The sequence below is a fragment of the Streptomyces sp. NPDC058674 genome (assembly GCF_042716505.1).
Lineage (GTDB): Bacteria > Actinomycetota > Actinomycetes > Streptomycetales > Streptomycetaceae > Streptomyces.
This window is the reverse complement of sequence record NZ_JBHXSC010000056.1, coordinates 1-47,113: the sequence shown is the minus strand read 5'-3', so window position 1 is coordinate 47,113 and position 47,113 is coordinate 1. Positions and strand designations below refer to the sequence as shown.

The 47,113-nt window shown below is 72.9% G+C and carries 39 protein-coding genes and 1 tRNA gene; 18 read left to right on the top strand and 22 right to left on the bottom strand.

Features of this window, described 5'->3' with window-relative positions:
* The 4 genes from ACFWU6_RS25100 to ACFWU6_RS25085 form a co-directional block, all read left to right on the top strand.
* The coding region (locus ACFWU6_RS25100) for a hypothetical protein (RefSeq protein WP_383983162.1) at positions 1-656 on the top strand (656 nt) is incomplete at its 5' end.
* Positions 647-1,857 (top strand): IS3 family transposase gene (locus ACFWU6_RS25095; RefSeq protein ID WP_383983160.1). Its coding sequence is split into 2 segments (ribosomal slippage): positions 647-938 and positions 938-1,857, totalling 1,212 coding nucleotides; the frame shifts between segments, so codons are not numbered across the junction. The genes ACFWU6_RS25100 and ACFWU6_RS25095, both read left to right, overlap by 10 nt.
* Positions 1,858-2,102: 245 nt before the next feature.
* Positions 2,103-2,176 (top strand) — tRNA-Ala (locus ACFWU6_RS25090).
* A gap of 341 nt (positions 2,177-2,517) precedes the next feature.
* Positions 2,518-2,985, top strand: coding sequence for a hypothetical protein (locus ACFWU6_RS25085; RefSeq protein ID WP_383810275.1), 468 nt, complete (start codon positions 2,518-2,520; stop codon positions 2,983-2,985).
* Between the two features lie 525 nt (positions 2,986-3,510).
* Here the strand turns inward: ACFWU6_RS25085 and ACFWU6_RS25080 are convergent.
* On the bottom strand, positions 3,511-4,437 hold the full coding sequence (locus ACFWU6_RS25080; protein WP_383983159.1) for an Imm49 family immunity protein: 927 nt from the start codon (positions 4,435-4,437) through the stop codon (positions 3,511-3,513).
* Positions 4,438-4,846: 409 nt separating this feature from the next.
* Between ACFWU6_RS25080 and ACFWU6_RS25075 the strand changes: the two genes are divergently transcribed.
* The 5 genes from ACFWU6_RS25075 to ACFWU6_RS25055 are packed head-to-tail and all read left to right on the top strand — an operon-like array spanning position 4,847 to position 12,399.
* A complete protein-coding gene (locus tag ACFWU6_RS25075; RefSeq protein WP_383983157.1) occupies positions 4,847-6,130 on the top strand; it encodes a phenylacetate--CoA ligase family protein in 1,284 nt (427 codons plus the stop codon).
* Entirely contained in the window at positions 6,127-7,581 is a 1,455-nt protein-coding gene (locus ACFWU6_RS25070) for an MFS transporter (protein ID WP_383810258.1), read from the top strand. The genes ACFWU6_RS25075 and ACFWU6_RS25070 overlap by 4 nt, the downstream gene beginning before the upstream one ends.
* Entirely contained in the window at positions 7,578-8,720 is a 1,143-nt protein-coding gene (locus ACFWU6_RS25065) for a GNAT family N-acetyltransferase (RefSeq protein WP_383810256.1), read from the top strand. The genes ACFWU6_RS25070 and ACFWU6_RS25065 overlap by 4 nt, the downstream gene beginning before the upstream one ends.
* Positions 8,721-8,728: 8 nt before the next feature.
* Positions 8,729-9,877, top strand: a complete 1,149-nt coding sequence (locus ACFWU6_RS25060) for an acyl-protein synthase (protein ID WP_383983167.1) — start codon at positions 8,729-8,731, stop codon at positions 9,875-9,877.
* Between the two features lie 2 nt (positions 9,878-9,879).
* Positions 9,880-12,399, top strand: a complete 2,520-nt coding sequence (locus ACFWU6_RS25055) for an acyl-CoA reductase (RefSeq protein ID WP_383983166.1) — start codon at positions 9,880-9,882, stop codon at positions 12,397-12,399.
* Between the two features lie 584 nt (positions 12,400-12,983).
* Here the strand turns inward: ACFWU6_RS25055 and ACFWU6_RS25050 are convergent.
* Complete coding sequence (locus ACFWU6_RS25050) at positions 12,984-13,826, bottom strand: hypothetical protein (RefSeq protein WP_383983155.1); 843 nt, start codon at positions 13,824-13,826, stop codon at positions 12,984-12,986.
* A gap of 346 nt (positions 13,827-14,172) precedes the next feature.
* On the opposite strand from ACFWU6_RS25050, the gene ACFWU6_RS25045 reads away from it, so the two are divergent.
* Together ACFWU6_RS25045 and ACFWU6_RS25040 are read left to right on the top strand one after the other, a co-directional pair.
* Complete coding sequence (locus ACFWU6_RS25045; protein ID WP_383805823.1) at positions 14,173-15,576, top strand: hypothetical protein; 1,404 nt, start codon at positions 14,173-14,175, stop codon at positions 15,574-15,576.
* 604 nt (positions 15,577-16,180) lie between these two features.
* Positions 16,181-16,573, top strand: a complete 393-nt coding sequence (locus ACFWU6_RS25040) for a YciI family protein (protein WP_383983153.1) — start codon at positions 16,181-16,183, stop codon at positions 16,571-16,573.
* Between the two features lie 362 nt (positions 16,574-16,935).
* On the opposite strand, the gene ACFWU6_RS25035 is transcribed toward ACFWU6_RS25040, so the two are convergent.
* The 5 genes from ACFWU6_RS25035 to ACFWU6_RS25015 form a co-directional block, all read right to left on the bottom strand.
* Positions 16,936-17,376 carry a hypothetical protein gene (locus ACFWU6_RS25035; protein ID WP_383805827.1) on the bottom strand — a complete coding sequence of 147 codons (441 nt, stop codon included), beginning with the start codon at positions 17,374-17,376 and terminating at the stop codon, positions 16,936-16,938.
* Between the two features lie 178 nt (positions 17,377-17,554).
* Entirely contained in the window at positions 17,555-18,013 is a 459-nt protein-coding gene (locus ACFWU6_RS25030; protein ID WP_383805829.1) for a hypothetical protein, read from the bottom strand.
* A gap of 294 nt (positions 18,014-18,307) precedes the next feature.
* A complete protein-coding gene (locus tag ACFWU6_RS25025; protein WP_383983151.1) occupies positions 18,308-19,111 on the bottom strand; it encodes a DUF4328 domain-containing protein in 804 nt (267 codons plus the stop codon).
* Between the two features lie 340 nt (positions 19,112-19,451).
* On the bottom strand, positions 19,452-20,120 hold the full coding sequence (locus ACFWU6_RS25020) for a LysE family translocator (protein WP_383983149.1): 669 nt from the start codon (positions 20,118-20,120) through the stop codon (positions 19,452-19,454).
* Positions 20,110-20,328 carry a hypothetical protein gene (locus ACFWU6_RS25015; RefSeq protein ID WP_383983147.1) on the bottom strand — a complete coding sequence of 73 codons (219 nt, stop codon included), beginning with the start codon at positions 20,326-20,328 and terminating at the stop codon, positions 20,110-20,112. Before ACFWU6_RS25015 ends, ACFWU6_RS25020 begins: the two co-directional genes overlap by 11 nt.
* Here ACFWU6_RS25015 and ACFWU6_RS25010 point away from each other — a divergent pair.
* Positions 20,327-20,524, top strand: a complete 198-nt coding sequence (locus ACFWU6_RS25010) for a hypothetical protein (protein ID WP_383983146.1) — start codon at positions 20,327-20,329, stop codon at positions 20,522-20,524. The genes ACFWU6_RS25015 and ACFWU6_RS25010 overlap by 2 nt on opposite strands.
* On the opposite strand, the gene ACFWU6_RS25005 is transcribed toward ACFWU6_RS25010, so the two are convergent.
* From ACFWU6_RS25005 to ACFWU6_RS24995, 3 genes are all read right to left on the bottom strand, one after another.
* Positions 20,504-21,409: a hypothetical protein gene (locus tag ACFWU6_RS25005; RefSeq protein WP_383983144.1), complete on the bottom strand. Its 906-nt coding sequence runs from the start codon at positions 21,407-21,409 to the stop codon at positions 20,504-20,506. The genes ACFWU6_RS25010 and ACFWU6_RS25005 overlap by 21 nt on opposite strands.
* Positions 21,406-22,419: an SPFH domain-containing protein gene (locus tag ACFWU6_RS25000; protein ID WP_383805838.1), complete on the bottom strand. Its 1,014-nt coding sequence runs from the start codon at positions 22,417-22,419 to the stop codon at positions 21,406-21,408. The genes ACFWU6_RS25005 and ACFWU6_RS25000 overlap by 4 nt, the downstream gene beginning before the upstream one ends.
* Positions 22,420-22,765: 346 nt before the next feature.
* Entirely contained in the window at positions 22,766-24,937 is a 2,172-nt protein-coding gene (locus ACFWU6_RS24995) for a hypothetical protein (protein WP_383983142.1), read from the bottom strand.
* 229 nt (positions 24,938-25,166) lie between these two features.
* Between ACFWU6_RS24995 and ACFWU6_RS24990 the strand changes: the two genes are divergently transcribed.
* The 5 genes from ACFWU6_RS24990 (at position 25,167) to ACFWU6_RS24970 (ending at position 29,779) form a co-directional block, all read left to right on the top strand.
* Entirely contained in the window at positions 25,167-26,609 is a 1,443-nt protein-coding gene (locus tag ACFWU6_RS24990; protein ID WP_383983164.1) for an alpha/beta hydrolase family protein, read from the top strand.
* Positions 26,610-26,805: 196 nt separating this feature from the next.
* Entirely contained in the window at positions 26,806-27,042 is a 237-nt protein-coding gene (locus tag ACFWU6_RS24985) for a hypothetical protein (protein ID WP_383983140.1), read from the top strand.
* A complete protein-coding gene (locus ACFWU6_RS24980) occupies positions 27,039-27,785 on the top strand; it encodes an RNA polymerase sigma factor (protein ID WP_383983138.1) in 747 nt (248 codons plus the stop codon). Before ACFWU6_RS24985 ends, ACFWU6_RS24980 begins: the two co-directional genes overlap by 4 nt.
* A 5-nt stretch (positions 27,786-27,790) precedes the next feature.
* A complete protein-coding gene (locus tag ACFWU6_RS24975) occupies positions 27,791-29,224 on the top strand; it encodes a M48 family metalloprotease (protein ID WP_383983136.1) in 1,434 nt (477 codons plus the stop codon).
* Positions 29,225-29,461: 237 nt separating this feature from the next.
* Complete coding sequence (locus tag ACFWU6_RS24970) at positions 29,462-29,779, top strand: hypothetical protein (RefSeq protein WP_383805847.1); 318 nt, start codon at positions 29,462-29,464, stop codon at positions 29,777-29,779.
* 146 nt (positions 29,780-29,925) lie between these two features.
* Here the strand turns inward: ACFWU6_RS24970 and ACFWU6_RS24965 are convergent, their stop codons facing one another.
* The 3 genes from ACFWU6_RS24965 to ACFWU6_RS24955 all read right to left on the bottom strand — a co-directional run bounded on the left by ACFWU6_RS24965 (position 29,926) and on the right by ACFWU6_RS24955 (position 36,347).
* Complete coding sequence (locus ACFWU6_RS24965) at positions 29,926-31,359, bottom strand: hypothetical protein (protein ID WP_383983134.1); 1,434 nt, start codon at positions 31,357-31,359, stop codon at positions 29,926-29,928.
* A gap of 395 nt (positions 31,360-31,754) precedes the next feature.
* Entirely contained in the window at positions 31,755-34,553 is a 2,799-nt protein-coding gene (locus tag ACFWU6_RS24960; protein ID WP_383983133.1) for a S8 family serine peptidase, read from the bottom strand.
* Positions 34,554-34,748: 195 nt separating this feature from the next.
* A complete protein-coding gene (locus tag ACFWU6_RS24955; RefSeq protein WP_383983131.1) occupies positions 34,749-36,347 on the bottom strand; it encodes a phospholipase A2 in 1,599 nt (532 codons plus the stop codon).
* A 1,003-nt stretch (positions 36,348-37,350) separates the two neighbouring features.
* On the opposite strand from ACFWU6_RS24955, the gene ACFWU6_RS24950 reads away from it, so the two are divergent.
* Positions 37,351-38,745 (top strand): erythromycin esterase family protein, encoded by a 1,395-nt coding sequence (locus ACFWU6_RS24950; RefSeq protein WP_383983129.1) that lies wholly within the window; start codon positions 37,351-37,353, stop codon positions 38,743-38,745.
* Between the two features lie 205 nt (positions 38,746-38,950).
* On the opposite strand, the gene ACFWU6_RS24945 is transcribed toward ACFWU6_RS24950, so the two are convergent.
* The 9 genes from ACFWU6_RS24945 to ACFWU6_RS24905 all read right to left on the bottom strand — a co-directional run bounded on the left by ACFWU6_RS24945 (position 38,951) and on the right by ACFWU6_RS24905 (position 46,700).
* Complete coding sequence (locus tag ACFWU6_RS24945) at positions 38,951-39,613, bottom strand: hypothetical protein (protein WP_383983127.1); 663 nt, start codon at positions 39,611-39,613, stop codon at positions 38,951-38,953.
* 197 nt (positions 39,614-39,810) lie between these two features.
* Positions 39,811-40,194: a hypothetical protein gene (locus ACFWU6_RS24940; RefSeq protein ID WP_383805858.1), complete on the bottom strand. Its 384-nt coding sequence runs from the start codon at positions 40,192-40,194 to the stop codon at positions 39,811-39,813.
* A gap of 72 nt (positions 40,195-40,266) precedes the next feature.
* On the bottom strand, positions 40,267-41,121 hold the full coding sequence (locus ACFWU6_RS24935) for a C40 family peptidase (RefSeq protein WP_383805860.1): 855 nt from the start codon (positions 41,119-41,121) through the stop codon (positions 40,267-40,269).
* A 466-nt stretch (positions 41,122-41,587) separates the two neighbouring features.
* Positions 41,588-42,241, bottom strand: a complete 654-nt coding sequence (locus ACFWU6_RS24930) for a hypothetical protein (protein ID WP_383983126.1) — start codon at positions 42,239-42,241, stop codon at positions 41,588-41,590.
* A gap of 133 nt (positions 42,242-42,374) precedes the next feature.
* Positions 42,375-43,097, bottom strand: a complete 723-nt coding sequence (locus ACFWU6_RS24925; protein WP_383983124.1) for a VOC family protein — start codon at positions 43,095-43,097, stop codon at positions 42,375-42,377.
* Positions 43,098-43,305: 208 nt separating this feature from the next.
* Positions 43,306-44,496, bottom strand: coding sequence for a cytochrome P450 (locus ACFWU6_RS24920; protein ID WP_383805866.1), 1,191 nt, complete (start codon positions 44,494-44,496; stop codon positions 43,306-43,308).
* A 215-nt stretch (positions 44,497-44,711) separates the two neighbouring features.
* Positions 44,712-45,764, bottom strand: coding sequence for a serine hydrolase domain-containing protein (locus ACFWU6_RS24915; RefSeq protein ID WP_383983122.1), 1,053 nt, complete (start codon positions 45,762-45,764; stop codon positions 44,712-44,714).
* A gap of 128 nt (positions 45,765-45,892) precedes the next feature.
* Entirely contained in the window at positions 45,893-46,348 is a 456-nt protein-coding gene (locus tag ACFWU6_RS24910; RefSeq protein WP_383983120.1) for an STAS domain-containing protein, read from the bottom strand.
* A gap of 13 nt (positions 46,349-46,361) precedes the next feature.
* Positions 46,362-46,700, bottom strand: coding sequence for a MerR family transcriptional regulator (locus ACFWU6_RS24905; protein WP_383805871.1), 339 nt, complete (start codon positions 46,698-46,700; stop codon positions 46,362-46,364).
* Between the last annotated feature and the right edge of the window lie 413 nt (positions 46,701-47,113).

Sequence of the window (47,113 nt, the reverse complement as noted above, 5' to 3'; positions counted from 1 at the left end):
GACGTCCACATACCCCGCACAACGGGCACGGCAGCGTCCAGAAAGGCGAAGCCGACGACCCCACGCCCCCGCCGCACAGGTTAAAGATCAAGCTAAGGCTTGTCCCGTATAACGCTGTGACCTGGGAGATCGGTCGGCGGTACTGTCGGCCGATGGAGTCTGATAAGTCGAACGAGTGCCCGCTTCATGGTGCTGGGGCGAGCGCGCAGAGCTTGGTGGGTCGTCGGCTCGCGGAGGTCGTCGGCTCGTGGCACTTGTACGGCAGTGACGCCCCTGCGGGCCCGCTGGATGTGTGGCTGATCGATGACCGGGGTGCCGCCATCCGTTTCACGACCGGATCGGATTGGTGTCTGATCGTTGAGGCATCAAAGCCGCACGCCGGCTTCGACATGGGTGACTCGGGGCGCGTCACAGTGGGGGCGATCGGTGAGGAGACGCCGTTCGCGGACCACGTCGGGGAGGATGTTCTGGAGGTGCGGGAGGAACACGCATCGAACACCGGGCGCGTTGCCTTGGAGCTCACATTCCCCACTGGTCGGGTCCGTTGTGAGAGCTGGGCTGGGGACCTCCGCTTGACGGACCTTGACCCCGGATTTGGACACCGGAGACACTTGGATCTTGATGGGTCCAGGAGAACGGAGTCCCCGTGGGGATGAAGCATTACCCCGCCGAGTTCAAGGCGGACGCGGTCGCGTTGTACCGCTCGAGGCGGGGAGCGACGATCAAGTCGGTCGCCGCCGATCTCGGGGTGAACACCGAGACGCTGCGGAACTGGATCCGGGCCGCCGACGGCCGACGGCCCGGTGCCCACTCCGCACCGCCGGCCACCTCACAGGCCGGCAGCGACGAGGTGCAGGAGGAGCTGGCCGCCGCCCGCAAGAGGATCCGCGAGCTCGAGGAAGAACGAGACATTTTCCGCAAGGCGGCCCGGTATTTCGCGACGGAGACGCGCTGGTGAACCGCTGCCAGTTCGTTGAAGATCACCAGCGCCGTCACGGCGTGAAGCGGCTCTGCGACATCCTCGGCCTGGCCCGCTCGAGCTTCTATTACTGGCGCCGCACCGCGGCAGCACGGGCGGCCCGGCAGGCCGTCGAAGCCCAGACCGCGGCCCGGATACGCAAGGTCCACCAGGACTCCGACGGCACCTACGGAGCCCCCAGGATCACCGCCGAACTTCGCGACCAAGGCGGCCCGGCGGTCAACCACAAGCGCGTCGCCAGGATCATGCGGACCATCGGGCTCGAGGGAGTCCGTCTGCGCCGCCGGCACCGCACCACCGTCGCGGACCAGGCCGCGGTGAAGGCACCGGACCTGATCGGCCGTGACTTCACCGCGGCCGCGGTGAACAGAAAGTACGTCGGCGACATCACATACCTGCCGGTCAGCGGCGCGAAGCCGCTCTACCTCGCGACCGTCATCGACCTCGCCTCACGCCGACTCGCCGGGTGGGCGATCGCCGACCACATGCGGACAGAACTCGTCATCGACGCCCTCACGGCCGCCGAGCGAACCCGCGGAAACCTGGCCGGAGCGATCATGCACACCGACCACGGATCCCAATACACGAGCAGGGCCTTCGCTGAAATCTGCAGGTCAACGGGGGTCCGGCAGAGCATGGGCGCGATCGGCTCCAGCGCCGACAACGCCGCCGCGGAAAGCTTCAACGCCGCCTTCAAGAGGGAGACCCTCAAAGGCCGGAAGGCCTGGTCGAGCGAGCGCGAGGCCAGACTCGACGCCTTCCGATGGCTCACCCGCTACAACACCCGCCGCCGGCACTCCCGACTCGGTCAGCGATCCCCGATCTCCTACGAGAACGACCTCCAGCCAGCAACAACTACCCTGACCCAGGCCGCATAGAAGTGTTCAGAATCCGGGGTCAAGGCCCGGAGTACCTGTTCCAGCTCGCCGAGCTGGTGTCGGACACCGGCGACGCCAATCTCCTCGGCTCCGCCGGCTGAGGGCATGGCGGCGCCTCGCAGCCGAGACGTCGTCCACCTGCGGACGTCAGACGACAAGGTGAGGTCGTCGCGCTGAGTGATCGGTCCTCTTGGATAAATTTCAGAGGGCTGGGTCCGGGTGGCTCGTATGATCGTGGGTGGGATGGGGCTCGTAGCGCAGTGGCTGTCGCGCCTTCACCGCATGTGGGAGGACGCCGGTTCGAATCCGGCCGGCCCCATCCCACCCTGACTCACGCCAACAGGACGCGTTTGCGCAGAGGTGGTCGGCGAAGGGCCGGCCGGTGGCGGACTCGACCAGGGCGGCCAGGATGAGGTAGTTGGCGCTGGCGTAGGCGTACGGGGACGTCGCGGCTCCGCCACGTCGCCGAGAAGCGCGCGCCCTCCCACGGGTACCCGTGGGCGGCCGGGGTGAGGTCCGTGGGTGTCCTGTCCTCGCTCATCGAGGGCCGGCTCAGGCCCCGGGCGGCGCCGCCCTCGAAGCGAGCCCTTCCGCCCCTTCGTCCCGGAGCCGAGGTGGGCGGGGGGAACCATTCCGAGGGCGTGGGGCATCTGATGGGACATGGGCGTCGTGATCTTGTTCTTCGGACTGTTCTTCGTGGTCGGCTGGGCCATGGCTCTCGCAGGGCTCGGGTACGCCTCCCTGGCGCTGTGGCGACGCCGGGGGCAGCCGTGGGTGCGGGATCAGGGGCAGCCGTTCGTCCGCCTGCTGCTCCCGACCCCCGCGTACCTGCGCTTCGACAGGGCACTCGCCGTGGCGGTACTGCTGGCCGACCTGTGGCTCGTGTCGGGGGTCATCGTGCTCGGCGCGGACGGCATCTTCACCGAAGAGTGGATGGGATATCCCGGCATGATGGATCCCGGCGGACAGGGATACCAGGCAGGAGCGGTGGGCCTGTTGCGTACGACAGCCTGGTGGAGCGCCTCAGCCGCGGTCCTGGGGCGGTGCTGGACAACGGCGGTCGTCCAGCTGTCCGTTCTGCCGCTGTCGGCGCTGTGGATAGCCTCGTTCGACACCTACTACACGTGACCCGGCGCAGGGGCCGCCCGGAGGTCACGAAGGGCTCGCACCGCCAGCCTTCGGCTGGGCAGGATCTGCATCACGAACGGGACGGCGAGCCGGGCTGGGTGCTGTGCCCGGTGGCCGGGTGCGCCCCTCCGGTCGTCATCGCCGCGCCCGTCTGGCAGGCGATCGTCGAAGCCGGCCGGTATGCACCGTGCCTGGCTTTGCTCGCGGCCATCGGTCTTCCCCGCCCGCCGAAGGACACGGACACGCCGTGGGTGATCGCGGCCGGCTCACGGAGCGTAGACGTCGACGGCGGAGCGTGGGGCGCGGGCCGCCTGACGTGATCGGAGCGCGGCGTGTGGCGGTGGCAGCCGCTCCCCCGCTTCAGCATCAACCAGGGCCGGTCGGCGGAGAACTGGACTGCCGGGCAGACGCCGGCGCTGCGCCTGCGCGCGGTGGTGAACCTGCCCCTGGGTCGAGGCGGGCACGTTGGAGATCTGCTGTAGCTCGGCAGCCGGGCGACGACGACGGTCTGATCGGCGTGCCGGGTCAGGAGCCGACAGGGGCAGGCGGCTTCAGGAGCGAGGCCGGAAGGTAGGCGGACCTGGTCTGCAGGTCCCAGCCGTGAACCTGCACGGCGAGCGCGGCCAAGGCGATCGCGCCCAGGGGAAGCAGCGTTCCGGGCGCGGGATTCTCACCGGCACCGGCACGGTGCTGCGCCAGCCGGTCGTCCAACGCCCGCTCGAAGGCGCTCTGATCGTCGGCGAGCAGAACGCGCAGCAGGCGCTGGTCGGGACTCACCGCGTGGGCGGCGTCCAGGGCAAGGGCAGCGTCCAGTCGCTCGTCCGTCGATGGCTTGGTAAGCGTCACCTGTGGCCAGTCTCGGGGCAGGTGACCGCGGGCCGGGGTCAGGTAGGCGCACAAGGCGTCCATGTGTGCCAGGTCGTCCGGTTCGGAGACGGAGTCCCGGCCGGCGTGGGGCAGGTTGTTGTGGAGGGCGGGTGCGTAGTCGCTGCGCAGTAGCAGACCGATCACCCGCTTCCAGTCCTGCACCAGACCGCTGGCGATGCAGATGTCGAAGGCGTCGATCCAGGTGCGGGCGGTGACCGTGTCGGTCGCGTCGTGCGTCTCGTCGTAGTCCATCTCTTCGCTGGTCAGACGCGTCCCGGTGAGAGGCAAGGGGACCTCCCAGTCGCCTCGGGGAGTGCATCCCAGGTCCAGCACGCCCAAGCGGCACTCAGCAGCGGTGAGCAGGGCGAGGCGAGTGCCCTCGTCGTCGAGGTCGGGGTCCTGGATGGTGCGCGCTGCGACGTGGTCGAGCAGCTCGTGGCCGAGTTCCTCGAGCATCACGCGCAACGGATAGCCGCGCTGATAGACATCCTCGAAACGCTCCTGGACACGGTCCGTCTTGTCACCGAGGGCCTGGTCCAGGCGCTGCTGGTTCACGGGGTGGCGTAGCGCGTGGTTGATCTCCATCCGTGCATCCTGTCAGGCGCCACCGACAGCGCCGCTCTCACGCTTTGCGTCCGGCGACCGCCGGCGACGCAAGCTCCGAAGGCATCGTGGGGGTGCCGAGTCACCCCGTGGCGCTCCAGGGCTGCTGCCGGCAGGGGCGGCCGGAACGCCGAACTGGGCGTGCGGCCAGGGGCCCCACCGCAAGTTTCCACGGATACAGCCGCATTGGCTGGAAATATCTGGCCAATTTGGTAATAAGTGCACTGATGTTCCATCATCGTGACTGCACGTCAGGTCTTGGCGTGCGTTGCGGGAGGCGGGGGCGCCGGGGGGTCCCCCGGTCATACCGGCTCGGTCCGCAGGCGGGCTCTTGCTCTCGCCGTGCCCCGTCGTGGCTCCCGCCCCGTTCCCGTCACCTAGGCAAAGGCCCATGTCCGCCCAGCAGCTATCGGACCTCATACGTTTCGTCCGTCACAACTCGCCCTTCTACCGGGACCTCTACACGTCCCTGCCGCCGCACGTCGACCGCCTCACCGACCTGCCGGTGGTCGACCAGCAGGAGTTCTGGGCGGCCAGCGCCCTCCACGACAGCCGCGTGCTGACCGGCCCGCTCAGCGAGGCCACGGTGTACAAGACCGGCGGCACCACCGGCTCCCCGAAGTTCTCCGTCTACACCCGCGACGAGTGGCGCACGTTCGTCACCTCGTTCGGACAGGGGCTCGTTGATGCGGGCCTGCGCCCGGGACACCGCGTCGCCGACCTCTTCTACGCCGGGGAGCTGTACGCCAGCTTCCTCTTCCTCCTGGACTCGCTCGCCCACGCGCCCGTGGACAACGTCCGCCTGCCCATAGGCGGAGGCGCGCCGCTGGAGTCGACCATCCCCACGTTGCGCGATCTCGCCGCCCAGGTGCTGACGGGCACGCCCACGACCCTGTGTCGGCTCGCCGAGCAGGTCGTCTCGTCCGGTGTCCGGCTCGACTCGGTGGGGTTGCTCCTCTTCGGCGGCGAGGCCCTCTTCGACGACCAACGGCGTCTGCTGGCGGCCGCGTTCCCGCGCGCCGAGGTCCGTTCCGTCGGGTACGCCAGCGTCGACGCCGGCCTGCTCGGCCGGCCCGTACCCGGCTCCGACGCCCGTGTGCACCGGGCGTTCACCCCGTACGCGGTCGTCGAGATCCTCGACGACTCCACGGAGGAGCCCATCACCGAACCGGGGCGACCCGGCCGGGTCGTCGTCACCAGCCTCTTCCGCCGCCTCATGCCGATCATCCGCTACCCCGCCGGCGACCGGGCCGAATGGACCGGCACCGGGCCCGGACACTTCCGGATCCTCGGCCGCGCCGAGGAAGGCGTACGGGTGGGCCCCGTCTCCCTCTACACGCAGGACGCCCAGGACGCCGTGGCCGCGGCGGACCTGGCAGGTCACGTAGTCGGCATGCAGCTCGTCGTCCGCCGCTGGGACGGCCGCGACGGGCTCGTCCTGCGACTGGCGACGGCCCCGGGCGACGATGCCTCCGGCGATGCCGCGGGGGGGCGGGAGGCGCTGGCCGAGGCCGTCATCACGGAGCTGGAGGCCGTACGGCCCCTGTATCCGGACAGTGTGCGCGCCGGGTTCGTGCACCCGCTGTCCGTGGAGTGGGCACGCCATCGCGACCTCGCCGTCAACCCCCGCTCGGGCAAGCTCGTCCGGGTCCTCGACGAGAGGCCGACCGCATGACCGCCCCACCCCCGCCCTCAGCCGCAGCCACGAGTGAGACCCAGGCCGAGACCGGAGCCGGGGCCGCCGCCAGGGCCGGACGCCGGCGTGCTCCGCTGATCCTGCGCAACCACGCCTTCGGCGCCGTATGGCTCGGCCAGGTCCTCACCCAGGCCGCCGTGCGCATGTTCCAGGTCGGCGTGTCCTGGTGGATCGTCGCCTACGCCGTACGCGAGGCCCCGGGTCTGGCCTCCGGGCTGTTCATGGCGGTCTGCACGCTGCCCGCCGTGGTGCTGGCGCCCGTCGTGGCCGGGACCATCGCCCGGTTCGCCCACCGTGGCGTTCTGCGGACGGCAGCCGGCCTGGCAGGGGCCGCCTCGGGCGCCCTCGCGCTGTGGGCCCACGGCGACGGCCTGCCGCTCACCGCCGTGTACGGTGCCGCCCTCGCACTGGCCACCTGCCAGGCGTTCTTCGACCCCTGTCTGACCACGTCGGTACCCGAACTCGTCGACGACGCCGACATCGAGACGGCCACCGGCTTCGAGCTGTCCACCCAGTCCCTGGCCGGCCTCGGCGGAGCGCTGCTCGGCGCCCTGACCGTAGACCGGGCGGGCGTGACCGGGCTGGCCGCCGGGTGCGCGGCTGCCTACCTCGGCGCCGCCCTCCTCGTCGCGAGCGCGCGCTTCCGTACCGCAGGGACCGCAGGCACGGGCGCAACCACCGGGACCGCTGCGCCCGGCCCGCCCGCCGGGCCGGGTCCGTCCGGGCCGTCCGGGCCGTCCGCGGCCGGGCCCCGCCGGCGGCCGCTCCGCCGTATCCTCGCCGACCTGCCCTACGTACGGCGGATCCTGATCTGCTTCACCGCGGCGAACCTCTTCACGACCGCCGTGTTCGTCGTCATCCCCCTCTACACCCGCTCGGTCCTCCACGGCGGCGGCGGAACCGTGGCACTCCTGGAGGCCTCCCTCGGTCTCGGCGCGCTCATCGGGGCCTTCACCGGCGCCCGCGTGCCCGGGCGCCCCACGGTCGCCGGCGCCTACTGCCTCGGCGTGATGGCCCTCGCCCTGGCGCTGCCCGGCCTGGTCGCACACCGTCCGGCCGTCGCGGGCTGCCTGGCGGTGGCCGGCTGGTGCGCCGGGGCCGTCAGCGTCCGGTTCGTGGCACTCTTCCAGCGGATGGTGCCCACAGCGGACAAGCCCGGCTTCTTCGCCGTGATGCAGGCCGTCCTCGGTGCCTCGCTGCCCGTGGCGTCCCTGCTGTTCGGCTTCGCCGGCGACTTCCTCTCGCCCCAGACGCTGTGCCTCGTGCAGGGCGTCGGCCTTGCCCCCGCCGCCTGCGCGCTGGCCCTGCTCGGGTCCCGCACTCCCACACCACCCGCCGCGGACCTGCATACACCCACAGGCACGGACACGGCCGCAATCCCGGGCGCAGACAGGAGCCGCGGCTCGAAATCCGTCGGAGGCGAGCGGTGAACGCCGTCATCACACCGGCCGCCTGCCCGGACATCGCCGAACTGCGCCAGCTCTACTACGCCGTCTACGGCCCGCACTACCCCGTGGCGCTCGGCACCGACCCGGCCGAGATGGCCCGGCTCATCGAGGACCCGCACTCGCTGTGGCTCGTCGCCCGCTGCGCCCGCACCGGGGCCCTCACCGCGTCCGCCGCCATCCACGGCGAGGCGGGCAGCCGCATCGGCCGCCTGGAGGGCATCGCCGTACACCCCGGGCACCGCTCGGCGGGCCTTGCCGCCGCTCTGACCGAGGCCCTGTGCGCCGGGATGCTGGACACGGGGCGGCTGGACTCGGTGTACGCGACCGTACGCACCGTCAGCGCCGGTCCGCAGCGCGTCGTCGCCCGCAACGGCTTCCGCCCGCTGGGCATCCTGCCCAACGCGGTGGATCTCAGCAGCCGCGAGAGCCTCGCGCTCTACGCGCGTCACTCCAGCGGTGTGCTCGAACGCCGGATCGCCGTCGCCGAAGTACCCGCCCCGCTCCTGCCGTTGCTGCGCACGGCCGAGTCCGCACTCGGCATCGGCTACCCCGGGGTCCGGGCGGCCGCCGCCCCGCACCCGGCGCCCCCGCCGCAAGGGGCCGTCGAACGGCTGGAGATGATCGAGGCGCCGGCCTTCGTGCGCCGCCGCTTCCGCGAGCGGTTCCCCGGGGCCGAGGGCTGGTTCTACCCGCTGCACACCCCGAACGTGCTGCTCACCCCCGAGGACGGCCGGTTCGAGGTATACGCCTACCTCAACCGCGCGGGCGGGTACGGCTCCCTGCTGACCGCCCACCCCGACCCGGCCGCCGCGGCCACCCACCTCGAACCCGTCACCCGGGCCCTGGCCCGCGCGGGCGCCGGCTACGTCGAGGCCCTGGTGCCGCTCGCGCACCAGGAGGCCCTGTCGGCCTTCCTCGCGCAGGGGTTCGTCGCCGGGGCCCTCTACCCGGCGATGCGCGCGGACGGTGACGGCTTCCACGACTACGCCGTCCTGTCCCGCTCCAGCGAGCGGATCGACTTCCGCGGCGTCGCCGTCGAACCACCCCTCCAGCCCTATCTGGACTGCTACGTGTCGGCCTGGGCGTCGACACACCTGCCCACATCTTCCGAGGTTGCCTGATGAGCCCGATGAACCCCCATCTCGCGCCGGTCGCCGTACCCGACCCGGCCCTGCTGCCGCACGTGCAACAGCTGTGCGACCTGGCGGACCCGTACGCCTTCGGGCCCGCGGAGGACGAACTGTTCGCCGCGGCCATGGCGGAGACCAACGCCTGGCACGCCGAGCGCTCCCCGTTCTTCCGCTCGCTGTACGAGGCCACGCCCGCCGCGGAGCCGTACCGCACGCCGCTCGTCCACGCGAACTTCTTCAAACGTCACGAGGTGCTGTCCATCCCGCGCGAGGACGTCGAGCTGCACCTGACCTCCTCCGGCACCACCGGCCAGAAGTCGCAGATGTTCTTCGACCACTGGACCATCCGCTCCGCCCAGCGCATGGTCGCCCGGATCTTCGAGCGCAACGGCTGGATCACCCCGGACCAGGAGGTCAACTACCTCCTCTACAGCTACGAGCCGTCCCCTTCCTTGAACCTGGGGACCGCCTTCACCGACAACTACCTGTGCGACTTCGCCCCGGCGCGCAGCGTCGCGTACGCGCTGCGCAACACCGGCGGCGAGCACGAGTTCGACCCCTTCGGCTGCATCGCCGCCCTGCGCCGCTTCGAGGGTGAGGACGCCCCGGTGCGCATCCTGGGCTTCCCCGCCTTCCTCTTCTTCACCCTGGAGCGGATGCGGGCCATGGGCCTGCCTCCGCTGCGCCTGCCCGAGGGATCCCTCGTCGTCCTCGGGGGCGGCTGGAAGGGGCACGCGGACCGGCGCATCGGCAAGGAGGAGCTGTACGCCCGCGTCACCGAGCAGCTCGGCATCCCGGGTGAGCGGATCCGGGACACCTTCGGGTCGGTCGAGCACTGCATCCCGTACATCGAGTGCGACCAGCACCGGCTGCACGCCCCCGTCTGGTCCCGGGTGACGATCCGCTCGACCCGCACGCTCGAACCCCTGCCGTACGGGGAGCGGGGCTACCTGCACCTCGTGTCTCCGTACATCACCTCGGTGCCGGCGCAGAGCGTGGTCATGGGCGACCTCGCCTCCCTCCAGCCGGGCGACGCCTGCGGGTGCGAGCTTCGGACCCCCTGGTTCACCGTCCACGGCCGTGCCGGGGTGAGCCGCAACCGCAGCTGCGCGGTGGCCGCAGCGGAACTGATGAAGGGAATGGCGTGACCATGACTGTGCACCACCACTATTGGCAGGGTGAGTTCGTGGGCGACGAGGAGGCCGGGCGCCGCCTCGCCGGCCTGCCGGCCGCCGTCGAGGACGCGCTGGCCTCGGGGCTGGAGACGGAGACCGTCCTGGCTGCTTGCGACGCCCTCGCCACGGCCCTGCGCGACCCCGGCCACCCGGTGCACGCCAGGCTCGCTCCGCACCTGCCCGAAGGGGAGGACCCGGCCGTCCTGGTCGAGCTCGGCGGCCTCCTCGGCCGGCGGGAGCTGACCCGAAAGCTGCGCCGGGAACTGGGCAGTGCGACGCCCGGCCGGCTGAACCGGGCCGATCCGCGCGAGACGGTCTACGAGGCGTGGGCGCCGGTCGGCCTGGTCGCCCACATCGCGCCGGGCAATGCCGCGACGGTCGCGCCGCTGAGCATCGTCGAGGGTTTGCTCGCCGGCAACGTCAACGTCCTCAAGACCAGCAGCACCGACACGCTCCTGACCCAGCACCTGATGGCCGAGCTCACGGCCCTGGACCCCAGCGGCGCGCTGGCCGCGCGGATCGTCGTCCTGCGCTTCCCGTCCTCCCGGCAGGAGTGGCTGGGCCTGATGTGCGCGCCCGCGGACGCCGTCGCCGTATGGGGCGGGGAAGGCGCCGTCGAGGGGGTGGCGGCCCATGTGCCGGCCGGCTGCCGGCTGGTGGAATGGGGGCACCGGATCTCCTTCGCGTACCTGACGGGCGACGCCTGGTCGGATGCCGATACGCTCGACGCCCTGGCGGGCGATGTGTGCCTGCACGAGCAGCAGGCGTGTTCCAGCCCTCAGGTGGTCTACCTCGACACCGAGGACGAGGACGAGGTGTTCGCCTTCGCGGAGCGGTTCGCCGCGGTCCTCGCGGCACGGCCGCCGGCCGCGGCCGCCGCTTCGGGGGGTGAGCCGGATCCCGTCGAGGACGCCGAAGCCGCCGAGCTCACCACGACCGAGCTGGTCGCCCGGCTGGAGGAACACCTGGGCCTGACGCGGGTGTTCGCCGCGCCCGACGGTTCCTGGCGGGTCATGGCCGACACCCGGTCGCCGCTGGCCGCCTCCCCGCTGCACCGCAGCGTGTGGGTCAAGCCGCTGCCCCGCAAGCGGCTGATCGCCACCCTGCGTCCGATGCGCCGCTATCTGCAGACTGCGGGTCTCGCGGGCGGCCGGACCGACATCGCCGAGCTGTCCCGCACCGTCCTGGCCGCGGGCGTCACCCGCGTCACGCCGGTCGGGGCCATGCTGGAGAGCTACGCGGGAGAGCCGCACGACGGTGTCTACGCCCTGCAGCGCTACAGCCGCCGCGTCGCGGTCCAGGCCGACCCGGCCCGCTTCGCCACCACCGCCTGCCTGGACGACCTGGCCAGGCCCGTGGTTCTGCCGCAGCCCGCGGGGCCGCTGCTGGGCAAGGAGGACGTGCAGGAGCCGGGCCGGCAGCTGGCACGGGCCGATGCCGAGCTGTACTTCCGCAGCGGCGGCAGCACCGGCGCACCTGCGCTGTCGGTCTTCAGTTACGACGACTACGACACGCAGATGCACGCCGCCGCTCGCGGCCTGCTGGCAGCCGGCTACGACCCGGTCGGGGACCGCACCGCCAACCTCTTCTACTGTGGCGCCATGTACGGCAGCTTCATCAGCTTCTTCTCCGTGCTGGAGCGGCTCGGCGGTGTGCAGTTGCCGCTGTCCGCGGGCCCGGACCACCGCGCCACGGCGCAGGCGCTGATCGACCACCGGGCAGACACCCTCTTCGGCATGCCCTCCTACCTGTGGCAGCTGCTGCACGCGGAGGCGGACGCGCTTCGGGCGTACGGAGGCCTGCGGAAGGTCTTCTACGGCGGCGAGCACTTCACCGAGGAGCAGCAGCGGACCCTGAAGGACGACTTCGGCATCGAGGTCGTCCGCTCGATCACCTACGGCAGCACCGACCTGGGCCCGCTGGGGTACCAGTGCACCGAGAGCTCCGGCGGCGTCCACCACCTGCACGCCGACCTCCACACGATGGAGATCCTGGACCTGGCCGAGGACCGGCCGGTGGTGCCAGGCGAGACGGGTCGGCTGGTGTTCACCACGCATGCCCGGCGCGGCCAGCACCTGGGCCGGTACGTGATAGGCGACCTCGGCCGGCAGGTTCCGGGACGCTGCCCGTGTGGCCGGCACTCGCCCCGCTTCGAGCTCAGGGGGCGCAGCGGTGACGTGATGCGGGTGGCGACGTACTTCCTCAACCACCGGCGCTTCTTGGACTTGGCAGGGGAACGCGGTGGCCACCGGGGCGAGTTGCAGGTGCGGCTCGACGGCACGGACGCGCGCGAGCGGCTGACCGTACGGGTGGAACGGGCTGGAGCGACGGATCCGGAGTGGTTGCGGGAGGTCTTCCTGGCCGGCTACCCGGAGCTCCGCTCGGCGGTGACGGAGGGGCTGCTGGACCTGGTGGTCGAGGCGGTCGACGGCGCAGCGCTGGATCGCAGCCCAACCAGCGGCAAGCTCCTCGCCGTGGTGGACGCACGCCGCTAGGTCCTGTCGTCAAAGTGGCGCCGCGGGCCAGGCGGGACTGTGACGACAGGGCCTAGTCCAGTGGTTCCTGCACAGAGGCCAGCGCGGGCCGCCACCGGTGGGTGGCGGCCCGCGCGGGCCTGTCCAACGCGCGGATCGCAGGGCCGTCACCCGCAGCGCCCTACTGGAGCAGCGCGCCCGCTGTACAGGGCTCACCCAGCAGCCACAGCGCCACTCCTCGATGTACCGGCAGTGCACCGGCGGAGCCGGCATCCACGTTGCGGCCTCCTGGTCACTCTTCTGACGGTTCCCGCCGGTGGCGACCCTGTTGGCGGGCAGACGGGTCAGGGCGTGGGTGGGGCTTGCGAGGAGGTCGAGGACGGGCATGCCCCAGTGGGCGGCGAGGCGGTCGCAGTCCGCGAGGGTCCGTGCCGCCTTGCCGTGCTGTCTGCGGCTGATCCGGCTGGAGAGGGGGACGGTCACCCCCTCGGCAGTGGACTCGGACTGCACCAGGGCCGTGCCGGAGGACTGCCGGATTCGGCTCTGCCCCGGCACCCGTGCACGGGCAGCCGGTACACGGTCATCCCCCGCGCCGCGGTACCCGCCTAGGGTCGTTCGAAAGCCTGGAGTGCACCGCCGAACGAGAAGAGCAGGGCGCCGAACAGTGTGCCCCAGTTGGCGATGTCGGAGTTGACCAGGCTTCCGGTGGCCGGCCGGGTGAATGCGGCCAGGGCCGACACCATGAAGAGCACCGATCCCAACTGGTTCACGGCGACGATCCACCAGCCCAGACTGCGTGAGCGGAAGCAGGGCCTGGAGCGGTGGCATACCTCGGCGAACGCGAGATGTCCGGAAACCAGGAAGAGTACGCATCCGACGACGTCAGGAGCCCAGACGAGCCGGTTGACCTGCTGTGCCGTGAGGCCCTGGAGGAATGAGTCCAACAGATTGACGGCGAAGACGAGCGTCCCGGCGAACAGCACGAACGTGCTCAGCCAGTCCAGGCGCATCGGCTCGTACCCCCACCATCGCCAGTCCGCCGTGACCAGTCGGCCGGCCCCTTGGGGGTGGCGGGGCGCGTTCAGTACCTGCAAAAGGGAGGTGTAGCCCCCGAGGTTGAAGAACAGGCCCCCGGCACAGTAGATCGAGGCGCTCACGACCGCGTCGCTGGACCCGAACTGGGCCACTGCGGCGCCGAGTGCGAAAAGTACCCCTCCGATGACGAACGCGCCCGAGGCGACGGCGTTCAGCCGCCGGAGGCGGCCGAGGGCTTCGGCGTCGGCACTCGCGGACACGGTGACCGTGTTCCCGGGGCCGTGGACCGCGAGCACCCCGCGCCTGCGCGCGGGCCGGGACTCCCACACCACCGTTCCCCCTTCGGGGCGGTGCCAGCGGAGACGGGTGGTGAACGGTCCTGCGCCTTCGGCGCGCTGCTCAGGCTGTCCCACGCCCCGAGCCTAGCCACGAGTACAGGCCCCGAGCGGCAGTGAATCGCACCCGCATCGGAGCAGGCCGTCATGGCGAAGCGGCAGATGCCCCCCCCCACTGGCCGACAAGGGCCGGCGGGCGGCCCCGACGCCACCACCTCAGCGCACAGAGGTGGAGTGGGCAAGCCGCCGTTCGGGGGGCGGCTTGCCCAGGGTCCCCTTGGACTTGCCCAGTTGCTCAGGCTTGCCCAGCCGGCGGCTCTTGAGGTGGGGCGGCGGGTCGTGGCGGGCAGACTGGGGGAATGCATGGGGGAGCGAGCGTAGGGGTGTGCGGGATGGGCACACGGGGGCGCGTGGCGGTGGTTCGGTGACGGTGTATCACATCAAGTACCTGCCGACCGGGACGCTGCCCGAAGACGGTGTCGGCACCTGGGCCGTGACCCGGGACGGTGTCGCCTCCCGGTCCGTGTCCGGAGGCGGCGTCGCCACCTGGGCCGTGGCCGACGCCGAACGGTGGCGGAAGGCGGCGGTCCCGACCGTTCTCGCCCCGGCCGTGGGTGGCTGGGTCCTGGCCGTCCTGGTGGCGGCGGCGTACGTCCTGCTGTTCGGGCTCTCGTCCGCGTCCGCGGCCTGGCACAGCGGGCCCGGGGGCGGGACGGACTGGCTGAGGTATCCGGGTCTGGTCCTGCTGACCGCCCTGCCGCTGTGGTATCGGTACGTTCCGGTCGCGGCCGTACCGGCGGCTGTGTTCGTCGCTGTGGAAGCAGTTGTGACTCTGACCCGGCCGGGCGACGTGGACCATCCGGGGAGGGCCGGGTGGCTGGTCGTCCTCGCCGCCTGCGCCCTCGCGTTCACAGGCGGCTGTCTGCGGCTGCGGGCCCGACGCCGGCAGCGGGCCCTGGCCCTCGCCGCTGCGGGAGGGCGGCGCTTCCCGCTGCCCGAAGGCACCCCGGAATCGGACGGCCAGCGCGGACACCGGCAGGTCTACCTCGGGCTGGCGCTCTGCCTGGTCGCCGCGGCCATCCTCACCGACGGCCTGTTCGGGGAACCGGCCGCGTCCGGCGTCGCCTACGACGCCGTCGGGCAGCAGGGCATCGCTCTGGTGCTCCTTGTGGCCGGCACGGCCTGCTACGGCCGGGGCCAGTTCGCCTACCGGGCGGCCCGGCGGCTGCACGGGGAGCCGCAGCCGGCCCTGATCGTGGGTGTGCGCGCCGGGGCGGACGGGCGTCACTGGGTGTGCGCGGACGCCCGCACCCGCTCGGCAGCGCCCCTGGTCGCGTACGTTCCCCGCACAGGCGACACCCGCGCCAGGACGCGGCTTCTGGGCAGCGGCTCGGCGTACGGAGTGGGGAACGGGCACCACGACATCGACCCGAAGCGCGAGCCCTTCGAAGCGGTCCTGTACGGCACCCTCGCGGAGGGCGACGAAGTCGTCCTCGAATACGCCTGTGCCGAATACCACCGCCACCAGGAGATGGGGCGGATGTACGCGACCGTGACCACGGCCCCGCTCCGCCCGGACCGCCGCCACGGGCTGGGCCCGTGGGAACCGGCGGACGGCCCTGCCCGGCAGCGTGAGCGGCTCCGTGAGCACCGGGAGAGGGCGGAGCGCTACCGGGAGGCGCAGCGCGAGGCGGAGGAGCGCCGCAGGAACCCGCCGCGCGGCTCGCCGGCCCGCGGGCGCGGAAGCGACTCCGGCAACCGGCACAACGGTGGTGGCTGCGGGTCCGGTTGCGGGTCGGGCTGCGGGTCGGGCTGCGGGGGCGACTGAACCTCGGCAGCCGTCATCGGCCCGCCGGGTCAGGACCAGGCCCGCGGTCTCATGTCCGGGCCACTGCGCCCGCCCGCCGGTCGCGGGCCGGCCCGGCCCCCGCCGGCACGCTGCCACCGGTCCGGCGCTGCCTGCCCGTCATCCCATCCGCGTCCCCCTTCCTTCTCAGCTCTCGCAGGTCGGGCCCCGGGCCCCGTGCCCGCCCCGCGGGCCGCTGGTGCGGCCGCCGGCGGACGAGGGCCCGGGAGATGGGGGCCGCGGCGACGGTCCCTTCAGGGCGGTCAGGGCGTAGTCCGCCTGCTCCAGGCCTACCTGTCCGACCCGCCGGCCCCGCGCCCTCCCCTCGGCATCCTCGCCGGGTTCCGCTTCCCGGCCGGTGAGGCGCTTCGGGGTGGCGCGCCGTACGGTGTCGGTGGTGGTCGTCATCAGCCGGTCGGCAGGCCATCGCAGCGGTCTGCGCCGCCTCGGCCTGGGTCCGGGCCCAGCAGTACATGCCGGTCCGCGGCGATGTGGTGCCGGGACGCCGATGAGTTCTGCGGCGTCCGGCTGTCTACCTCTGTGTACGCCCGAGAGGCCCATCAGCCGCCCTGGAAGGGTGAGGAAAATGAAGTACATGATCCAGATGAACGTGCCTGCCGATCAGTGGGACGCCGTCATGTCGGGGTACTCCAAGGAAGACATGGATGCCATGTTCGCCCACATGAACGCCCTCAACGAAGACCTCACCGCTGCCGGGGAGTGGGTGGAGGGGCAGGGCCTCGGCGGCCCCTCCCTGGTCAAGACGGTGCGGGCCGGAAGTGACGGGCGGCCTCAGGTGACCGACGGGCCGGCCCATGCGGGTCCCGTCCTGGCCGGGTACTGGGTGGTCGACGTCAAGAGCGAGGACCGGGCCCTGGAGATCGCCGCACGGGCATCGGCGTGCCCGGGGCCGGGCGGGAAGCCCGGCAACGACCCGGTCGAGGTGCACCCGATCCCCGGGGACCCGACCCAGGCCTGAACCGGGCGGAGCCGAGCGGGCCGAGCGGGCGCCGACGGCCTGTGCGGCGGTGCCCGGCTTCCGCCGCTGATGTTCCGCGACGGCCTCGGCCGCCCCGCCCGGGTGGGCCAGGGCCCCCGGGATACGGTCGAAGGTGTCGTAGGGGTCACCACGGCACCGACCGGACCGCACACGTCCTGCCCTCGGCTCGACAGGCAACCGTTCAGGCAACGGTTCGGCCGCCCTAGCCCTCCGGTGCAGCCCTCCCCCGGGCCGGCGCGGGATGCGGGAGGCGCCGTGCCTTCGCATCCTGGTCGGCCGGCCTTTGCCGGTTGGACGGCGCCAGACGGCCACCACCTCGACGCGAGTGTGCGCGGGTGCGGTCAGCGGCGGCTGGTGGACAGGATGACGAGGAACTGGCCGCCGCCGGCCTGGATGTCGGCGGTCACCGGCAGCCCTGGCACCAGTCGGGAGAAGCGGTCCACCAGCCAGTCCGCCGCCTCTTGGGCGTCCTTCCTGGTCGGACAACGGCCCACCATCTCGCGGCCGCCCTTGCGCTCCAGCCTCTCGGCAACGGTGATCAGCGGCGCGGGTTCGACTACGTACAGGCGCTCCGGCCAGGCGATGACCACCTTGACCGCGCCCTTGCGGGTGTTGCACCCGCGGTGCGCGAGCCGCTCGGCGACCTTGGCCTTCCGGTCGGTGGTCCGGCTGTCGACACTGGGCCCCCGCGGGTCGTTCACCGACTCGTCGGGGTCGACCGGTTCGTCACATACCCAGCAGCGCCAGCCATCGCGCTCGGCCACATCATCAAGGAGACTCACCCGAGCAAACTAGCCTGCCCGACCGCCACCCCGCGCACCAGGACCCCGGCAACCTCTCCACACCGGTCGTCCCGCGGCTGCGGCCGGACCTTCGCCGAACCGGGGCACATCGTCGACGGCCGCGTCCAGGCGCAGGCGCACGTACCGGATCGGATCGGATCGGATCGGATCGGATCGGTCAGTACCGGAACAGCACTCCGCGCCAGGTCCACCCCGCGTCGAGGACCGTGGTGCACAGGGGGTCTCTCACGTCCCGCGTGTCGAAGCGCAAGGTCTCGACCTTGTGGCGGCGGCCGTCGGCACCACGCCGGAACTCCCACTGCCGGTACACCGTGAAGCCCCCGCGGCCGTACTGCCGGCCGGATTCGTGCGACGGCTCCCACCGCTCCTCCAGCACGAGCACCTCGCGCTTCGCCGGCACCAGGCGCATGCGGGTCTTGAGCGTCAGCTTCACCTCCGGGATCTTGCACTCCGCCACCAGGTCGGCTTTCTCCTTGGGGAGGGCATGGCGCACGCTGAACGGTACGTTTCGGCCGTTGAGCGCGAGCAGCGCTTCCCGGAGCTCCATGGCGGGAAGGGGTCGGACAGTGCTGTCGGGGTACTTGGTGCCGGTCCACTTGTCCCAGAGGCGACCCATCGTCAGACCCCCGTCCCGGCGTCCGGCTGCGGATGCACTGCGGCGAACGGCCCGTCCGAGGCGCCCCCGTCCGGAGGGGCTGCGACGCGCCGGTCCTCCGGCAGTCGGAATGCGATCGGCACCGGCGGTGTCGTGGGCATCTCGGTCCTTCCTTCCACGGATACGTGCATCAGTCGAACAACCGGTCCTTGACATCGCCTGGCGGTGTCGCCGACCGCGCGGCGGCACGTGCTGTGGTGCGAGTTCGCGGTCGGCGCCGCCGTGGCCGTCCCGATGTGACGGGCGCCCACCGCGTCAGACCGGCGCGTACGGGCCCTGGGCCGCCATCGTGTCCTGCATCGCCGTCAGCCTGCGGACGAAGAGGACGGCGAGCACGCCGGCGATCGTGGTGCCCAGGTCCGCGGCGATCCCGAGCAGGCCCGCGGCGAGCAGCTCGTCCACGGTGTCGGCCGCCATGTAGATCCGGCTGAAGACACGGCCCACGATCGCCGCGAGGACCCAGACCACCCACCAGGACGTCAGCAGTGCGGCGGGCGCCGTGCGGTCGGAGCCGTCAGGGCCGCGCTGGGTGCTGGCCCGCCAGGTCTGCCGGGCGATCCGGTAGGGCAGGAAGAGGTTCGCCCCGGGGACGAACCAGGCGCCGATGGCCCAGCCGCGGCCCAGGGTGAAGGCATCGGGGCGGAAGATGCCGCCGTTGCTCCGCACGCGGTGGAACCAGATGATGAAGACGACGACCGTGGGCAGCACCGTGAGGAGTTGGAGCACTCCGGCGAGGATGGTGAGCACGGGAGACAGGCCGAGTTCGAGGTCGTCGAAGTGGGTGTCGCCCGCGAACCCCTGCAGCCACGACTGCTCGTACGCGCCGGCACCGGCGGAGAAGAGGTGCACCGCGGCCGCGGCGCCGAGCAGCCAGGTCAGGGCCGTCGCGAGGCCCTTCGGGGAACGCAGCACGCCCTGGGGCGCCGGCAGAGCCGCGGGGAAGGGCCCGCCGGGGTAGGGCCCGGGGTAGGGGTCCTGTGGGGGAATCCGGCCCGGCGCCGGGACGGGCTGCGGATAGGGCTGCGGAGGCGGCGGCGAGCCGGGCGCGCTGAAGGACATGACGGTGGACCCCCCACGGGAACGTATGACATACGACGGACGGCCCCACCGGGCGGGCGGGGGGCCCTGGAGAAGGTATGTCGGCCCCGTGCCCGGAGTCCAGACGGTTTCTGCTGGTCAGAGCTTACGGGGCTCGGCGAGGGTGCCGGGGGGCAGGGCTGTGCCCGGCGACTCTGGGGCAACGTCGTCGCCGTCGGGTTCGCTTCGCCCTCGCCCGGTGGGTCGCCCGCGAAGGGCACCGACGGATGCCCCGCAGGCCAGGTGGAGGGCGATCGGCGGGTGCGCACTCCGATCCGCCCTGAGCCCGGGTGGTTGGTGCTGGCGCGATCCGCCGGGGGCGTCAGGCGATTGCGGCGACACCGATGCCGATGCCGATGAACAGCCATCCGGTCGTCAGCTCCCAGCGGCGACGGAACTTCGGCCGTGCCAGGAGCACCCGTAGGCGCGTGGCGACGGCGACCAGGGCGAACCAGTAGGCGATGCCGATCAGGACGTCCAAGGTGCCGAGGAAGAAGATCTGCCGGGTCATCGATCCGCCGCCGTTGACGAACTGCGGCAGGATGCTGAGGAAGAACAGCGCCGCTTTGGGGTTGAGCACATTGGTGAGGAGGCCCTGCGTGAAGCCGGACCGCCACCTGCCCGGGCCGGTCTCCGCGGGGTCCTCCGGCGCCGGGTCGTCGTCCGGGCCGGTGGGCACCGCACGCCCGGCGGACCGCTCACGGGCGACGCGCCGGGCTGCCAGCACGGTCCGTACCCCGAGGTAGACGAGGTAGGCCGCGCCGAGCAGCTTGATCGCGTCGTACACCGTGGGAGAGCGGGCGGCGATCAGCGACAGCCCGGTGGCGGCGGCGAGCATGTGCACGCACAGCCCGGCCTGGGCTCCCAGCGCCGCGGCCCGGCCCTTCGACGGGTGTTCGGTCGCCGAGCGGAGCACCACGAGGAAGTCCGGCCCCGGCACGACGTACGCCACCAGCACCACAGCAAGGAACCCGATGAGGTCAACCGACATCCGCTTTCCGTTTCGTCAGCCCCGTGGCCGGTCCGCCGCCGGGAGTCTTCCTTGACCACCTCGTCGGGCGCTCCGGCCAGCTGTCGGACCAGAACGACTCCAGCGCCCGGGCAGCTGTGGCGAACGCCGGGTTGTAGCCGGGGAAGGTGCCGTTGTGCCCGCCCGGCTTCCCCGCGTCGTACTCGGGACGTAGCAGCGTCAGGGCCATGGGCGTCGCGTACCCGCGGATGGACGTGGACAAGCAGACGATGGGCGCGCAGCGCCGGGGCGCCGATCAGCGCGACGCTCAGCAGCAGTGCGGCCGGCTCGTCCCGCTCCGTGGCGAGGCCGAGCCTGCCTTCGTCCGCGCCGCCTTCGCCGCGGCGGGCTGGCGGAGCCGGCGGTCACGTCACCAGGTGCAGTGACGTTCCCGCGATGCCCAGTCGTACGCTCTGGCCCCAGGTCAGCTCCAGGGCGTCGTTCTCCATGCCGTCGCCGAAGACCACCATCCGGTCGGATTCGACGGTGAGCTGCAGCCCCTGGCCCTGCCTGAGCTCACCGGCGACCTTCGTCGTGCCGGTCGTCGGGGAGGGCCAGGCCTCGCGCACGAACCACAGGAGCCGACGGTCGCAGGGGGCAGGCAGCGCCGCCGTGCCGCCGCGCTCCAGCCACAGGGAACGCAGCCAGCCGGTGGCGCCCGTGCCGGTGCCCACCAGCACCCCGGAGGATGCCTGGGCCTCGCCTTCGCCCGGCTCCTTGCGGCCGGCGGAGCCCAGGCGGTAGCGGGCTGTCTGGTGGCCGGGCGAGCCCAGGTAGATCTCGTTCAGTGCGAGCAGGCGCTGGGTGTCGTCGGCGACGGCCTCGACCATGGTCAGTTCCTCGGCCCGGCCCCCGGCGGCGGTCGCCGCACGCAGCAGGGCGGCTGCGTCGGCGCAGCGGTGGCGGACCAGGACCCCCGGGTTGCGCCCCGGGTCGGTGTCGATGCCCACCACCGGCTGTCCGCGCAGATACTTCGCGGTGTTGGCGACCAGGCCGTCCTGGCCGACCACGACCACCACGTCCTCGGGGGCGAACAGGAAGCGGTCCAGGTCCGCCCGTTCCACCCGGGAGCTGCGCCAGGTGAGCGGCACCGCCGCCGCCACCTCCCGCAGCGCCCGCCGCGTGCGGTCGTGGCGGCGGACGACCTCGTCGATCGACCTGCCCCGGCTGGAGAGGAAGAACGCGGCCTGCCCGTGCGTCCCGTGCCGGGCGAGCAGCTCCTCGTACTCGGTCCTGCGGTGCACGATCACCGCCCGCGGGGCCAGGCTCACGCGCCCGCGCCGCCTTCGGGACGTCCGAGCCTGGTGAGGAGCCCGGTGAGGATGTCAGGAGAGAGCGTGATGCTCTCGATGCGCGGCAGGTTCTCCGCCAGCCGGGTCGCCGCCAGGGCGTGCAGCGTGCCCGGGCCGGCTTCGTCGTGCACGCGCAGCCAGGCTGCCTGGGCCTCGGCGCGCGCCGCGCCCGTCTCGCGCGCCGCCTCGGCGTCCGCGCGGGCCAGGCGGACCTTGCGGGTCGCCTCGGTCTCGGTCCGTACGCCGTCCGCCGCCGCCGTCTCCTCGGCCTCGCGGCGGGCGTTGATGCCGCGCTGGTCGATCAACTGCTCTTCGCGCCGGGCCAGTTCGATCTGACTGGCCAGCTCGTTCTCGGCGATGGCACGCTCACGCTCGACGGCGACGGCCCGCCGTTCGTAGGTGGCCCGGTCCGCCTCCTGCTGGATCTGCTCGCGGGCCGGGGTGCGCAGGGCGCGCTCCACCTCGACCTCGGGGCGGATCGCCACGACCCGCACGGCCACCACGTCGATGCCGGTGGCCGGGAGCCTGGTCTCGGCGGCGAGGCCGGCGGCGACCCGCTCCCGCACGGAGGCGACGCCGTCCACCAGGGCGGCGGCCAGCGGAGTGCGGGCCAGTACGTCCAGCGTGTGCTGCTGCGCGGTCTCGGTGAGGAGCGTGGCGATCTGCTCCAGGGGTGCGCCGCGCCAGCTTCCGGTGTCCGGGTCCACGGAGAAGTCGATCCGGTCCGCGGCCTGGGCCGGGTCGCTGATCCGGTAGGTGACGGTGGCCTGTACGGCGACGTCTTGGAAGTCGGACGTACGGGCGTGGAACGCCATGGCCAGCTCCCGGTCGTCGACCGGTACTTCGGAGAGCGCCGCCGACAGCGACCGGTACCAGAAGCTGAGCCCGCGCCCGTCGTGGACGAGCCGGCCGCGCTTGTGGTGGCGGATGTGGACGGTGGGTGCGGAGCGCAGATGGCGCCAGCCGAGGCGCCGGGTGATGTCGGCCATGGCGAACCCCCTTCATTTCGTCAATGCGACGATAACGAGAGGTGTTCATATCGTCAAGGGGACGAAAAGGGGGCTTCCGGGGCTCTGGTGCGGCAGCGGCAAGGGAAGTCGAACCGGGCGGTCCCGCCGACGAGTTCGGCGCCGTGGGGGCGCAGGCGGGCCATGGTTGCGCTGCCGGCCCGGGGCCGGGAAGGGGGCGCCTGTCGCGCGGAAGGCCTCCGGCCGTCCCGCGTGGAGGCGGGGCGGCCGGAGGCCTCACGTCGGGGGCGAGGAAAGCGAAGGGACTAGTTTCAAGGAGTGAGGAGAAGGAAGCCCCTTCATGGCCTCGCCACGGCCACGTTAACAGTCAGGCGGGGATCAGGTCACGCAGGTTTTCCAGGGTGACGATCCGCGACTGCGGGTGCAGCCCGGCGGGCCGCTCCAGGCCGATGTAGGTGACGGGCCCGGCCGGAACCGTCTTGCCGTCCCACGCAGTGACCGTCGTCGCGCTGCCGGTCATCAGGTCGGTGAGGTGGCGCACCGTGAGCTGCTCGCGCTCGACGACGGCGCGCAGCAGGGTCGCGACCGTCGCCCGGTTGCCCTCGACGGTGTTCGAGGACGGAGCCCCCTTCAGGTAGAGGTGCAGCCACTTGGCCCGCCACCGGCCGTCGGCCCCGCGCAGGAAGACCAGCGGCAGGGCGACCCGGCCCGGACCGCGCAGCTCCGACTTCATGCGTACCGTGCGCGGCTCGAACGGGCGCCCCTTCTGCTCGCCCTCGCGCAGCATGAACCCGAAGAACGACTCCTCGGCCTCCTCGAAGCCCTCTCCGGAAAAGATGTTGATCTGCGGCACGATGCAGGCGGCCCGCACGGCGCCCAGACGCAGGTTGATGAATTCCGACGCCCCGTCGGGGGCGTCCGTGATGTCGCCGGAGTGCTCGCCCCCGACACCGCGCAGGTTGGTGTACGACAGCCAGGAGGCGGTCGAGTAGTCGGCGTTCAGGAGCGCCGCCGACAGGTCGTAGTCGGTGGAGTGCTCGCTCTGCTGCCAGTACACGAAGAAGCGCAGGAGTTCTCCGTCGACGCGCGACACCGAGCCGCGCGGCAGCACACCGAGCCCGGAGGCGGTGGCCTTGCCGCTGAGCGGCAGTGCCACGTCCAGGACGTCCGGGTCGATCAGGAGGTGGTCCGCGGCGGGCAGCCGGCGGCGCAGCTCCGCGTCGAGCACGGCGATCAGTCGCTTGCGCTCGGGTGCGAACACCGGCCGGCGGGTGTCGTCGGTGACCCAGGCCCGGCCGAGGCGGTTGACGAACACGCGCTGCTCGCCGGTCTCCTGCTCGCGGTTGTGCAGGTGCTGGCGCACCGACAGCACGACCCGGCCGGAGACGTCGGGGACGACCTGCTCGGCGGCGGCCACGACGACGTCGCGCTCGTCTTGCGTGGAGGAGTCGCGCAGCAGCCGGTCCAGGGAGCGGAAGAGCCTGCCGGGCGCGGTCTTCAGCAGTTCGACCGCGGCGGTGGTGTCGCCCCGGGCGTGTAGCTCCTCGACCCGGCGGTCCAGGGAGGGCGCCGTCTTCTCGCCGCGGGCGACGGCGAACACGTCGGCCGCGTGCGGCCACTGGGGGTACTCGTGCGGGTGCAGCCGCTCGCCGAGCCGCTTCCACCTCTCGCGGTGGGCGTGCACGTCGGCGAGCTTGGCGGGCGCCGCGGCGACGACCGTGTCCAGGCCCGCGAGGAGCGCCCGGCGCACGGGTCGGGGCAGGGTGCGCAGCCGGGTCGGCTCCTGCAGGGTCACGTCGCCGCCCGCGAGTGCGCAGGCCAGGCGGAGCACGTCGGTGACCGTGTCCAGCAGCAGGCCCGCACCGGCCGTCAGCCGGGCCTGGTTGACCACGGCCCGGTTCTCCCGTACGGGTATCTCCTCGGGCTGCGGTCCGTCGGCGCAGTGGCCGGCGAGGTCCCGCAGGTCGCGCAGCCCGTCCTCGCCGAGCGGGGTGGTGGCGGCGGCCAACGCCAGGTAGAGGGCGGTGAGTTCGCCGTCGAGGGCGCCGCCCGGGTGCAGGACCGTCATCCGGTCCCCCGCCGCTGCGATCAGCTCGTCGTGGTGGGCGAGCATCTGGGCGTAGGTGTGGCGGGGGTTTCCGTACGACGGGAGGGTGAGCAGGTTCACCACCCCGGTGCTCAGCTGCTCCATCGTGCTTTCGCGCGTGGTGTCGTCGGCGAGCGCGTCGGCGATGCACCGCGTCCAGAAGTCGAGGGTGTCCGGGACGTTGGCGGGGAAGTCGATGAAGTAGACGTTGTGCCGGACGTGGTCGCCGACCATCTCCCGGACGGTGCCCAGCGTCCGTACGGCGGTCTCGATGACCGCGTCCTCGCGGAGCCCCGACAGGTGCGCGAGCAGCTCGGCCGACAGCTTGAAGCCCACGGACATCAGCGCGGCGTCGAACTGCTGCGCCGCGACAGCGCCTTGGCCGGCGGGCCCGGTGGGGCAGGGGATGCGGTGGGTGTGCCTGAGGAGCAGGGGTTCGAGTCGGTGGACCATCCCGGGATGATCCCAGGGCGGCGAGAGCGGCCGCACCCGGTTTTCCCTGATGCGGGGGCAAACGCCCGGCCCGGACCCGGCAGGCGGGGTGCTCGGATGCGACTGTGGTCGCAGGGGCCGCGCCGTGGACTGCGACTGCGGTCGCATGCGGGGGCGACCGGGGATCGATGTGGTTCGCGGGCCCCGCTCCGAGGATGGCCGGGTGACCGAGATCATCGCGGGGCTGTACATGTCCCCCCTGGAGTTCGTTGCCGTGCTGGGCGCCGTCGCGCTGGTGGTGGCGCGCTGGCTTCCCGCCGCTGCTCGCCCGCCCGTCACGATCGCGGCGGGGGCGGCTCTCGCGCTGTCCGCGGCCGTGCTGGGTGGGGTGGGGGTCCGCTGGCAGATGCTGCCGGTGCTGGCAGGCGGCGGCGTCGCGTTGCCGTTCGCCCTCTCCCCCCTGCTGCGGCGCCGGGCCGGCCGGCCGGCGCGGCGGGCCCGATGGTGGCGGGCGTTGCCGGGGTCGGTGGCCTGCGCGGGCCTGATCGCCGCGGGTCCGGTGGCCGCCTGGGGTTTTCCGGTACCCGTGTTCCCCGAGCCGTCGGGCCGTTTCGCGGTCGGCACCCGCGTGGTGCAGTGGACCGACGCGCGCCGCCCCGAGAGCTTCACCGCCGATCCGGACGACCGGCGCACGGTCGTGGTGCAGCTCTGGTATCCCGCGCAGAAGAGCGCCGCAGGCGCGCAGCGGGCCCAGTACCTCGGACGCACGGAGCAGGAGGCGCGGACCGTGTCCGGCGCCCTCGCCCGCGGGGTCGGCTTGCCCGGCTTCCTGGTCGACGGCGTCCCGCGGGCCCGCACCCGTTCGGTCTTCGACGCCCCGGTGGCCGGCGGGGGCGGACGGTTCCCGGTCGTGCTGTTCTCTCCCGGGTCGGGCGGAGTGCGTACCCAGAACACCGCCTGGGCGGAGGAACTGGCCAGCCACGGCTATGTGGTCGCCGCCCTCGACCACCCGTACGACTCCGCCGCCGTCGTCCTCGACGACGGCCGGACGGTGCATGCCGAGACCGCCTCCACCGGAGACCGGGACGAGGACGAGGAGCCGGCGGTCGGCTGGACGGCTGTTCGGGCCGCCGACCTGCGCTTCGTCCTCACCCGGCTGGACGATCTGGACCGAGGCGAGGTGACGGGCCCGTTGACCGGGCGCCTGGACACCGGTCGGGTCGCGGTCACCGGTCATTCCATGGGGGGTGCCGCCGCTCTGCAGGCAGCCCGCCAGGACCACCGGTTCGACGCCGTCATCGATCTGGACGGCTATCCCCACGGCCCCGCCTCCCCCTCCCTGCACCAGCCGACGCTCGCGCTCACCCAGGCCGTCACCCCCGGAACCGACCCGCGCTACCTACCCCGCCTCACCGAGGTCCTCGAACTCAACACTGCGACGAGCTACCGGCTCACTGTCCCCGGCGCCGCACACCTCACCTTCGTCGACGGCCCCCTGTACCTGCCGCCTGTGCCCTCGCTGGTCGGCTCCCTGGGCCGCGCCGAGAGCCCGCGGGTCGTCGCCGCGACCACTCTCGCCTTCCTGGACAGCACCCTGCGGCACAGGCCAGGCGACCTGGCCGGCGTCCTGTCGGCCTACGGCGACCTCGGCGTCTACGGGCGGGCGTGTGCGGGGCGCCCCGGCTGCGGCTGAACCGGCGGCCCGTCCGTGAAGAGCACCGTGTACGACGCGGGGGGCCGGCGAGGACGTGTCCGTACGCCCGTACCCGACCGTCTGAAGGCGATTGCGGCCTACGGGTAAACGCGGCGCCCCGCCACGGGTGTCCAGCGGTGTCGAGTCGGCAGGGCATCTGCCGACGCTACGTGGTCGGCAGGGGATGTGGTCGGGTATGTGGGAACCGGTGGTGATCGCGGTGCTGGCCGCTACGGTCAGGATCGTCCTGCGTGTGGTGGCCTGGCGGCGGGAGGCGGCCCGTGAACGTGAACGGGGCCGGGTGGTGCTCGCCGCGCTGCGCCTGGCGGGTCGCCGTGTCCAGGTGGAGGAGCGCCGCGCGGACGGGGGCGTCCTGATCGTGCGGGGCGATGGCCTGGCCGCGTCGAGCGGCCGGGAAGGGGAGGCACGATGAGCGGCGGGGCGGGCGGTGTCCGGGCCGGTGCGCAGGAGCCCGCAGCGCGCGGTGGCGGCGAGGCGGCGGGGAAGGGGCGCGCCCCCGTCGACTTCGACGCGTTCTTCGCAGCTCATCGTCCGGCGCTGCTGGCCCGGGCGGTGATGCTGTGCGGCAGCCGTCAGGATGCGGAGGACGCCGTCCAGGACGCCTTCCTCGCGGCGCTGGAGAACTGGGACCGGGTCGGCGGCTACGAGCAGCCGAGCGCATGGGTGAGTCTGGTGATGCGCAGGAAACTGTGGCGGGCGCTGCGTCTGCGCATCAGGGCCAAGCGGGCGGCGCTGGAGGTGGCGGTGCCCCGCCAGGCGCTGCCGGAGGAGACGGTGCAGGCCCGGCGGGTGCTGACCGCGATGGCCGCCCTGCCGCCGCGCCAGCGGATGGTGCTGGTCATGTACAGCCTCTACGCCATGACCCACCAGGAGATCGCCGGTGACCTGGGCATCGCGGCGTCCACGGCACGGGGGAACCTCCGCAAGGGGCGCGACAACCTGCGGCGCATGCTCGGCCTGGACCCGGGCACCGATCCCCTGGGCGAGGTGCCGCTGGTGGGCACCGGCGGCCCCGTGCCCGGTGACCGGCTCGCCGCGGCCCTGAGCTCCACCGAGTCCTGGCTCTGCTCGGCCTTCGAGGAGGACGAACGGGCACCGCGGCGGGCGCGGGCAGACCTTGCCGGCCGGCGGCGCCGGGCCGCGAGGCGCACGTGAGGGGGGTGAAGCCGACGGCGACCGCGTCGCGGGCACTGATCGGCTGCGCCATGCTGGCCGGAGTCCACCTGCTCGCCGTCGCCGTCCTGGCCGCCCAACTCCTGCTGGTCGTCGCCGTCCTGACCACGCAGACCTGGCAGCTGGCCGTGTTGGGCTCCCTCACCGTGCTCCCCGTCTCCACCCTTGCCTACGGGCTGCTCACCGGGACGTCCGAAGACGCGGCCGAGGGCCCCAGGATCGTACTGACCCCGCAACAGCAGCCCGAACTGTGGGCTTTGACCCTGGAGCTCGCCGGCGAGCTGGGAACCGCCCCGCCCGCGACGATGCGCCTGTCCGACACCGCCAACGCCTGCGCCGGCGAACGCAGCAGGCTCCTGGGCCTGGTCGGGGGCGCCCGCACCCTGGACCTGGGCCTGCCCCTGCTCCTCGGGGTCACCGGGGACGAGCTGCGCGCCGTCCTGTGCCACGAACTGGGGCACTACGCGGGCCGGCACACCCGGCTGGCCGCCGTCGGCCACCGCGGCAGCGTCGCGCTGGAACGCACGGTCCGTCACCTGGAGCTTCTGGCGGCCGACCAGACCAGCTTCAAACCGCCGGTCCGGCTGCTCCTGGCGCTCACCAAGGCGTACAACGGTGCCTACCTGCGCCGGACTCTGGCCGTACGGCGCAGTCAGGAGCTCGAAGCGGACGCCGCGGCGGCCCGGATCGCCGGGGCACGCGTGGTCGCCCGGGCCTTGCGGACCGTGCACGCCCTGGCACCGCTGTGGGACGAGTTCGCCGGGAACCGGGCCCGGCCGCACGGGCCGGCGCCACCGGCCGGGAAGGGCGCAGGCGGGTCGCTGCCCCGGCTGGTGCTTCCGGCCGGGGTGTTCCGGGACTTCGCGGACCGGCTCGCCGATCCGACGGGCGTGCCCTCGGCCGAGTTCGGGGAGGGCGCGGCACGCACCGTCGTCCCCGGGGACGGGCTCGGCAGTCATCCGCCGCTGGCGGTCCGGTTGGCGGCCCTGTGCCCCGACGGCGACCCGGGCAGCGCCCGCCGAACCACCGTGAGCGCTCCCCCTCCCGCCGCGGGCCTTCTGCGGGAGCTGCCCGAGCTGGCGGAGGCCTTGCAGGATGCCGCGCGCCCTGGCGGTGGGGCGCCCCCCGCACGGGCCGGCGCCACCGTGTCGATGGAACCGCCCCGGCTCACCCAGGCCTTTCTGCGGTTCAAAGTCAGGACCGCGCTGATCGGGATGGTCCTGGTCTTGGCGGGGAGCGTCCTCGTCCACACCGCCCTCTCCCCGCCCCGCCCCGACGCGCCGCCGTCGTCCCCGCCGCCCGGCACGCGCGACGTCCGGCCCGGGGCGTCGCTCCCGCCGCTGACCCTTCCGACGTCCGCCCTCTCGCCCCTGCCGCCGACGGGCCGGCCCAGCACCCTGCCGCTCCTGCCGGTGAGGTAGCCCGGCAGCGGGAACAGGGCACACCGGCGAGGACCGGCGGCAGGGCGGGGCGCAGACCGGGCGCGGCCGGGTGCCCGGCGACGCGGCCGGGCGCACAAATCGGCTATGCGGGTGGTCATGTCCATTGCAGGAACGATCAAGCCCCGAGTGGAGCCCGTCCGCGCCGCCCCCGTGTGGAACGTTGGAGGCACAAGCCCTGCCGGAAACGCCGGCGGGGGCCGAAGAACGGAGCGAGCCATGAGCACTCAACTTCCGCCCGGCGTGGTCCAGATCCTCCCCGAGGGCGCGCCGTGCCCGCCCAAGACCCTGGCTCTGTACCGGGACTACAGCTGCCAGGGCCCGGGGTACGGGATCGGGGCCGGCTACAACGTGGACCTCGGCCGGCTGCCGCTTCCCGGCGGCGGCAGCATGTCCAAGAACGTCTCGTCGTGGGTGAACCTCACGGACAGCGACGCGAAGCTGATCGGCAAGGGTGAGCGCATCCTGAAGGCCGGCGAGAAGCTGGAGGAGCCGGCGGGGTACAACGACACGGTGGAGCGCATCGCCTGGGTGTAGCGGGGCCGGCCGGCCTGGGCGCGGGGCGAGCGTGGAACACGGCGCTCGCCCCGCGCCCGGTGCTGCCGCTCCCCTTCTGCGGGCGCTCGTTCCCTCTCACACGGTCGGTGCGTCGACTTCGCAGGCGACGGCCCGGAAGGCGGCTTCTACCCGGTGCTCGCCGCCCGGGGCGTGGCAGCCCGGTCGGCGCAGCCGGGGGGCAGGTAGGCGTGCAGGGAGCGGAGTCCCGGGAGGGGGCTCAGGCCGTGGGGGCGCCACGTTCGGGCGTAGGCGGGAGGCGGTGCGCCGTCGGACGTCAGCAGGACCACCGGCCGGAGGCAGGCCATCGCCTGGAGTGTGCCGGCGCCGATGCTCCCGTCGTGGCCGCCGACCTGCCGCGAGGAGCAGCCCAGCGCGTAGGCCACGCGGACCGCCTCGTGGCCGCTGACCGTGCAGGGCGGACGGACGCCGTGGCCGTGCAGCTCCTGGGCGGTGCGCGCGTACGCCGTGCGCGTGAGCCGGTAGCGGTCCGCCGCCCGGTCGAGGACCGCGTACTGGACGGCGAGGTGCCCGGCCAGCGCGACGGCGAGGGCGGCCAGGGCAGGCCTGCGCCAGGTCCGGGCGGCGTGCACGAGGGCCTGCGCCGCGGGCAGGGCGAGCAGGGCGTACGCGGGCAGCAGGAACCGGGGCGCCGCGTAGCCGATGAGGAACAGGTACGGCACGGATACGGACGCGGCGGCCGCGGTGGCCAGGACCAGCGGCCGGCGCCGGCCGCGGGCGACGGCGATCCCGGCGGCCACGGCGACCGGCAGCCCGAGCCACCACAGGGCGAGCTCGGGGTGGTTCAACGGCACGTCGCTGCACGGGCGGCACAGCGTGCGGCCGGACAGCGCGCGCAGCTGGGCGCCGAAGGCGAACTGCCCGGCGAATCCGCCCTGGATCTCCCCGGCCCGGTGCAGCCGGGCCGTGAGCCCGCCGTAGCGCAGGTGTGCCTCCACCACCCAGGGCAGTGCGCCCAGCGCGACGCCCCCGGTGAGGGCGACCAGCCGGCCCGGTGCGCGGGAGGCGAGGGCGGCCGCGGCGAGGGGCAGGGCCAGCCAGAGCGCGTCGGAGGGGCGCATGAGCGCCACCACGGCCATGGCGGCGGCGAGGCCCGCGTGCGTGCCGCGCGAGGCGGGCAGCAGGAGGCATGCGACCGCCGCGAGGGCCCCGTAGGCCACCCACAGGTTCGGCATGGCCTGGGAACCGTAGAGCAGGGTGATCCACAGGCTCGCGAACAGCCCGGCCGCCGAGACCACGACCGCGGGCCGCAGGATCGCCAGCCAGAGCCGGAAGGACCCGAAGAGCGCAGCCCCGGAGAGCAGGGCGAACCAGATCCGCAGGGCGGTCGGGTCCTGGCTGAGGGCGGCTGCGGGGGCGGCGAGGAAGGTGATGCCGCGGGCGCGCGGGGCGCTGAAGAAGGCGGCCGGCACGTACGGGCTGACCTGGCTGACGTAGACCGCCTCGTCCCAGCCGATCCCCGACCCGGGGACCACGAGCGCGAACTGCACCGCGGTGAAGAGGCAGGCCACCACGGCGAGGGGGCGGGTTCCGCAAGCCATGCGCCCACGCTGCTGCACGCGCCCCGTCGTCGCGGCGACCGGGGCGGCGACGGGCCGTCGCGTCCTGCGCGTGGAGCAACGGCGTGGTCATCCCGGTCACGGAGTCCGCCGCCCCGCCGGACGCCCGCACCCCGCCCCGCCCCGCCACCCCGCCCCGCCGCGTCGGCGGGTCGGCGGGCCGGCGGCCCGGCGGCCCCCGTCGGCGGGTCCGCTGCGGAGGACTCCGGCGCACCCGCCCCGTCGCATACCCGCAGCGCGCTCGCCGTCTGCGGCGGGCGTCGGGACGCGGACGGGGGCAGCGGCCGTGCGGCTGCTGCCCCCGTGCGGGTCGTGCGTGTGCGCGTCCGTCAGGCGCGGCGCCGGCCGTCGCCGTGGCCGCCCGCCTGCCGGTGGTGTCAGCGGGCGGAGTACCCGAAGGCCACGCCGTTGGCCGGCAGGCCGCCCGAGCCGGGCTTGTAGGTGGTCACGGGAGCGACCTTCCCGCCCTGGGTGACGTTGGACATCGGCAGCGCGTAGAGCGCTCCGGCCGCGTTCGGTCCGAAGGGCATCCCCACGTACAGCTTGGTCGCGGTGAGGTGGATGTTCTTGCCGAGCTGCTGGTTGGCGCCGGGCGTCCCGGGGATCCCGTCGCCGTCGCCCGCCTCGATCCAGCGGTCGTTCGGTCCGGCCGAGCCGGCCATGGAGAACGTGTGGACCGCGCCCGCCCTGGCCGCGGTTCCGAGCGCCTCGCCGGGGGTGCCGACCGCGAGCCGCATGGAGGCCACGGTGCTCACCGCGCCCGGGGCGGTGTTGACGGCGGTGAGCGTCTCGCCCATGCGGTCACCGGTCTCGGAGGTGCCGGAGACTTCGTCCTGCGCGGTGCCCTGCTTCAGCTCGCGCAGGTAGCTCCAGCTTCCGTCGGCCTTGATCCGGACCAGCACCACGCGGCCCGCGTTGAGCCGGTTCTCGGTGCCCACGACCACGCCCTCACCGGGCGAGCCGATCGCGAGGATCGATTCGGTCGGGGCCGGGGAGCCCGTGGGCCTGAACGGTGCGATGGCCACCGCGTAGCCGAACTGGTCGCCCGCCTCGGCGTCGCCGGAGATCGCGGCGCTGTCCTGGTCGAGACCGGCCAGCGGGGCCGGGCGGCCGTCGGCGTCGTACGCGTTGGCGTCGAAGAGGACGACACCGCCCGCCTTCGTCTTGGTGCCGAGCGCCTCGTTGGGGGAGGCGATGGCGATGTAGTTGGCGTCCGCGGTCAGGGCGAGGCCGAAGTTGTCGTCCTTCTCGGGGTCGCCGGGGACGCCGGGCTTCTCCTGGCTGATCGTCAGGCTCGTGTTGCCGTGGATGTAGAAGGCGGTGCCCGCGCCGGTGAGCGTGCCGATGGCCTCGCCGGGCGAGCCGGCCAGCAGGTACGGGCGGCCGGCGTCGTTGACGGCCGCCGCGAGCGAGTGCCCCATCCGGTCGTCGGCCTCGGCTGTGGACGCGGCGATCGCGCCGGTGCCCATGCCCTGCTCGAAGTGCGTGGCCTTGAGGGTGCCCGCGCCCAGGCCGCCCGCGGAGCCGTACAGGATGTCGACCATGCCGGCGTTCGCGGCCGTGCCGATGTCCTCGCCGGGGGTGCCGACGACCAGGTCGGTGAAGCCGTCCTTGTTCCAGTCGACGGTGGTGAGGGTCTCGCCGAAGTAGTCGTCCTTCTCGGAGCCGCCCGGCACCCAGTCCAGGTCCTGGCTGAGCTCCGCGGTGCCCTTTCCGGCGCCGTACACGATTCGGATCAGTCCGGCGTTGGCGTTCGTGCCGACGGTGGCCTGGGTGTCGGAGATCGCGATGTCCTCGGCGCCGTCGCCGTTGAAGTCGCTCATGCCGACCGGCTTGGGGGTGTTGCCGCCGCCGCCGAGCGCCGCGCCGAGGTCGATCCGGGGCGTGGTGGCACCCGTGTAGGTGACGGGCCGGCCGCTGTTCTTCAGCAGGGCCGTGAGGTCCGCGACGCTCTTGGCGGGGTAGGCCTGCTTGAGCACGGCGAAGGCGCCGGCCACGTGCGGGGCCGCCATCGACGTGCCGTTCTTGGAGGCGTAGGTGCCGCCGGGCACCGAGGAGACGATGCTCGTCCCCGGGGCGAAGAGGTCGAGCAGCGGGCCGCGGTTGGTGAAGGTGGACAGCTCGTCGTCGTCGGTGGTGGAGCCGACCGTGACGGCGGAGGAGATGCAGCCGGGGACGCTCACCGCGTCGGCGTAGCCGTTGTTGCCGGCCGCGACCACGGTGGCGACACCGGCCGCGAGCAGGTTGTCGACGGCCGCCTTGCGCGGGTCGGCGTCACAGGCGGCCGTGTAGTGGCCGCCGCCCAGGCTCAGGTTCGCCGCGACGACCGGCGTCCCCGCCTGCTTGATCTTCAGCACCTTTTCCAGGGCTGCCAGTTGGGCGCTGGGGAAGCTGGCGACGCAGGGTGCTTCGCCGGCGCAGGAGTCGGCCGTGTTGAACTGGGAGAAGACCTGGATCGCGATGATGTCGGCGCCGGGGGCGACACCCGTCTTGGGCGCCCCGGTGGCACCGGTGCCCTTGCCCGCGGCGATGCCGGCCACGTGGGTGCCGTGGTCGCAGGCGGTCAGGGTCGCGCACGGTCCGGAGTCGGTGTCGGCGGAGCCGGGGCCCTCCTGCTCGGCGGTGCCGTTGGGGCAGAGGCTGGTGGCGCCCAGATCCGCATCGATGGGCGAGAAGCAGGCCTCGGTCTTGACCCGGCCCTTGAGGAAGGGGTGCTGGGTGGCGACGCCGGTGTCCAGAACGGCGATCGCGGTGCCCGCGCCGGTCTTGCCCGCCTTGGCCGCCGCGTCGCCGCCGATGAGCGGGACGCTCTCGTCCAGGCTCGCCGGCTCCGGCTTGTCCTCGGTGACGGCGACCACGCCCGGCTGGGCGGCGAGCCGGTCCAGGCCCGCCTTGTCCACCTTGAGCGTGACCACCGGCAGCGACTCGAAGTCCTGCTTCGTCTCACCCGCGGCGGCCGCCTCGGGGAGGTCGGTGCGGCTCTTGGTGAGCACGTTGACGCGCAGGGTGCCGGTGTCGGCGGCCCGCGCGTACAGCGGCGGGTCGACGACCCCGCCCGGGACCGCGGCCTTGACGGCGTCGGGGACGCTCGCCGGCGCGGCGGCCCGGGCCGGTATCGCGCCGAGGGTGGTGGTCACCGCGACGGCGACGACCGTGACCCAGATCTTCTTGTTCATGGTGCCTCGGGGAGCAGGGGGCCTGGCGCGGCCCGTGGACGGGCGGGCATGGCCGGACCCGTGGAGAGGGGGGGGAAGAGGTGGGGTGCGGACGGGCCGGGCGGCGCTGCTGCGGCGCCACCCGGCCCGGTCCCCTCCCGAGGGCGTGGACCTCGGGAGGCCGTGCGAGGGGACGTCAGGAGTCCGCGCCCGTCATCAGGTGGCGTTCGCGCCGTTCTTGGCCCGCCCGAAGACCGTCACCGCGCCGAAGTAGGTGTTGGCGAGGGAGCGGCAGGTGCTCTTGAAGTAGTAGGCGGGGCAGGTCTTGCTGTAGAGCGTGCTGTAGAACACGGAGTCCACGGACAGGCCCTTGTTGCGCGACAGGTAGTACCGGTAGCCCTTGTAGGAGTTGCCGATCAGGCCGTAGCCGTAGTCGTGCATGTCGCAGGAGGGGCTGAAGTTGTAGCCGAGCGGCTTGTCGGGCGCGGTGGTGCAGTGGTCGTGGTTGATGCCGCGGACCTTGTAGCCGGTCGGGGTCGTCTTCCACTGGGGCGAACGCCAGCCGTAGTGCGCCACCTTGGAGGTGCAGCCGGTCTTCCAGTAGTACATCCAGTGCCGCGCCCAGCTGCACTTCGCCGGGTACGACGTCGGGTCGGTGATCTCGCCGCCGGGGAAGTCCGAGGCGGGGGGCGCGGTGGTGACGCCGGTGCTGTCGTTCGGGGCGTCGCCCTCGACGGGCAGGCCCGGGGTGGGGACGGCCTCGCCGTCGAGGGTGGCGGTCGGGGCCGCGGAGTTGGCCGCGAAGCTCAGGTCCCAGCTGCCGTTGGTGGGCGAGCTGATGTCGGAGAGGCGCTTGGTCGCGTCGTAGCCGTAGGTGGCCTGCGGCTCGGCTCCCTCGCTCGGGTTGGCCACGGTGCGCAGCAGGCCGGAGGAGTCGTACGCGTACCGGGCGAGGGTCTGCGTGGTGGCGCCCTCGGTGACGGTGATCTGCTTGACGCGGCCCGCGTAGTCACCGAAGGAGGTGCCGGCGGCGGTGGTCGAGGCCGCGTAGGTGACCGAGGTGGAGGTCGCGAGCCGCTCGCCCGCGGCGGGGTTCGAGACCTTGGACACCCGGCCCTGGGCGTCGTACTGCACCGTGGTGGCGTAGACGTTGTTGCCGACGCTGGTGACCCGCCACTTGTCGGTGCCGGTCGCGGTCTGCTGCCACTTGTACGTGGGCTTGAGGTCCGCGGCCGGGATGGGCGTGCCGGCGGCGTCGGTGAACGCGTCGTCGCCGGAGGCGACCGTGGAGAGGTCCACGCCGAGCACCTCGACGATGGACGTCACCAGGGTGCCGGTGGCGTCGTTCCACTTGGAGGTCGCCGTGACCTGGGACCCGTCGGTGGTCGCGTACTTCTTGACGCCGCCCCCGTCCGGGTAGTCGATGCTCGACTTCAGCGCGTACGTGATCTTCTCGTCGACCCCGAGGTCGGTGACGACGATGCTGTCGCCCTTCTGCTCCAGCTTCCGGTTGAGCTGGCCGCCGACGAACTCGGCTTCCCAACTGGGGCCGAACACACCCATCTCGGGACGCGTGGCGGGCGCGGACTCGGGCCTGGCGAGGCCGCCGTCAGGCTGCGCGGCGACGGTGTGGCGGCGGCCTATGAGGCCCGCGTCGACGTCGTTCTCGGCGACCTGGAAGGTCTTGTCCTCGGTCGAGTACTGACCGGGGCCGATCGTGGACAACGCGCCCTGGGCCAGGGGCTGGTCGGGTATCTGGGCCGCCGCGGCCTGCGGCTGTGGGGCGGATTCGACCGCCACGGAGTGCTGCGGCATGAGCAGCGTCAGTGACAGTGCGGCAATGCAAGGAAGCGCGACTTTGCGCACGAGTCCCCCCTCGTGTTCGTTCTTGGCTGGTGATCGCTGCGGACAGTAGACGGCTGTTGATCATCTCCACAAGGCGCGTCGGACGCGGACACGGCCGAGCCGCGCTTGCTCCCGTGAAGCCGCCACCGGCGCCGAATACCCGCACACGACTGAGTACTTGTACTCATGTGGTGCTCAGGCCGCCGCCCCAGACTGTGGGCATGGCGCAGACCCCGGTCCCGACCGGATCACGCGCCCGACCGGCGCCGATGACGGTCACCGCACGGCCTGCGCGGCCGGTGCGCCACGAGGCCGGGACGCCCCGCTCAGCGAAGCCGAAACGACCTTCGTCCGTACACGCACAACCCCCGGAAAGCATTACAAATAGCAAATAAAAAGATCCAAGACTCGGTTCTGAGTGACCCCGGTCCTTTATCCGACACTTACGCCGGAAGGGATCTCATCGACTTTGAACTACCTCAAACAGGACGTACACCACCCGAAGCCCGCTCCTTCCGGAGCCTTCGAGTGGTGCACACCTACCATCCCCCGCCCACCTGAACCGATCACCACATTGGTTGCACTGGCAATCTCGCGGACTACCGTCGGAGCGGGGCCCACTACCGGGGACCGCGTGCGTGAGCGACGCCTGGACCGCGACCGCCTCGACCCGGCGGACCAGAACGTCCGCCTCCCGTGACGCGGGAGGCGGACGCCGCGCTGCCCGCGCTACGAGACGTCGGCGCGGACAGCCTTCCCGAGCAGGCCATCGGTGTAGGCGACGGTCTTCGGGGTGAACGTGCAGGCGACGGCCGGGGCTGCGCCCGGTACGTGCCGGGGGACGTCGGGCTGATCGGGGGGGGGACCCGGTGGCCGCCTGGACATTCACCGGACGGCAGAGGGGGACAACCCCCGGGTCGGCCGGGGTATGTGCCGCATGGTGGCCCGGATGCGGTGCGGACAGCCTGGGGGCATGAACATTCACAAGTCGGCCCTGGTCGCCCTGCTCCTGTCGGTCGGTGTGACGGCCGCCGCCGTACCGGCCGGCGCGGCGGCGCTCGCGCCCGCCGGCGCCACTGCCTCCGTCTCTGTTTCCGCCTCCGCCGCCGAATCCCCGGTCACGGCCCTGGGCCGGGTCGCGGCCCCGCTGCGCTCCACCGACCCGCGGGGGCGCCTCGGTGATCTGCGGGCGCTCGGCCGGATGGTGGGCGACGCCGAGGTCGTGGGTCTGGGCGAGGCCACCCACAGCTCGCACGAGTTCTTCACGCTCAAGCACCGGGTGTTCCGCTACCTCGTGGAGGAGAAGGGCTTTCGCACCTTCGCCCTCGAAGGCAGCTGGAGCGCCGGGCTGCGGCTGAACGGCTACGTCCTGCACGGCAGGGGCGATCTGCGGCAGATCATGGACGAGGAGTTCCAGAACGTCTACGCCAGTTGGAACAACGCCGAGTACCGCGACCTGGTGCAGTGGATGCGCGACTACAACCTCCGGCACCCGAAGGACCCGGTGCAGTTCATGGGCAACGACAGCGCGTACGCCGGCCCGGAGCTGTACGACCGGGTGGACGCCTACGCGGCCGGGGCGCTCCCCCACCTGGCACCGCGCCTCGCCGAGCTCTACCGGGGCCTGCGCCCGACCACCGGCGCGGACGGCTACGTCGATGCGTACCTGGCCAAGCCGCTCGCCGAGCGGAGGGCCCTCGCCGAGCGGACGGCGCTCGCGGTGACGCTGCTCGAGCAGCAGCGGCCGGGCCCGGATGCCAGCGGCGAGGCGTACGCGTGGGCCGTGCAGCACGCCACCGCGATCGACCAGATGGCCAGGCTCTTCGCCTACGACCACAACGACTCGCAGCAGGTGGCGGAGAGCATGCGCTACCGCGACTCGGTCATGGCCGCGAACGTGGTCTGGTGGCAGCAGCGCACCGGGAGCAGGATACTGCTGGCCGCCCACAATGCCCATGTCGCCGTGGAGACCTATACGCCGGCCTCCTACCCCACGGTGCAGGGCACCTTCCTGCGCGAGGCGTTGGGCGGACGCTACGTGAGCGTTGCCGCCACCTTCGGGCGGGGCTCGTTCAACGCCACCGGGCAGGACGGCGTCATGCGGGAGGCCACCGTGGGCGCCCCGCGGCCCGGCAGCGCCGAGTACACGCTGGACCGGGTCCGCGCGGGCGACTTCGTCGTCGATCTGCGGAACGCACCGGGTGGGGCGCGCGCCTGGCTGGCCGCGCCGCACCCCGTCAAGCGCATCGGGACGGCCTATCCCGCGCCCGACACGGATCCGCGGATCGCGCTCGCGCGGTCGCACGACATCCTCATCCACCTGCACCGGGTCACCGCGGCCCGGCTGCTGAGCGCGCCGGCCGGCTAGTGCTGTGACCGGAAAGGTTTGCCGGGGCGCGGTGTCCGGTGCGGTGGATCGCAAGGCGGAGGGCCGCGGCTCGTACTGGACGTACTCGCGGGGTCCGACAACGCGGCGAGGTGCCGTGCCGGGCGCCGCGACCCGGTGAATCTTTCCGGTCACAGCACTAGCCGGCCCGGGGTCCGGCGCGGGCCCGCGGCTGCGCCGGGGCGTTTCAGGGGGTGAAGACCTGGTGCAGGGTGTCGATCGCGGGCCCTTCGCCGGAGCTCACGTCGGCTCCCAGGTGGTAGCGGAAGACCAGGCCCTGGTCGGGGTGGGCGACGAGCCAGTCGATGAGCTGCTGGAGGGTGATCTTCTGGTTCTCGGTGCTCGCGACGACGGGCGTGACGGCGGTGATCTCGGCGTCGGCGGCGATCGGGATGAAGGTCTCCTTGCCGACGGTCTCGAAGGGCGCGCCGTCGGTGCCGGGGGCGCCGCAGCCCCAGTTGCCGTGTCTGACGATCAGGCTGTGGAAGCCGCCCTCGGGGGTGTACCGGTTGACGGCCACCTCGTCGGGGGAGATCGGCATCGTGTGGTCACAGGTGGCCCCGGGGGCCGGGGGCTTGGGTTTGGGTTGGGGTTTCCCGGCGGGCGTCGCCGTCGCCGTCGCGCCGACGGCGGACGCGGCCGGGGGCACGGCCGGGGTCGGGGCCGCGGTCCGGGTCGGTGTCGGCGCGGCCGTCTGGTTCCCGGCGGGCCGGGAGCCGGGGGCGGAGGGGGGCGTGGCGGGCGGCGCGCCGTCATCGGCGTCGTCGCCCTGACAGCCCGTGAGCACCAGCACCCCGCTCAGGGCCAGGGCGCCGAGCAGCGCCCTCTGCCGGACTCGGCCTGCTCGCATGGTCGTCTCCCTCTGCCGCGCTGAAGCGTCGCGTCAACGTAGCGCGGGGAACCGGCCAGGGCGATGGCCTGATCGCGTTTGTCACCGGCCCGGGATGGTGCCGTTGCCCGGCCCGGACCTTTGCGGGGCCGCCCGCTTTCGGGCGGGGTGCGCGAAGGCCGCCGCCTCCCGGCGGCGAGGCGGCGGCCTTCACGGCGTCAGCACTGGCGCAGGCCCGGCGCGGGGTCGACCGACGTGTGGACGTCCACGGCCGGGACGTTGCCCCACTGGCCGTTGTCCAGCTGGGTCCAGTACCAGACGTTGTTGCCGCCGGCGTGCTGGTCACCGCGGCCCCAGCACTGGAACCAGCTCGGGCTCGTGTTCAGCGGTCCGCGGACCGCGGAGTTGTAGCGGCGGTGCTCGTAGCCCCTGGCGCCGACCCGGTTGCCGCACCACAGCTTTCCGTCGGCGCGGACGCCGCACTCGGCGGCCGCGCTCTTCCCGGTGGCGGGCGTCGCCGCGGCGGGTCCGGCCACGGTGGCCGTGCCGGCCGCCAGTGCGGTGGCGGCGAGGCCCAGGGCGATCTTCTTGCGTGCGGACATGCTTCCTCCTCGATGGGGCTCCCTCGGGAGCCGGGTGATGGGTGTGCGCGGTGCGGGTGGTGTGAGTGGTGTTCAGGGGCAGGTGCGTACGCCGTCCAGCCAGGCGGCGCCCTTGATGTAGATGTTGGTGATCCACGCCCCGTACTCGGGCAGGTAGGACCAGGCGTCGTTGGTGTAGCCCTCCGCGGTCACCGGTTCGGCGTGCTTCTGGCACTCGACGCGCACCGTGGTCGGACCGGGGAACCGGTGCACCCGCGGGCTCGTGGTGGAGGGCTCCTCGTGGGTCCACACATCGGTGCCCCAGGTGCTGAACGTGCCGGGGGCCGCCGCCGCGGCGATGCGGACCGCTCCCGCGTAGTCCCCGCCCAGCCGTACGTCGCTGACGGCGATCCGGGTGCCGGACTCCCGGGCTTCGACCATCTTCCCCGCGCCCAGGTAGATCGCGATGTGGTGGACGGAGCCCCCCGACCCCCAGGCCAGCAGGTCCCCCGGCAGCAGTGCCGCGGTCCCCTGGGCGGCCGTGAACCGCTGTTTCACCTGCGGCGAGTGGAACTGGTGGTAGGCGTTGCCGGGCAGCGGGTCGCCGCCCGCCGCGCGGGCGTAGGCGTACCGGACCAGTCCCGAGCAGTCGAAGCCGTGCCGCTCCGGGTCGTGTGCGCTGTCCGGGTCGCTCGGGTCGACCTGGCCGTAGGTCGGCCCCGGCTGCGGTCCGTGGCCGCCGCCCCAGGTGTACCAGACGCCGATCTGTTCGCACGCGGCCCGTACGGCTTCCTGCGCCACCGCGGAGGCCCCGGGGGCGAGCACGCCGCACGACACCGCCGGCGTGGGTGCCGGTGCCGCGGCCGCCGGGGTGCCGCGCGCACCTCCCCACGCGGCCAGGAGGGTCGCCGCCGCCACCGCCGCCACCGCCGCTCTGTGCATCGCCATGTCCGTTCCCCCGTCCCCGTCGCGGTGTCCCGCGGGTCGTCGCCCTCGGCGTGGTGGGCCCTGTCGTGCCCGTCGTACGGAGCACGGGCCGGCCGTCCGCCGGGCACTTCGAGAGTGTGCCCCGCCACCCCTGCGTGTCGAGGAGGTGCGGGTCGCCCACCGCGACGGGAAACGGGAAACTTCCGGGAAACCCCCTCCCACCAGGCTCTTTGAGCGGCCGTCAGCGGCCGGTGGCCGCGCCCGTGCGCAGACGGCGGGGCTCGTCCGCTTCAGGACGCCCGGATCACCCGGATCGCCCGGGTCGCCCGGATCGCCCGGTCGGCCGCCGGCCCGGCCGGGGTCGATGCGGGGTGAAGGACGGGAACGGCCCGGCGGCGGGCGTGCCCCGGGCGCGGTGGCCGGCCGGCTCGACCGGCCCGGCCGGCGACCGGCCTGCCGGGAGCGGACCGGACGTCACCGGACGGGCTCAGGGCCTGGCGTACCAGCCCTTCTCGCCGCCGCCTTCCGACGGGTCGTAGGACTGGTGCAGTGCGAGCAGCGCGGCCACCAGCCGGGGGTCCCAGCTCGCGTCGAGGACCCGGTACTCGTCCGCGACGCCCCGAAAGACGAGGTGCGCCCGGCGTGCGGAGTCGCGCCAGATGACCCTGCGGGGCTTGCCGAAGGCGTCGTCGCCCTCGCCGAGCAGGGACATGAGCAGCCACAGCAGGCTCACGGGCAGGCCGACGGGCCACCACAGCGCCCACCACACCAGGCGCCCGCGGAAGCCGCGCACGCGGTGCCCGGTCGCCGACTCGACGGTCCAGCGCGCGCGGGCGCCGCGCAGGGCGCGTCCGTGCCGGTAGGTGATCCGGCCCAGCGGGGCGCCGTACGGGTCGTCGACGCGGTACACGGCGGGGCGTCCGCTCACGCGCGAGCCCGTCTCCTGCGTCGACACCCGGGCGATCGCGGTGTTGCCCTCACCGACGATGTCGAAGGTCCGGGCGGAGGGGTGCGCGGCGCCCGGGTGGCCGTCGGGCACGCGGCAGAGCGTTCCGAGGACGCTGTGCCCTTCGCGTCCCGCGCCGTCGCCGTGGCGGACGACGACCGGCAAGGGCGTCCCGTACCGCACGTTGTACGTCATCCGCCCCTGGGCCACGCTCTTTGTCCTCTCCCCCGCGTCGCCGCCCGGCGGCGCTTTCGGCCCTCATGATCTCATCGGGCGTCGAGAAGACATCCGGTGGGGCGAGGCCCGGGCTTGCGGAGGGGCCCGGCTGCTACCGGGGGCTTCTCACGGAGAACTCGTTGCCGTCGGGGTCGAGCATCAGCACCCGGTCGCCGTCGCCCCCGCCGCTGTCGGCGCGGGCCGCGCCGAGGGAGATCAGGCGGTCGAGCTCCGCCTCGCGGTCGGCGTCGGCGGGGAGGGCCAGCTCGAAGTACAGCCTGTTCCTGCCCGTCTTCGGCGCGACCGGAGGACCGCCCCACGTGATCTTCGTACCGCCGTGTGGCGATTGGATCGCGGTCTCCTGGTCCTGGTCCCAGACCAGTGGCCACCGCAGCGCCCTGCTCCAGAAGTAGCCGACTTCCTGTGTGCCGTCGCAGGCCAGCGCGCCGATGCGGCCGGTGTCGGCGAGGAACGCGTTGCCCGCCTCGATCACGCAGAACTCGTTGCCGTCGGGATCGGCGAGCACCACGTGTCCCTCTTCGGGGAGTTGGCCCACGTCGATGTGCTTCCCGCCGGCTTCCAGCGCCCTGGCCACCGTCTTGCGCTGGTCCTGCGGGGAGGTGCTCGTCAGGTCGAAGTGCGCCCGGTTCCGGCCGGCCTTCGGCTCCCGGCCCGGCAGGAAGCGCAGGCGGAACCCGGTGGCGTCGGGGGGCAGGATCGCGATGTCGTCGTCCGGGCCGTCGGCCGGCTCCCAGCCCAGGACCTCGGACCAGAACCGCGCGAGGTGCGACGGCCGGGTCGCGTCGATGCAGATCGCGAACAGTTGGCTGGTCATACCCCGTGCATCTCCGATCCGCTGACGGCGGCGGGGCGCCTGGGCCTCCCCCGCGAGCGCAGCCTAGGGGCGGGCGGGCGGTACCCGCATCCGGCTTTCCGTCGCGGGAGGTCCCGGTCCGCAGCGGGGGTCCCGGCCGCGGCGTCGCCGGTCGGGACGGCCTGCCGGCCGCGGGCCGGCAGAAGTGCCCGGCGCCGGCGTACCGCGCTCACGCGTCCCAGGTGACCGGGAGGCTCTTCACCCCGTAGATGTCGGCGGTCTCCGGGCGCAGGGCCACCTCTTCGGCCGGTACGGCCAGGCGCAGTGCGGGGAAGCGGTCGATCAGTGCGGACAGCGCGATCCGCATCTCGACGCGGGCCAGTTGGTGGCCCAGGCACAGGTGGATGCCGTGGCCGAAGGCCAGGTGTCCGCCGTCCTCGCGCCGGAGGTCGAGGAGGTGGGGTGCGGTGAAGCGCTCGGGGTCGTGGTTGGCGGTGTGGTACGACAGGACGACGGTCGTGCCGGCCTTGATGGTCTGGCCGCCGACTTCGACGTCGACCAGTGCGGTCCGCATGAACGACTTGGCGACGCTCAGGTACCGCAGCAGTTCCTCCACGGCCCCGTCGATCAGTGTGGGATCGGCGCGCAGGGCGTCCAGTTGGGCCGGGTTCTGCAGCAGGGCGAAGGTGCCCAGGGAGAGCATGTTGGCGGTGGTGTCGAAGCCGGCGGCGAGGAGGATGAGGCTGATCCCCTTCAGCTCCTCGTCGTTCAGGTCGCTGTCGGTGAGTTCGCTCAGGACGTCGTCGGTGGGGTTCGCGCGCTTGGCCGCCACCAGTCGGGCGAGGTAGTCCTGGGTCGCGGTGTAGGCGGCGATCAGGTCCTCGTCGCTCGTCTCCCCGTTCATGAAGGTGTCGATCTGTTCCTGGAAGGAGTCCCGGTCCTGGTACGGGACGCCCAGCAGCTCGCAGATGACGATGGTGGGGATGGGCTTGGCGAATGCGGCCACCAGGTCCGCCGAGGGGCCGGCCTGCTCCATGGCGTCCAGGCACTCGGTGGTGATCTGCTCGATGCGTTCGGCGAGCAGGCGCATGCGCCGGGCGGTGAACTTCCCCACCAGGGGCTTGCGGTAGCGCGAGTGCTCGGGCTCGTCCATGAGGAGGAACTCGCCGGGGGGCGCCGCGGGGAGCTCGAAGTCGACCACGTTGAGGAGGTCTTTGCGCGAGCTGAACCGGGAGTCGGCCAGGATGGACCTGACCAGGTCGTATCCGGTGATCAGCCAGCCGTCCACGCCGCCGGGGTGGACGTAGCGGCTGATGGGGCCGTGGCGGCGGGCTTCGGTGAATTCGGCCGGCGGGTCGAAGGGACAGCCGGGACGCCGCGCGGCGGGCGGTGTCGTGACGGTGTGCAGGGTTTCACTCATGGGCCGTCCTCGTCGCACGGTGTGACGCGTTTACGATTCGTCGAAAGCTACGTTGCTGTTGACGGAGCGTCAATCCAGTTGGCGACGTTCGGGCTGGTCAGAGACCATAAATTGATGCAATGAGATGAGCCCGAACGCAACGCCGCGTTGCAACGGCTGTCGGGTGAAGGCAACAGTCGCCCCGCGTGTGCACGGGGGCGTGCGGGCTGCCCTGGTCAGTTCGGCGCGGACGCGTGCTGTGCCTGCAGGGTGCGCAGGAGGTCGAAGGCGGGCCGGTCGACCGGGTGCGGGGTGTTGGCGAGGGCGATGACCCCCAGGCGCTTCTCCGGGTCGAAACCCACGAAGGAGGAGAATCCGCCGGTGCCGCCGTTGTGCCAGATCTGGAGGTGGGCGCCCTGCCGGGGGTGGAGGCGGTGGGCCATCCAGCCCAGGTGCACCCATGCGAAGGCGCTTGTGCGGTACTCGACCTGCCGGCTCAGGCGGATCGCGTCCGCGAGGGGCTCGGGGCCGCCGTCCAGTTGGGCCCGGACGAAGGCCGCCAGGTCGGTCGCGGTCGACCGCAGGCCGCCGGCTCCGCTCAGGCCGGCGAGGTGCCAGGGCGGGGTGGGCCGTCGGCGGCGGTCGTGGCCCCGGGCGGAGCGTTGCGCCCGTGCGGCGTCCACGTCCACCACGGTGTCCCCCATGCCCAGGGGGGTGCAGATCGTGCGGGTCACGAGGGTTTCGTAGTCGGTGCCGGCACGGCGGGCCAGGGCCAGTCCCAGCAGTCCGCTTCCGAGGTTGGAGTAGCGGAACCGCGCGCCGGGTGCGGCGCCCAGGCGGGTCCGGGCCAGCCCCGACAGGAGCCAGTCGGTGCTGCAGTGGGCGTACGGGTCCGGCTTGGTGGGGCGCAGCAGGGCCGGGAGCAGCATGCCCTTGGGCAGCCGGGGCAGGCCGGAGGTGTGGGTGGCGAGGTGGCGCAGGGTGATCCGCTCGCCGCCGCGTGAGGGTACGGCCGTCCCTTCCGGCAGCAGGTCGCCCAGTGGTTCGTCCAGGCCTGCTTCGCCGGTCGCGGTCAGCCGCGCCAGGGCCAGGGCGGTGAACGCCTTGGTCACCGACCCGATCTCGAAGAGGGTGTCGGGCCCCGGTGCACGGGCGTGGTCTCCGCCGGTGCTGCCCGCGCCCGCGATCTCCACGTGGTCGCCCGCGAGGGCGGCCACCACCGCCCCGACGCGGCGGTCGGCCAGCTGGTCGGCGGTCTGCTGGGCGAGGGTGCCGAGTTCTTGGTCCATGGCGGAAATCATCGCGGCGTCCGGCCGTCGGGCCGTGGGTCCTGATGATGAATTCCGGTCCGCGCCCCTGCGACTTGAGCAGGAGGGCGATGCGCTGCCTCCTGCGCCGGGAGGAGGACGCGGGGGCGTCAACGCGGTGCGGGGCTGACGGGCGGTGTCGCCGTTCGCGGCGCGCCGGCGTCCTTCCCGCTGCCGGCCGCTGCGCTCCGCCGGATTGCGGCGGCCAGACCGAGGTGGGCGGCTGTGCGGGTGGCGTCCAGGACACGGGCTACGGGGGGTTGGAGCGGGCCGCTGAGGTGGAAGCCGGTTCCGGCGCGGGCCGCTTCGGCCTTGGCCCACAGCAGGGCGCCCAGCCCGGAGCAGTCGCAGAAGGACACCCCGCTGATGTCGATGCGCAGGACGGCGGGGCAGCCGTCCAGGCATCCGCGGACCGCGTCGCGGACGGCCGGGGCGGTCTCCATGTCGAGTTCACCGGTGAGGTGGATGAGACCGTAGCGGTCCGCGAGGACCACCGTGCGGGTGGCCCGCAGCGGGGGCGGGATCACGCCCCGCTGTCGCGGGCCCGCTGTTTCGAGGTGGTGCATCGACTCCCGCGCCTCAGGCTGCGGCCGACGGGTTCGCCGATCCGGAGACGCGGCGGTACTCGGCGTTGATCCGCTGCGCTTCCTCCAGCTGGTCTTCGAGGATCACGATCCGGCAGGCGGCCTCCACGGGGGTCCCGCGGTCAACGAGCTCGCGGGCGCGGGCGGCGAGGCGCAGCTGGTAGCGGGAGTAGCGGCGGTGTCCGCCGGCGGAGCGGAGGGGGGTGATGAGTCGGGCGTCTCCGATGGCGCGGAGGAAGCTCTGGGTGGTCCCGAGCATGTCGGCGGCGCGGCCCATCGTGTAGGCGGGGTAGTCGTCGTCGTCGAGACGGCCGTAGGAGTCGTCTGCGGTCATTGCACCTCTTCTGGAACGTGGAGGGGCCCTGGTGCCTGTGGCACCAGGGCCCCGAAGGAACTGCTACACCATCTGCCGGCCCTGGTACTGCGCCGGCCTTCTGTTTCCGCATGCCCGTCTGGAAGGAGACGTGTGATGCGGGGATCGCGAATGCGTGACCGGAGACCACCTCACTATCGATGTCCTGCGGTACCCGGACTCGCGTGGCGTCCGGGCGATCCTGATGGCGCCCAATCCCTCCGTTCATCCCTCAGGCGATCAACTGCTTACCCACTGGGAACTGCTGGTACTGCTGTACTGCGAACTGCTGGTACTGCTCGCGGCCTGACCCAGCGCCACGCTTCGACAGCCAGCCCCGTCGCCCATCCTGCATCTGCTCTGGCTTGGAACCCCACTGCCGAACCTCCCGGTGC

Coding starts and splice junctions, on each gene's coding strand:
- ACFWU6_RS25085 (WP_383810275.1), top strand. CDS start 2,518: ATGGGCGTCGTGATCTTGTTCTTCGGACTGTTCTTCGTGGTCGGCTGG.
- ACFWU6_RS25080 (WP_383983159.1), bottom strand. CDS start 4,437: ATGGAGATCAACCACGCGCTACGCCACCCCGTGAACCAGCAGCGCCTG.
- ACFWU6_RS25075 (WP_383983157.1), top strand. CDS start 4,847: ATGTCCGCCCAGCAGCTATCGGACCTCATACGTTTCGTCCGTCACAAC.
- ACFWU6_RS25070 (WP_383810258.1), top strand. CDS start 6,127: ATGACCGCCCCACCCCCGCCCTCAGCCGCAGCCACGAGTGAGACCCAG.
- ACFWU6_RS25060 (WP_383983167.1), top strand. CDS start 8,729: ATGAACCCCCATCTCGCGCCGGTCGCCGTACCCGACCCGGCCCTGCTG.
- ACFWU6_RS25055 (WP_383983166.1), top strand. CDS start 9,880: ATGACTGTGCACCACCACTATTGGCAGGGTGAGTTCGTGGGCGACGAG.
- ACFWU6_RS25040 (WP_383983153.1), top strand. CDS start 16,181: ATGAAGTACATGATCCAGATGAACGTGCCTGCCGATCAGTGGGACGCC.
- ACFWU6_RS25030 (WP_383805829.1), bottom strand. CDS start 18,013: ATGGGTCGCCTCTGGGACAAGTGGACCGGCACCAAGTACCCCGACAGC.
- ACFWU6_RS25025 (WP_383983151.1), bottom strand. CDS start 19,111: ATGTCCTTCAGCGCGCCCGGCTCGCCGCCGCCTCCGCAGCCCTATCCG.
- ACFWU6_RS25020 (WP_383983149.1), bottom strand. CDS start 20,120: ATGTCGGTTGACCTCATCGGGTTCCTTGCTGTGGTGCTGGTGGCGTAC.
- ACFWU6_RS25010 (WP_383983146.1), top strand. CDS start 20,327: ATGGGCGTCGCGTACCCGCGGATGGACGTGGACAAGCAGACGATGGGC.
- ACFWU6_RS25015 (WP_383983147.1), bottom strand. CDS start 20,328: ATGGCCCTGACGCTGCTACGTCCCGAGTACGACGCGGGGAAGCCGGGC.
- ACFWU6_RS25000 (WP_383805838.1), bottom strand. CDS start 22,419: ATGGCCGACATCACCCGGCGCCTCGGCTGGCGCCATCTGCGCTCCGCA.
- ACFWU6_RS24995 (WP_383983142.1), bottom strand. CDS start 24,937: ATGGTCCACCGACTCGAACCCCTGCTCCTCAGGCACACCCACCGCATC.
- ACFWU6_RS24990 (WP_383983164.1), top strand. CDS start 25,167: ATGTCCCCCCTGGAGTTCGTTGCCGTGCTGGGCGCCGTCGCGCTGGTG.
- ACFWU6_RS24985 (WP_383983140.1), top strand. CDS start 26,806: ATGTGGGAACCGGTGGTGATCGCGGTGCTGGCCGCTACGGTCAGGATC.
- ACFWU6_RS24980 (WP_383983138.1), top strand. CDS start 27,039: ATGAGCGGCGGGGCGGGCGGTGTCCGGGCCGGTGCGCAGGAGCCCGCA.
- ACFWU6_RS24970 (WP_383805847.1), top strand. CDS start 29,462: ATGAGCACTCAACTTCCGCCCGGCGTGGTCCAGATCCTCCCCGAGGGC.
- ACFWU6_RS24965 (WP_383983134.1), bottom strand. CDS start 31,359: ATGGCTTGCGGAACCCGCCCCCTCGCCGTGGTGGCCTGCCTCTTCACC.
- ACFWU6_RS24960 (WP_383983133.1), bottom strand. CDS start 34,553: ATGAACAAGAAGATCTGGGTCACGGTCGTCGCCGTCGCGGTGACCACC.
- ACFWU6_RS24955 (WP_383983131.1), bottom strand. CDS start 36,347: ATGCCGCAGCACTCCGTGGCGGTCGAATCCGCCCCACAGCCGCAGGCC.
- ACFWU6_RS24950 (WP_383983129.1), top strand. CDS start 37,351: ATGAACATTCACAAGTCGGCCCTGGTCGCCCTGCTCCTGTCGGTCGGT.
- ACFWU6_RS24945 (WP_383983127.1), bottom strand. CDS start 39,613: ATGCGAGCAGGCCGAGTCCGGCAGAGGGCGCTGCTCGGCGCCCTGGCC.
- ACFWU6_RS24940 (WP_383805858.1), bottom strand. CDS start 40,194: ATGTCCGCACGCAAGAAGATCGCCCTGGGCCTCGCCGCCACCGCACTG.
- ACFWU6_RS24935 (WP_383805860.1), bottom strand. CDS start 41,121: ATGGCGATGCACAGAGCGGCGGTGGCGGCGGTGGCGGCGGCGACCCTC.
- ACFWU6_RS24930 (WP_383983126.1), bottom strand. CDS start 42,241: ATGACGTACAACGTGCGGTACGGGACGCCCTTGCCGGTCGTCGTCCGC.
- ACFWU6_RS24925 (WP_383983124.1), bottom strand. CDS start 43,097: ATGACCAGCCAACTGTTCGCGATCTGCATCGACGCGACCCGGCCGTCG.
- ACFWU6_RS24920 (WP_383805866.1), bottom strand. CDS start 44,496: ATGAGTGAAACCCTGCACACCGTCACGACACCGCCCGCCGCGCGGCGT.
- ACFWU6_RS24915 (WP_383983122.1), bottom strand. CDS start 45,764: ATGGACCAAGAACTCGGCACCCTCGCCCAGCAGACCGCCGACCAGCTG.
- ACFWU6_RS24910 (WP_383983120.1), bottom strand. CDS start 46,348: ATGCACCACCTCGAAACAGCGGGCCCGCGACAGCGGGGCGTGATCCCG.
- ACFWU6_RS24905 (WP_383805871.1), bottom strand. CDS start 46,700: ATGACCGCAGACGACTCCTACGGCCGTCTCGACGACGACGACTACCCC.